The following is a 56,467-nucleotide window of genomic DNA, read 5'->3' as shown; positions in this document are numbered from 1 at the left end:
GTGAAGTCCAGCCGGGCGTGCCGGTACAGCGCCGAGCGCAGCGGCTCGAACAACAGGTCCCCGGCCTGCACGATGCCGCCGCCGATGGTGACCAGCTCCAGGTCGCACAGCGCGGCGGCGCCGGCGATGGCCACGCCCAGGGCGGTGCCGGCGCGGGTGAAGGCGGCCTGCGCGATGCCGTCGCCGGACCGGGCGTCCTCGGTGAGGTCCTTGCCGGTGCGGCTGTCCTGGCCGGCGCGCCAGCCCTGGGCCGCGGCCCACGCCGCCATCCGCGGGCCGCTGGCGACCGCCTCCAGACAGCCGGTGCCGCCGCAGGCGCAGGGCGTCTCCTGGTCCACGACGACGTGCCCGATGTGCCCGGCGTTGCCCTTCGCGCCGTCGATCAGCCGGTCGCCGAGGATCAGGCCGCCGCCGACCCCGGTGGAGACCACCATGCCGAGCATGTTCCCGGTGCCGCGCCCGGCGCCCTGCCAGTGCTCGGCGGCGGCCAGGCAGATGGCGTCGTTGTGCAGCCGCACCTCGCGCCGGAAGTCGGCCTCCAGCCGCCAGCGCAGCGGGAAGCCGCGCCAGCCGGGGATGTTCAGCGGCGAGACCTCGCCGGCCGGCCAGCGCATCGGGCCGCCGCAGCCGACGCCGACGGCCCGGTAGCCGTCCCGGCCGTAGGGCAGGTGGTCGACGGCGTCGAGCAGGGCCGCGTACAGCGCCTCGCCGTCCGCGCCGGCCCCGGAGGGCGTGGGGACCCGGTAGGAGGCGAGCACCTCCCCGGTGCCGTCCACCGCCCCGACCGCCATCTTCGTGCCGCCGATGTCGATAGCCAGGACCGGGGGCTGCGGAGTCGCCGCGGCGTCCGGGGCAGCGCCCCCGGAGGTGTCTGTCACCGTCATGGCAGACACCTTAGGGGGTGCCGAATCAGCTTCCGGAGAAGCTCAGGAGATACGTCACCTGCTGCTGCAACGCCTGCGCGGTGGCGGGGGTGATGACGCCCTGGGTCTGCTCGGCGGAGATCAGGCCGTTGAGGGCGGCCACGGCCTGGTTGTAGGCGTTCGACCCGGCCGGCGCCGCCTTGATCCGGGAGAGTCCCTGGTTCAGCGCACCCGCCGCCGTGGTGTCCTTGACCTGGTTCTTGATGATGTCCGAGGTCTGCGACTCGGCCTGCTGCGGGCTGGTCGGCGCGACCGCCGCCGGGGTGGTGGGGACGCCGCCGGGGGCGTTCGGCGAGCTGGGCGCGCCGGGGGTGCTGGGGGCCGTGGTCGGGCCGCCGGTGGGACCGCCGGTCGGGCCGCCGGTGGAACTGCCCGTCGACCCGCCTGTCGAACCGGCGGAGGACGCCGAGGCGCCGGGCGACTCGGTGCTGCCGGGCGTGGACGGCGCGCCGGCCGTCGAGCCGGCGGTGTCGGTGGCGCTCGAGGCGCTGGCGCCGGACGTCGCGGTGTCGGTCGCGGAACTGGCGGTGGAGGTGGCGGTCGCGGCGGCGGTGTCGCTCGGGCTGATCGATCCCGCCGCGCTGGACGCGGCGGCCCCGACCGTCGTGTCGGACGCGCTCGCGTTCGCCCCCGCCGTGCTGGCGCCGGCCTGGGTGTTGGACGCGTTGGGGCTCGCGATGCCGGTCGAGGAGTGGCTGGAGCCGTGGACGCCGTAGCCGATCCCGATGCCGATCGCGACGCCGAGGACCGCGCTGCCGGAGGCGACCAGCCAGGGCTTGGGCTTGGGCGACGGGGCCGAGTGCGAAGGGCCGGTCGGGGAGGTGGGCGTCGTGGGCGGGGCGGCGGCAGCAGTGGCGGTCGCGACGGAGCCGGACTGCGCGGGCAGCTGCTGCGTGGTGGCGCCGGCATTGGCCGCCGAGGCGGCGGAAGCGGCGTTGGCGGCGTTGGCCGCGGCTTCGGCGAGCGCCGCGGCGACCGCGACCCCGACAGCCGCTTCGATGGCCTTGGCCTCGTGCCGCTCGGCAGCGAGGGTGGCCGTCCGCGTGGCCTCGGTCCGCGCGTTGGCGACCTCGATGCGGTGGCGCTCCTCGGCGGCGGTCATCTCGGTGCGAAGACGCTCCTCGACCTCGGTGACCGCGAGGGCGATGGCCGCGGTGCTCGCGACAGCGAGGGCTTCCTCGCCGGCCGCCGCGTGCTCAGCACGTTGAGCCGCCAGCTCCGCGTTGTGACGCTCCGCAGCGGCTGCGAGCTCGGCGCGGTGCCGCTCCTCGACCTCAGCAACCGCCAGGGCAACTGCTGCGCCACTCGCCGCAGCGAGCGCCTCCTCACCGGCCGAGGCATGCTCAGCGCGTTGAGCTGCCAGCTCGGCGCGGTGCCGCTCCTCGACCTCAGCGACCGCCAGGGCAACTGCCGCGCCACTCGCCGCAGCGAGGGCTTCCTCGCCGGCCGAGGCGTGCTCAGCCCGCTGCGATTCCAGCTCGGCCCGATGCCGTTCCTCAAGCTCCGCGGTCGCCGCCGCCACAGCCGCCAGGCTCGCCACAGCTATGGCTTCCTCGCGAGCTGCCGAATGCCGCTCCTCCAGCTCCGCGGTCGCCGCCCCCAGCTCGGCGCGGTGCCGCTCCTCGGCCTCCGCGACCGCCAGTGCGACAGCCGCACCGGCCGCCGCCGCCAGCGCCTCTTCGCCGACCGAGGCGTGCTCGGCCCGCGTCGACTCCAGCTCCGTGCGGTGCCGCTCCTCGATCTCCGCGATCGCGGCCGCGACAGCCGCGGCGCTCGCAGCCGCTATCGCTTCCTCGCTGGCGACCGCGTGCCGTTCCTCGACCGCGGTCAGCTCGGCCCGGTGCCGTTCCTCGAACTCGGCCACCGCCAGGGCCACCGCCGCGGCACTCGCCGCAGCGACCGCCTCCTCGCCGACCGAGGCGTGCGCGACCCGCGTGGACTCCAGCTCCGCGGTGTGCCGCTCCTCCACCTCGGCGAGCGCCAGCACCACCGCCGCTTCCGACGCCGCCAGGATCGCGGCCTCGTTCGCCAGCGCGTGCGCCGCCTCGGCCTCGGCCAGGGCCTGCGTCACCGCGGCGGCGATGGCGGCCTCGGTCAGGGCGGCGGTCGTCGCCTGGTGCTCGGACAGCGCCGAGGCGACCGCCGATTCGCGCTCGGCGGAATGCCGTTCGTCGGCCTCGGCCAGGGCCACGGCGATCGCCGCCGCGCTGGCCAGGGCGACCGCTTCCTCGTCGACGCGGCTGTGCGTCGCCTCCGCCTCGGCGAGCGCCGCCGCCACCGCGGCCGCGGTCGCCAGCGCCACCGCTTCCTCGGTCGCGGCCGACGCGCGCAGGTCCGCTTCGGCGAGCGCCGCCAGGACGGCGGTCTCGCGCGCGGCCTCGCACTCGGCGAGGGTGATCATGCCCTTCGTCGGCAGGCCCGCGGTCGGGCTCACGGAGGGCGACCAGGTGCCGGAGTCGGCGTCCTCGACGCTCGCGCCCAGCGACTCGCCGGCCGCCTCCGCCGCCAGGGCGAGGGCCGCGGTCGCGGCGGCGGCGCGCTCGGCGACGATCACCGGGACGGGCAGCGCGGCCACGGTCTCGGCCCGGCCGCGCAGCACCGCGACCACCTCGGACATCGACGGCCGGACGTCGACCTCGCCGGACATGCAGCCGGCGAACAGCACCGCGAGCTCGGAGCCCTCGCCGAAGTACTCGGTGATGCGGCCGATGGCGATCTCGCGGCGGAAGGCCAGCAGGGCTATGAGTTCCTCGATGCTGCCGCCCACGGCCACGCCGCCGTGGACCCCGCCGGCCGCTTCGAGGCGGGCCCGGTGCAGGTCCTCGCGGACGATCTCCCAGCCGAAGATGCAGACGTAGAGCAGCCACGACAGCGCGTACACGTCGTCGGCCGTGGACGCCGCCGCGCCGCCGAGGCGGGCCGAGGTCACGAAGCCGGACTCGGCCTCGCCCCGCAGCGTCGCGGAGTCGCCTTCGAAGGCCAGGCCCAGGGCCAGGTCGACGAAGACGCTGCCCTTGCTGCCCAGCCACACCGAGTCGGTGTGCAGCCAGCCGTGCACCAGGCCGGCGGCGTGGACGGTCTCGAAGACCTCGGCGACGCTCAGCGCGACCGTGACCAGTTCCGTCGACGACAGCGCGCCCTTCATCAGGTGCGCGGTCAGCGAGGAGCCCTTGTCCTGGTCGTAGACCGCGAACTCGATGTAGCTGTCGCTCTTGTGGATCAGTTTGTGGGAGTGCGAGTCGTGGTCGGTGACGACCCGGTCCTCGTGCGCGATCCGCTTCTGCCCGGCCTCGCGCACCACGGCGATGGCCGGGTGCTGCACACGGGTCAGCGAGGAGACGGCGTTCTCCAGGCCGCCGGTCGCCGAGACCTGGATCCACACCCGGCGACGGCGCACCGAGTCGGAGGCGAGCCAGAGCTCACCGATCCCGCGGTGCCACAAACGCCGCGAAAGGGTGTAGCGACCTGCGAGGACGATGCCCGCGGAGACTCCCGATATTCCTGCCACGGCGGCTAATTGTGCACGGCGCCGATCCCCTTGCACAGCGGGTGTACCCCGCCAGGATACGTATTTTCGTCTAGTCCCCCCGGTCGTTCACCGGACCGTCTCTCACCTGCGCTCCGTCGCTATCACCACCGCCACCCCGAGCACGACGATCACGCCGCCGACCACCACCGCGAGCGTGATCGACTCGCCGAGGAACAGGGCGCCGAGAGCCACCGCGACGACCGGGTTCACATATGCATATGTTGAGACCAGGGATATCGGGGCGTTGTTAAGCAGCCATACATATGAGGAAAACGCAACAAGCGAGCCGGCCGCGACGAGATACAGCGTCGCCCACGCCGACGTCCCGGTGATCGCCGCCGGATCGAAGCTCTCGCCGTGCAGCGCCGCCGCGACCGCGCAGCCGAGGCCGCCGAACACCATCTGATAGGCGGAGGCGACGAAGGGGTCCTTCGGAGGGGTCAGCCAGGTCTTCGACGCCACCGAGCCGAGCGCCCAGCTGACCGAGGCCACGACCACCAGCGCCACGCCGAGGAAGTAGTTGTGCGCGACGCCGCCGCCGGGGCGCATCAGCACCACCAGGCCGACGAAGCCGATCAGCACGCCGAGCAGCGTCCAGCGGTTCGGCCGGTCCTTGGCGACCACGCGCCACACCACGATCCACAGCGGGACCGAGGCCACCAGCAGCGCCGACATGCCGGTGGGGATGTACTGCTCGGACAGGACCACGCCGCCGTTGCCGCCGAGCAGGAGCAGGACGCCGATCGCGGCGGCGGACAGGAGCTGGGCGCGGGAGACGCGCAGGGCGGACGGGCCGCGGCGGATCGCGATGAAGGCGGCGAGGATCAGGCCGGCGAGGGTGAAGCGGAGGCCGGCGGAGGAGAGGGGCGGGATCGATTCGATCGCGTAGCGGATCGCGAGGTAGGTCGATCCCCAGACGAAGTAGACGGCGACGAGGGCGGTCCAGGCGGCGGAGGACATGCGGGGGGTGGTGGGGGCTTCGCGGGCCTCGGGGACTTTGGGGGCCTCGGCTGCCCCGGAAACTTCGACTGCCTCGGGGACCTTGGGGACCTCGGGGACCTCGGACGCGGCCAGTGCCGCGGCCGCCGGTGCCTCGTCCGCCGGGGTCGTCGCCTCATCCGTCGGGGTCGTCCCGAATCGCCCCTCGCTCGCGGCAAGTGTCATAGCCCTGATCCCTCCGCGCCCCTGACGTTATGCTGCCAGGCTGGGGGATCGGCGGCGTCAAGAACAAGGGCCACTCCATCGGGAGTGGCCCTTGCCGGCGAGGTCAGGTCTCAGCCGAGCGCGCGCAGCAGGTCCGCGAGCAGGTCGTCCACCGACTCGATGCCCACCGACAGCCGCACCAGGTCGTTCGGGACCTCCAGCGGCGAGCCGGCGGCGCTGGCGTGCGTCATCCGGCCCGGGTGCTCGATCAGCGACTCGACGCCGCCGAGCGACTCGCCGAGCGTGAACAGCTCGGTGCGCCCGCACAGGTCGACCGCCTCCTGCTCGCCGCCGGCCACCCGGAACGAGATCATGCCGCCGAAGCCGGACATCTGCTTGGCCGCGACCTCGTGACCGGGATCGGTCTCCAGGCCGGGGTAGTGCACCGCGGTCACCTTCGGATGCGCGACCAGGGCCTCGGCGATGCGCTGCGCGTTGGAGCAGTGCCGGTCCATCCGCACCGCCAGGGTCTTCACCCCGCGCAGCACCAGCCAGGCGTCGAAGGGCCCGGCGACGGCGCCCATCGCGTTCTGGTGGTAGGCCAGCTGCCCACCGAGCTCCTCGTCGGCCACCACCAGCGCGCCCCCGACGACGTCGGAGTGGCCGCCCATGTACTTGGTGGTGGAGTGCACCACCACGTCGGCGCCGAGCGCCAACGGCTGCTGGAGGTAAGGGGTGGCGAAGGTGTTGTCCACGACCAGCAACGAGCCGGTCTCATGAGCGATCACCGCCAGCCCGGCGATGTCCGCGATGCCGAGCAGCGGATTGGAGGGAGTCTCGACCCAGATCGCCTTGGTCTTGCCCGGCACCACAGCCGCGCGCACCGCCGCCGGATCCGACATGTCGGCCGCGGTCCACCCGAGGCCCCAACGCGAGAGCACCTTGGAGAACAGACGGAACGTGCCGCCATACGCGTCGGCCGGGATGACGACGTGATCGCCGGGAATGCAGACGGTCCGCAGCAGACAGTCCTCCGCGGCCAGCCCCGAAGCGAAGGCCAGACCGGTGCGACCACCCTCGATCGCGGCCAAGCAGTCCTCCAGCGCCTTGCGAGTGGGGTTGGCGCTGCGGGAGTACTCGTAACCGTTGCGCAGGCCGCCGACACCGTCCTGCTTGTAGGTCGAGACCTGGTAGATCGGAGGGACGACGGCGCCGGTCAGCGGGTCCGGGTCCTGGCCGGCGTGGATGGCCAGGGTCTCGAAGGCGGCGTGGGCGTGGGCGTCAGATGCGGACATGGTGTTTAGGTTACGCGTTCGGTGCCGGGCGGCCGGGGGTGGAGGTGGTGGGGCGGGGTGGCGTCGGTGCAGTGGGGGGTGGTGGGGAGACGGAGATGGCAACCGTGGGGGTGGGGGCGGCGATGGTGGGAGCGGCGGCAGCAGCAGCGGTAGCGGCGGTGGCGGCTACTTCCGCGCCAGGGCTCTCGCTCAGGCTCTCGCTCATGCCCTGGCCCGAACTCTTCGCGGCTTCAGCCATCCGGCGTAACCGCCGCCGCTCCACCAACCGCCCACGCTGCCGCACGACATAAAGCAGCACCACCGCCCCGACCACGATCACCGAGATGAACATCAGTATCAGCGTCTGCCACGACCCGATCTCATTCCGCGCGTGATGCACCCCGGCCGTGCCTATGTCCACCGGCCCACTGGGCACGCCCGGGTCATCGTCGTCCACGAACGCACCCATCACCCGCACCGCGAGCGAACCCATCACGCCTCCTGAGCCCCAGTCTCATCATCCGAAAAGGACAATACCGATCTTTCGCTCATTCGCACCCTGGCCGCGTCCCACGGTGTGAAGCGACGAGAATGCACGCGGACAACACCGCCTACAGGGAGCCGTCCGGCACACCATGACCACCGCCCAAGACCTCTTCCGAACGCTGATCCACCACAACCTCGCGCCCCGACTACGCGCCCTCGGCTGGCAGGGCAGCGGCCAGAGGTACCTGCTCCCCGATCCCCGCTCGTGGGCGCAGATGGGCTTCCAGCGCTCGCGCAGCAATACCGCCGCCTCGGTCCGCTTCACCGTCAACATCTCGGTCATCGGCAAAGCGGCCTGGGCCGAGTTTCGGAGCGAGCAGCCCGACATGCCGCTCCGCCCCCGGCCCGGCGCGCATTACTGGCCGTCCTCGTTCCACTGCAAGCGGATCGGGGATCTGATGCCCGCGGACGAGGACATCTGGTGGGAGCTGGCCGCCGGTCACTCGACCGAGGACGTCAGCCGGGTCGCCGACGGCGTCTACGCCGCCATCGCCGAGTACGCCATGCCTGCGGTCCAGCGGATGCTGGCGCAGGCCGGCGTGGCGGTGGTCACCGGCCCGGACGCAGGTCCGGTTACTGGCCCTGGGCAGCCTTGATCCGCTGCACCTGGAGCTGACCCAAGTGGGCCAGGGTCGCGCCCATCTGCTGGAGGGTCGTGGTGTCGGTCGTCATCGGCCCGACCAAGGCGATCTCGCTGATCGTGGAGCCGACCTGGTCGACCTCGACCGCCGCCAGGAGCTGGTTGCCGCCGATGGTCATGGTGTTGACGTAGCCGACCTGGCCGTCCTTGATCAGCTGCGGGATGGGGTCGAACGCCATCTGCACCTGGTCGGAGTCGTCGGCCATGGTCAGGGACTTGCAGGCGTGGAGGCCCGCGGTCACGTCGGCGATCATCGCGGCGGCCTTGTCGGGCGAGGGCATGACGGCGATCGAGTCGCGGATGACGTGGTTCTCGGCCTTCTTGTCCAGCTGGCGGTCGGCCTCGGCGACGGTGCCGTACTTCGTGGACAGCGCGTCCTGCGCGTCGATGAACGCCTGGCAGGCGGCGCCGCCGACGGTCACCTTCTCCGGGGTGTCGGTGGTCGACGTCTCGTCCCGGGCGGCGTCGAACGTGTAGCCGGGATCGTCCTTGTCGGTCAGCAGGAGCGGCTTGAGCTGGGCCGCCGTCAGTGTGCTGCCGCTGCCGCCGGTGGCGCCGCTGGAGGACGCGCCGGACGCCGCCGTGCTGGGCTTGCTGCTGGACTTGCCCGAAGCGCTCGACTTGCCGGACGAGCTCGACGTGCCCGAGGCGTCGGCGCCGACCGCCGCGTCGGAGTCGGCCACCGTGGCGGTGGGCACTCCCGTCGACAGCCCCGGCTTGCCCTTGCCGCCCGCCGCCTTCGATCCGCCCACACTGCCGGAAGTGCTACATGCCGTCGCAGTCAGAACAGCCGCGACGACGGCTGATATCGCGACGCTTTTAACCCCGTAGTGCATGTTAGTTCCCATATTTCCACCCGAAGGGAAGCACTGCGCCCTGGATCCCCGAAGTGCAGCGCATTGACCAAACGTTTGAAAGATAGCAGCGGGCGCCAACGGCCATCCGGGCCGCCTTGCCATTCGGGATAACGCTCAGAACAACGTCGGCGGCTCGGCCGGAATCGGCTCGGGCAGCACATCCAGTTCCGGCACCCGGCTCCGGACATCGTCGTGAAAGCGCCGCGCCAGGACCGGCGCCTCGTCGTTGTCGGGCGTATGGATGAACACTGTCGGCGAGCGGCCTTCGCGAAGCCAGTCCGCGGTGATGTCGGCCCACGGCTGCCAGCCCTCGGCCGTCTGCTCGGAGTCGTCGCGGCCGATATAGCGGACGACAGGAAAGCGAGTCAGTGCACGAGTACGGCGCGGAAGACGCGGCTTCTTGGTCCAGGCTTCGCGTTCGGCATCGGTGGACGGCGGCGTTTCGTAGAGCACCTGGGTGTCGAAAGGAACCCATTCGGCGTCGGCCTCGGTCAGAAGCTTCTCCAGGCGTTGTTCGGCGGCCGGGTCCTCGAAGAAGGCGGGATGCCGGACTTCGACGGCGTAGCGGTAGTTCTGCGGGACGCGGCTGAGGAAGGCAGCCAGCGTCGGCAGGTCCCCGGGGCCGAAGGAGGCCGGGAGCTGGATCCACAGCGCCGCATTACGGCCGAGAGGTTCGATAGCGGTGAAGAAGACGTGGAGTGGTCCGCCCGCGGTGAAGACCTCGGCGGAGAGGCGGCGTTCGTGAGTGACCGGCTTCGGAAGCTTGAGCAAGAAGCGGAAGTCCTCGGGTGCCTGCGCGGCCCAGGATTCGGCGGTCTCGCGGGACGGCGTCGCATAGAACGTGGTGTTGCCTTCGACCGCGTTGCACCACGTCGCATACGCGCGCAGGCGCTCACGCGGCGGAAGCGGATGTGGCACCAGACGCCCCTGCCAGGACGCGTAGGTCCACATCGCGCAGCCGACGTGGAGTTTCATGTCTCCGAGCCTAGTGTCCGAAACAGCCGGTGTTTGGAGAGCAGCCAGGAGCCGGCTATCGCGACGCCGACGAGCGTGCGGAACAGCCACTCCAGGCCGGTCGGGTAGAGCGTGCCGGTCAGGTGTGTCTCGACGAAGCCCTTCGGGATGCCGGGTTCGCCGCCGCGTTCCCGGGCCCAGTTCTCGACGGCCGTCAGCGGGCACGTCAGCTTCAGCCCGAGCATGAGCAGGCACACCCACACGACGGAGGCTACGTGCGCGTACAGCAGCCGCGGCCACCGCAGGCTCAGGAAGCCGCCGACGACCACGAACGCGACGAAGGCGATGTGCACCGCCACCGTGATGTCGGCCAGGAGTCGGTAACCCATGGCGTCCAGCCTGGTTCGCCGGGCCGATGGGCGACAAGCGTGCGGATACTCAATCGGGGACTAAGTATCCTGCGACGCTTGTGGGGCATGCCTGATCTACGACTCCGCTATAACGCCAGCGGCTCAGGCAATGCAGGCTGCGCGGCGCCGGTGACACCGTTCCGCTACGCGTAGTACCGGTGGCCGACCACGTGGCTGCCCTCCATCGACGCGCCGCCGGTACCGACCGCCGAGTCGGCCTGCGAGCCGGACAACGAGCCGGACAGCGGGTCGGGCTGCGAGCCGGACAGCGAGTCGTCGCCAGGGAACGCGCCCGAGCCGCCCGAGTGCTGGAAGCTCGCGCCCGGGAAGGCACCCGGGGCCTGGAGCGCGTCGGCGGGCATCGACCCGTTCTGGTAGTTGTCCATGGCGACCCGGCCCACCTGCTCGAAGAGGTTGGCGGCCGGCGCGGCCGGGTTGTGGAACGCGCCGAGCGGGCCGCCGGCCTGGTCGCTCTGCGGGAGATCGCCACCGGTCAGCCAGGAGCCGCCGGTCGCCATGCCGCCGTCCATGCCCGCCCCGGCCCGCACGGCGTGGCCGTCGCCGAGCCAGGAGGCGGCGTCCATGCTGGCGTCGCTGCGCGGCACGTGCGGACCGGGCGTCCACGCGTCGGCGTCCATGGCCGCGTCGGCGACGGGGACGGCCGGACCGGCCGCCCACTGGTCGGCGTTCAGGCTCAGGTCGGCGGGCGGGGCGGTGGCGCCGGGCACCCACGCTCCGGACTCCGGGGCCGACACCTCGTGGTACGCGCTGTGCGAGCCGCTGCGCCACAGGTCGTCGGCCTTCGGCGCGTGCTGCGGCTCGCTGGTGATGCGGTAGTCCGGCGGCGTGCTCGGGCCGTGCGAGGGGCCGGTCGAGTGCTGGGGCGGATCGGCCGGCTGCTGCGGCGGGTCGACCGGCTGGTGCGGGTCCGCGACCGGCGGGTCCGCGACCGGCGACGGCATGGTGACGCGCGTGACCTGGTCGGGATCGGGATCGGGGTCCGCGGGCGGGAAGGCGTGGTCCGGCGGCGACGACGGATCGCTGGGAACGCTGGGATCTCCGGGGGCGTGCTTCGGCGGACCGTCGTGATCGTGGTGATGGCCGGGGTCACGATCATGGTCACGGTCACCGTCGTGGTCGCGGTCGTGGTCCGGATCCTGGTTCGGATCGCCGTCGTGCTGGCCGGGCTTGTGGTCCGGATCCTGGTTCGGATCGCCATCGTGTTGGCCGGGCTTGTGGTCCGGATCCTGATTCGGATCGCCGTCATGCTGGCCAGGCTTGTGATCCGGATCCTGGTTCGGATCGCCATCGTGCTGACCCGGCTTGTGATCCGGATCCTGGTTCGGATCGCCGTCATGCTGACCCGGCTTGTGATCCGGATCCTGATCCTGATTCGGGTTAGGGTTCGGGTCCGGATTGGGCTTCGGGTCCGGATTCGGCTTCGGATGCGCCGTCGGATCCCCACCCCCGTGGTGATCCCCAGTACCCGGCTTCGGCTGGCGCCGCCGCCCGCCGTCGTCCCCGTCGTGCGGGTGGTGCACCACCGGGTGCAGGACCTGGTACGCCTGGTCCCTCGCGGCCTGCGGGACCCCGTCCAGCCCGACGATGTCGCCCGCGTGGTCGTGGATGTAGCGCTGGCGCGCCGCGTCGTCGAGGCCGTTCCACCACAGCGTCACGTCCTGGGGCTTCGAGCCGGCCGGGGGCATGCCGGCGGTCTCGACGTCCTGTCCGGCCGCCGGGTCCAGGATCAGCTGCGCGGGGTCGCCGCCGGCGTTCTTGAAGCGCTCGTCGAAGGTGGTGCCCGCGGTCGAGGAGCCGGGGCCGGTGATCTTCGACAGCGCCGCCGCCAGGTGCGCGGCGTCCTCCAGGGCCTGGTGGCAGGCGTTCGCCGCGTTGGTGTTGTCGGTCTGCGCCTGGAGGGCCGCGGTGCGGGCGGCTATCAGCGCCCGCTGCTCCGGTGCCCACGCGTACGGGCCGACGAACTCCGTCGGCTGGTGTCCGGGCGCCGCGAGCTGGGAGCCGGGGGCGTTCTTCTGCTGCTGGAGCATCAGGTCGCGGCCGAGCTTGTCGACCCAGCGTTGGTACTCGCCGTCGTCCATCTTGTGGCAGGGCGGCCCGTCGCCCAGGCAGTTGTACTTGCCGTAGGCGCTGACGCCCTGGCCGACCGCCGTCGCCGACTTGGAGCGCGCGTCGCCCAGCGACTTCTGGTACGCCGTCAGCGCCGAGGCCGCGTCCTCGTAGGACTGCCGCAGCTTCTGCAAGTGGTCCGGCAGCGGCTCGCAGGCCGCGCGGAACGCGTCGCCGGAGGCACCCATCCAGCCGTTCAGCGCCCGGTCGGCGAGCAGCCCCACCACACCGCTGCGGGCCCGGTCGGCGTCGTCGGCCAGGCTGTGCATGCGCGAGATGAGGTAGTCCAGCTTCGCCGGATCCCCGGGCACCGGATCGGTGTCCAGCCCGAGCAGCGTCCACTGGTTGTTGCGTGGTGCCACGTTCTGCGCTCCCGTCCCCGTGTCCGGGCCGCCCGTCGGCCCGACGTGTCAGTCTTCGAAATCCGCGGCGCGCGGCCTCACATCAGGTCCCGCCGGTGGTGCGGGGCCGGGGCCAGCGAGGTGTCCATCGCCCGGATCTTGGCGACCGTGTCGTCGCACATCTTGGACAGCGCGCTCATATAGGAGTCGATGACCGTCCGGCCCTCTTTCCAGGCCGTGTCGAAGTCGACCAGCGCGTTCTGCACGGCGTTGGAGGCCGCGTCGGTCCCCAGCTGGTCGTCGCAGGAGGCGAACTCGACCGGCTGGTCGATCCCGGAACGCACGCTGCTCAGCGCGTTGCCCCAGTCCTGGATCCCGCCCAGATCGATGACGAGCTGCTCGTGGCTGGCCACGGCACATCCACCCCCTGACATCCCCGCACCCGACAGTGGGTCGCATCCTAACCCGACGCCGCGATCCGGGGCGACCTTGATCCGATCGCCTGTACGACAATCCGTTGCTTGCCAGTGCTTCCACGGCCCACAGCGCACACTAGATCGGCGCGCCGGGGAGGGGGCCCCAAGACATTGGTGCTTATATGAGTTCCATGGCTCCACTGTCTTGGCTGCACTCGACGGCCCGCAGCCTCGACCGGTTCCAGCAGCGCCACCCGGTGACCGCCTTCCCGATCGCGGTCTGGCGGGAGCTGCAGAAGGCCAAGGTCGGCTACCTCAGCGCGATCCTGACCTTCTTCGCCTTCGTCTCGCTGTTCCCGCTGCTGCTGATTCTCACCACGGTGCTCGGCGCCGTCCTGCGCCATTACCCGAACATCCAGGAGCGGGTCCTCAACTCGGCCCTGGTCGACTTCCCGGTGATCGGCGACCAGCTGCGCACCAACGTCCACGGCTTCGCCCGCAACGGCGTCGGCCTGGCGGTCAGCATCATCACCACGGTGGTCGGGGCGCTCGGGCTGGCCAACGCCGCGCAGTACGTGATGAACATGCTCTGGGGCGTCCCCGAGGAGCGGCGGCCCCGGTTCCCGAAGTCCGGGCTGCGCAGCCTCGGGATCATCTCGACCATAGGGCTCGGGGTGCTGTCCACCACGGTGCTGAGCGCGATCGGCGAGTGGACCAGCGGCCACGCCTTCAGCCTCGGCTTCCGGATCGCCCTGGTGGTCGCCTCGTTCGTGCTGACCGGGCTGCTGTTCTGGATGGGCCTGCGGATCGCCACCGCGCCGGAGGTCCGCACCCGGGACCTGTTCCTCGGCGCGGTGCTCACCACGGTGGTCTGGCAGGGCCTGCAATACCTCGGCGGGGCGATCGCCGCGCATCAGCTGCGACATTCCTCGGCCTTGTACGGCGTCTTCGGCCTGGTGCTCGGGCTGCTGGCGTGGATCTACCTCCAGGCCCGGCTGACGCTGATGGCCGTGGCCACCGACGTGGTCCGGGCCCGCAGGTCCTGGCCCCGCTCACTGTTCGACTGATCCGGCGGTCCGTCAGTTGTAGCAGGGCGATATACGCCGCCGGACCCTCGACAAAAACCGATCAGCCGCAGATGATCTCAAGGACACAGATCATCTCAATGAGCGATCAAGCGCGTCGGTGTCAGCGTGCCCGGCGGATCGCGTAGGATCGCCTGAATCCCCACAAGCTGTTAGGAACCGATGCGATGCGCCCGCTCGACTCCGCCCGCATCGGGCTGGGCCCCTCCGCGTTCGCCCACGGGGTCCGGCACCACCTGAACCGCTTGCGTCCCGGCAAGATCATGCCTAACGGCTTCCGGCGCAAGGCCCTGGCCGTGTCGATCGCTGTCGGTGCCACCATAATCACCAGCGGTCCCGCTCACGCGAGCATCGCCTACAGCCCCCTGCCGAAACTCCCGGCGCTCAGTGTCGCCTCGCTCACCGAGCGCTACGACCTGAACCGCGCCGCGATGGTGAAGGCCGCGAGCGAGGCCGAGCACGGCGGCGACGCGATGCTCGCGCACACGCTGCGCAACCTGTCGATCGCGGACCGGGACTTCCTGTCCTTCGACCCCTCCGGCGACGGCCGGGGCATCGAGGTCGTCGGCGACCTGGTGCACGCCAAGCGGATCGCGGTCGTGGTGCCGGGGGCCGGCAACACCCTGTCCAACTTCGACAGCGTCAAGGGCCCCGGCGGCGGCGCCGAGGCGCTGTGGTCGCAGGCCCAGGACCTGGGCGCCGGCGGTTCGCTGGCGGTGATCGGCTGGCTCGGCTACGACCCGCCGTCGGTGGACAGCATCCATGTCACCACGCTGGGTCACGCCGAGGCCGGGGCCAGGGCGCTGAAGGGGTTCCTGAACCAGCTCAAGATGGTCAACCCGGCCCCGGTGACGCTGATGTGCCACAGCTACGGCTCGGTGGTGTGCGGCCAGGCCGCGCACGCGGTCAAGGCCACCGACATCGCGGTGTTCGGCTCCCCCGGCATGGGCGTGGGCTCGGTCGCCGACCTGAACACCGGGGCCCGGGTCTGGGCCGGGCGCGGCGCCAACGACGGCATCGCCGACGTCCCGCACGTCCAGGTGGACCTGCTCGGCGTGGACCTCGGCTTCGGCGACGACCCGGTGGACCCGGCGTTCGGCGCCCGGCGGTTCGACGCCGGCCGCGGCGGCCACAGCGACTACCTGCGCCCCGGCAGCCCCGCGCTGCGGAACCTGGCGCTGATCGCGATAGGGCGGGGCGACGAGGTGACGGCGCCGTAGGGCGCCCGGCCGCCATGGAGCCGCAAGAGGCGCAGGAGCCGCGCGCGCCGGGCCGCAGACTCGAGCCGCGCTCCGGACCTGAACCGCACCCCGGACCCGAACCGCACCCCGGCGACGCCGCGATCGGCCCGGTTCCGGACGGCCACCGGTATTTCCGGCGTTCGATCCCGCTGGCGCACGCGTTCACCGCTGACGATCCCGCACTGGATCGCGCCTTCGAGCGCGCGCGGGCGATGCTGCGAGCCTGGGGGCCGCAGATCGGGGCCGGGATGACGGTCGAGGTGCCCTCCCCCGACGGCGTGCCGCCAGTACCGCCGGCACCGGCAGTCGGGCTCGAAGGCCGACTGACAGCCCGGGTGGCAGGCGTGGTCCCGCTCCGCGCACCGTTCCGGATCGTGGCCGCCGAGTTCGACCGCGCCGACTGGGCCGGGTACGCCTATGAGACGCTGCCGGGCCATCCGGAACGTGGCCGCGAAGCCTTCTATGTAACGCGCGCGGAAGGACTCGTGGAGTTCACCGTTATGGCGTTCTCACAGCCCGCAGTCTGGTACTCGCGGCTCGGCGGCCCTGTGACCCGCGTCATCCAGAACCGCTATACGAACAAGTATCTGCTGGCGATGGCCGTAAGCCCGCGCTAGTGCCAGGCGCGATTGCGCCGCAGCTGCCGCCTCTTTAGCCCCCGGTTCAGCATCAGCAGCAAGAGCCCCAGCACCGCCGCTCCCCCGCACGCGGCGAGGAGCTTGTTCCGTCGCGACGACAGCAGGCTCGTCTTCTCGGTGTCCGTAGCCTTGGCAGACTTCTGCACTACGTCCGTAGTAGCCGCACTCTTCGGCGAAGGCGTAGGCGACGCACTGCTGCTGGTAGCGGGAGCAGGAGTCGTCGGCGAGGGAGACGGAGCGCTGGCCGGAAGCGCGGCCGCCAGCGGCGCCGCCCCCGAGACCAGCGGGTTGTCCTTCTCTACAGGCGCGCCGGCGCTAAGCGCCGCGAGCGGATTGACGATCCCGTACCCGTACTTGTCGTTCCGCGTCAGCCCTGTAGTGCCACCGGCTTTGGTGGCCGTGGCCAGCAGCGCGCGAATCGTCTGTCCGGCGGTCCAGTCGGGGTGCAAGGCACGAAGCAGCGCCGCGGAAGCCGTCACATAGGCGGTCGCGTTGCTGGTACCGCGCGCGGTCTTCGGCGCGCCGGTGGCGTCCTCCACCGGGATCCCCACGCCGGGTCCCATCAGCGCGACCTGCGGACCGTAGCTGGAGGAGTCCCACCGGGTCCCGGTGGAGTCCACCGCGCCGACCGCCACCACGCCCGGATACGCCGCCGGGGTGATGACCTTGGCCGTCCCTCCGTTGCCCGCGGCGGCGACCACCACGATGTCCGCCGCCTGCGCCGCCTTGACGGCCGCCGCCAGGTCCGCCGTCGGAGCCGTGCCCAGCGACATGTTGATCACCCGCACGTGCTGCCCGGTCGCGTACTTGACGGCGTCGGTGATCTTGGCCGGGTCCTCGCCGGTCTGCTTCTGCATCCGGACCGGGAGGATCTTCGCCTCCGGGGCCAGGCCGCGCAGGCCCTGGCCGCCGCCGGTGCCGGCGATCAGCACGGCCATGGTCGTGCCGTGGCTGTCCGTGTCGGTGTCGATGTGCGCGGTCCCGGTGCTGGTCGAGCCTTCGGAGAAGTCGGCCCCGGAGAGCAGGTTGGCGCGGGTGTCGCCGAGCGGGGAGACCCCGGAGTCGACCAGCCCGACGGTGACGCCGCCGCCCTTGGTGAGCTGCCAGATCTGGTCGGCCTTGAGATAGGTGAGCGGCCACTGCGCCGCCGGCTTGGCCGGGGCTGGATCGTCCGCGCGCGCCGTCGTGGGAAGGATCGCTAAGGAGGCCAGAGCACAGGTAACGAAAATCGACGTCCTACGGCGCGACATGCGCAATAGCATCGCGCCTCTATATCAGATGACGCAAACCTCAGTGATGATCCGATATACGGCTTTGCCGCCACTGGCCAGGGAGCGCGGGCCGTTTATGATGCGGGACATGGCCCGTTACGAATTTCGCTGTCGCGCGTGTGGCGACACCTTCGAGCTGTCGCGTCCAATGTCCGAGGCGTCGGCTCCGGCCACCTGCCCGGCGGGCCACGACGACACCGTCAAGCTGATCTCCGCGGTCGCCGTGAACGTCGGAGGCGGGAACAAGTCCGCCGCAGCATCCGGCAACGCTGGCGGATGCTGCGGCGGCGGCTGCTGCGGATAGCAGCGAGCCGAGCTGCGACGGCCGGTCAGGCCGTCAGCCCTGGTGCGGATACCGGTGGTCGACCGGGGGCACGAAGGTCTCCTTGATGGTGCGCGAGCTCAGCCAGCGCAGCAGGTTCTGAGCCGACCCGGCCTTGTCGTTGGTCCCGGAGGCCCGGCCGCCGCCGAACGGCTGCTGCCCGACCACCGCGCCGGTGGGCTTGTCGTTGACGTAGAAGTTGCCGGCGGCGAAGCGCAGCACGCGGTGCGCTTCCTCGACGGCGGCGCGGTCGGTGGCGAACACCGAGCCGGTGAGCGCATAGGGCGTGGAACTGTCGACCAGCTCCAGCACCTCGCTATAACGGGCGTCGTCATATACGTGCACCGCGAGGATGGGGCCGAAGAACTCCTCGGTGAACACCTCGTGGTGCGGGTCGTCGCCGACCAGGACCGTGGGCTGGACGAAGTAGCCCTGCGCGTCGTCCGCGGTGGCGCCGGCCAGGATCTCCAGCTTGCCCTCGGACCGCACGCGCGCGAACAGGTCACGGTGCTTGGCGAACGCGCGCCGGTCGATGACCGCACCGCCGAAGTGGGAGAAGTCGGTGACGTCGCCGTAGGTGATGGTCTCCGTGACGTCGGCCAACTGCTCCCGGACACCGGACTCCCACAGGGAGCGCGGGACATAGGCGCGGGAAGCCGCGGAGCACTTCTGCCCCTGGTACTCGAAGGCGCCGCGGACGAGCGCGGTGACCAGCGCGGCGGGGTCGGCGCTAGGGTGCGCGACCACGAAGTCCTTGCCGCCGGTCTCGCCGACGATGCGTGGGTAGGAGCGGTACAGGTCAAGGTTCTCCGCGGTCCGCCGCCACAGCGCCTTGAAGGTCCGCGTGGAACCGGTGAAGTGCAGGCCGCCGAAGTCGCGGTCGGCCAGGGCCACCTCGCTGACCGCCAGGCCGTCGCCGGTGACCAGGTTGATGACGCCGGCCGGCAGCCCGGCGGCCTCCAGCAGCTCCAGGGTGAACTGCGCGGCCAGCTGCTGCGTCGGCGAGGGCTTCCAGATCACCGTGTTGCCCATCAGCGCCGGCGCCGTCGGCAGGTTGCCGGCGATGGCGGTGAAGTTGAACGGGGTGATCGCGGTGACGAAGCCGTCCAGCGGCCGGTGGTCGGTGCGGTTCCAGACGCCGGGGGCGTTGGCCGGCGGCTGCTCGGCCAGGATCTGCCGGGCGAAGTGGACGTTGAAGCGCCAGAAGTCGATCAGCTCGCAGGCGCTGTCGATCTCGGCCTGCTGCACCGACTTGGACTGGCCGAGCAGGGTGGCGGCGTTGAGGGTGTCGCGCCACGGGCCGGCCAGCAGGTCGGCGGCCCGCAGGAGGACCGCGGCGCGCTCGTCGAAGGGCAGGGCGCGCCAGGCCGGGGCCGCGGCCTTCGCCGCCACGACGGCGTCCGCGACGTCGGCGGAGGTGGCGTTGGCGGTGTCGCCGAGCACGTGCTTGTGGTTGTGCGGCTGGACGACCTCGACGCGCTCCCCCGCGCCCATGCGGCGGCGTCCGGCGATGGTCATCGGCAGCTCGTGGCGCTCCGCGGCGAGCTCGGCCACGCGGCGCTGGAGCGAGACGGCCTCGGCGCTGCCGGGGGCGTAGGCGCGGACCGGCTCGTTGACCGGGGCCGGGGTGTGGGTGATGGCGTCCATGCGGTGCGGGGGATCCCCTCTGTGGCTTCTTCTGTTACTTCTTGACGAGCGAGTTCAGGAAGAACATGACATTGGCCGGGCGCTCGGCCAGGCGGCGCATGAAGTAGCCGTACCAGTCGTCGCCGAAGGGCACGTAGACGCGCACGGTCTCGCCGCCGGCGACCAGCGCGCGCTGCTCGGTGGCACGGATGCCGTGCAGCATCTGGAACTCGTAGGTGTCGGGCTCGCGGCCGGTCTCGCCGACCAGCTTGTGGGCGATGTCGATCATGCGCTGGTCGTGGCTGCCGATCATCGGGTAGGCCGAGGAGCGCATCAGGGTGCCCATGGCGCGCACGTAGGCCTTGTCGACCTCGTGCTTGTCCTGGTGCGCGACCGAGGCCGGCTCCATGTAGGCGCCCTTGACCAGCCGGACCCGGGAGCCGGCGGTGGCCAGGTCGGTGATGTCGCCCTCGGTGCGGAACAGCATGGCCTGGATCGCCACGCCCACCCAGGGGAACTCGCCGCGCAGGTCGCGGAGGGTGCCGAGGGTGGCGTCGACGGTGGTGTGGTCCTCCATGTCCAGGGTCATCGTGGTGCCGGCGTCACGGGCCGCCTCGGCGATCGCGACGGCGTTCTCCAGCGTGATCTTCGCGGCGTCCTTGGGGAGCTTCTGGCCGAGCGCCGAGAGCTTCACCGAGACCTCGGTGCGGCCGGCGATGCCGAGCTCGGCGAAGCGCTTGAGCATCGCCAGGTAGGCGTCGCGGGTGGCGGCGGCGTCGGAGGCGTCGAGGGTGTCCTCGCCGAGCCGGTCCACGGTGGCGGTCAGGCCCTCCCCGACCAGGTCGGCGAGCACCGCGCTGGCCTGGTCCAGGTTCTCGCCGGCCACGAACCGGTCGACGACGCGGCGGGTGACGGGAACGCCGGTGATCAGGCCGCGCATCCTGCGGCTCCGGGCGGCGGCGAGAAGGGTGCGGCTGGGCATGGGCGGGCCTGGCTTTCGTGGTGACGCACCTGGCGGCGCGCTGGTGGCGGAGTGGTGGCGTACTCCTGTTGGGGCCAACGTAATTCCGGGTTCACCACCCTGGATATGGACGACTGCCACGATCTTCGCCCGATATCGTCATACACTTGTCTGATGGCGACGCTGACGACCGACCACTTCCAGGACCTCGTGGATGGCATCTCCCGCCTGGCCGCCGCTTCAGCGACGCTGGAGGACCGCGACTTCAACCTGGTGGCGTTCGCCTCCCAGTCCGGCGGCCTGGACGTGATCCGCCAGCGCTCGATCCTCCAGCGGCGCTCCTCCCCCGAGGTGCGCGCCTGGTTCGAGGGCTTCGGGATCGCCCGCAGCGACCGTCCGGTGCGTACTCCCGCCGACCCGGAGCACGGAGTGCTGCCCCGCGTCTGTCTGCCCGCGCGGTGGAACGGGGTGACGTACGGATACGTCTGGCTGCTCGAAGGCGGCGAGCCGCTGGACGACGAACTGCTGAACGGCGCGATGCACGAGGCGTCGCGCGCCGGGGCGCTGCTGGCGCAGCAGGCGCGGGTGCGCGAGCGGATGGAGGAGCGCCTCCAGAACCTGCTGTCGCCGGAGCGCGCGGTGGTGGAGGAGGCCGCCGAGGAGATCGCGGCGCTGGGGCTGGTGGAGCGGGACCGGCGGGTGGCGGTGCTGGTGCTGGAGACGGTGCGGCCGGAGGACTGGCAATCTGTGCCGCTCAACCTGTGGCGGCTGCCGCGGTCGGTGCTGGCGGCGGCGGAGACGGATCACATCAGTCTGTTGGTTCCGGAGCCGCATTCGGTCGCGGATATCGCGGACCGCGCGCTGGAACTCTATAGAGAACGGTTGGGGGCTGATGCGCGGGACGGCGTATTGGTCGGGATAGGCGCGCCGCGCGAGGATTTGGCGGAGGCGCGAGCGAGTTGGCGGGAGGCGCGCCTCGCAGTGCGGGTCGGGCGCGCGGTTCCGGCTTTTCGGCCGACGGCGGCGTGGGCGGAGTTGGGGATCTACCGGCTGCTCGCGTGCGGACCGCAGCGGGAGCTTCGGGATGCTGTGGTGGATCCTGCGGTGCGGCGGCTGCTGGAGGAACCGGAGCTGCTTCATACGGCGCAGACGTACTTGGATCACGCGGGGAGTGCGCAGCAGACGGCTGCCGCGTTGAGCATCCATCGGCAGACGCTCTACCACCGGCTGGAGAAGATCGAGCGGGTCACCGGTCTCGATCTGAGTGATGGTCACGACCGGTTGCGGCTGCATCTGGGAGTTTCGCTGGCACCGCTTGTCGGGTAGCGCGCGCTCTAGTTAATAGGAGTACGCGCTACCCGTTCATCTCTCTAAGAGTTCTCTGCTCTCTAAGAGTCCTTGTTCCCTAGGAGTCCTTGTTCCCTAAGCGGTCAGCGAGGGGTCCACGCTCAGGAATCCGAGCAGGTCCTGCCGGCTCACCACGCCGCGCGGCTTGCCCTCCACGAGCACCACCGCGGCGTCCGCCTTCTCCAGCGCGGCGGCCAGCGCCGACACCGGCTCGCCGGAGCCGACCTGCGGCAGCGGCGGGGACATGTGCTGGTCCAGACGGTCCTCCAGCGCGGCCTTCTCGTAGAACAGCGCGCGCAGCAGGTCCCGCTCCACGATCGAGCCGATGACCTCGGCCGCCATCACCGGCGGCTCCTCCTTGACCACGGGCATCTGCGACACGCCGTACTCGCGCAGGGTCTCGATGGCCTCGCCGACGGTCTCGTGCGGGTGCATGTGGACCAGTTCGGGCAGGCCCTGGCCCTTGCGGGCGAAGACCTCGGCGACGGTGGGCTCCTCGGTGGAGGGGTTGAGGAAGCCGTAGTCGGCCATCCAGTCGTCGTTGAAGATCTTGGACAGGTAGCCGCGGCCGGAGTCCGGGAGCAGCACCACGACCACGTCGTCCGGGCCCAGGCGCTCGGCGTACTTCAGGGCCGCCACCACCGCCATGCCGCAGGAGCCGCCGACCAGCAGGCCCTCCTCGCGGGCCAGGCGGCGGGTCATGAGGAAGGAGTCCTTGTCGGAGACGGCGATGATCTCGTCGGCCACCTCGCGGTCGTAGGCGGTCGGCCAGAAGTCCTCGCCGACGCCCTCGACCAGGTAGGGGCGGCCGGAGCCGCCGGAGTAGACCGAGCCCTCGGGGTCGGCGCCGATGACCTTGACCGCGCCGTCGGACACCTCCTTGAGGTAGCGGCCGGTGCCGGAGATGGTGCCGCCGGTGCCGACGCCGGCCACGAAGGCGGTGATCCGGCCGTCGGTCTGGTCCCACAGCTCGGGGCCGGTGGAGTGGTAGTGCGAGGCCGGGTTCTCAGGGTTGGAGTACTGGTCCGGCTTCCAGGCGCCCGGGATCTCGCGGACCAGGCGGTCGGAGACGTTGTAATAGGAGTCCGGGTGCTCCGGGGCGACCGCGTAGGGGCAGACGACGACCTCGGCGCCGTAGGCCCGCAGGACGTTGATCTTGTCGGTGGAGACCTTGTCCGGGCAGACGAAGACGCACTTGTAGCCCTTCTGCTGCGCGACGATCGCCAGGCCCACCCCGGTGTTGCCGGAGGTCGGCTCGACGATGGTGCCGCCGGGGCGCAGCGCGCCGGAGCGCTCGGCGGCCTCGATCATGCGCAGTGCGATGCGGTCCTTGACCGATCCGCCGGGGTTGAAGTACTCGACCTTGGCGAGGACCGTGGCCTGGAGTCCCTTGGTGACGGTGTTCAGCTTCACCAGCGGGGTGTCTCCCACCAGATCGACCATGGACTCGGCGTACTTCATCTGCGACGTCTCCGCTTCCTCTGTAGGACGGCTCTCTACGGTGCACACCAGCCTACGGTGCCGAACCTTCACGCCGTAGCCAACAGCACGCGGGGTAAGGTCGCTGGAACGGCGGTCATACTTCAGTTGAGGCTTGCAGGAGGTGTGCCGACGATGACCGGGCTCGCGAAGCTGAGGGTCGCCAAGCGTGTCGCCGCCGCCGCCGCGCTCAGCGGCGGGGGGATCGGCGTCCTCACGGGCGGCGCCATCGGGCTGATCGTCGCCGAGGCGAAGCTCGCCCGGCGGGCCATCGGCCCGACCAAGGGCGACCCGCCGCGCGCCGACGGCGTGTACGGCGCGTGGTACGCCGTGCCCGGCGTCGAGGTGATCCGCATGGCCGTGCTCGGCGACAGCTCCGCGGCCGGCTACGGCGTGACCGAGTCCGCCCGCACCCCCGGCGCCCTGCTGGCCTCCGGCCTGGCCGAGGCCGCCGGCGCCCCGGTCCGCCTGCACAACGTCGCCAAGGTCGGCGGCCAGTCCTCCGACCTGGGCTGGCAGCTCGAACGCGTGCTGGCGGCCGGCCCCGACGGCCGCAGCCCGCACCTGGCAGTGATCATGATCGGCGCCAACGACGTGACCCACCGCGTCAAGGTCGCCGAATCGGTCCGCTTCCTGGGCGACGCCGTCCGCCGCCTGCGCGCCGCCGGCACCGAAGTGATCGTCGGCACCTGCCCCGACCTGGGCACCATCCGCCCGGTGGCCCAACCCCTGCGCCGCCTGGCCCGCCGCTGGTCCCGCCAACTCGCGGCGGCCCAGACCGTCGAAGTGGTCTCGGCCGGCGGCCGCACCGTGTCCCTGGGCGCCCTCCTCGGCCCGGAATTCGACGCCCGCCCCGAGGACATGTTCGGCCCGGACCGCTTCCACCCCAGCGCCGAGGGCTACGCCACCGCGGCCATGGCCCTCCTGCCCTCCATCGCCGCCGCCGTCGGCCGCTGGCCCGACGCCGAAACCGGCGAACCGGACACCCTGGAACCCGCCCGCGGCGAAGCCCGCATGCCCCTGGCCCGCGCCGCCGTCCTGGCCGCCAAGCACGGCGGCACCGAGGTCGGCCGCGAGGTCGGCGGCGCCGCCCGCGCGGGGTGGAGCATCCTGCGGCACCGGCGGCGCCGGCAGATCACGGAGCCGGCGGAGCCGGTGGAGGTGGTGGAGCCGGTGGAGCCGGTGGAGCCGGTGGAGCCGGTGGAGCCGGTGGAGCCGGTGGAGCCGGTGGAGGTGGAGGGGGCGGGAGCGGCTTCGGGGACTGGGGATGCTTCGGGGGCTGGGGATGGAGCGGGGGCCGGTTCGGGTTCAGGTTCGGGTTCAGGTTCGGGTTCAGGTTCGGGTTCGGGGCTGCCCGGCGGGCATGCGATATCGGTCGGCGCAGAGCGATCGGTCAAGCAGGCGGAGTCGTCGAAGCCGGCGAAGGCTGCCAAGCCCCCGAAGCCGCCCAGGGCGACGGGGACTGCGACGTCGTCACGCGTGGAGGCGGCGGGGGCTTAGTCGGTTCGTGCCGCAGCCTGGCACCTGCGGCAGTGGAACCGATCTCCGCACTTCAGGCCCGTTGGGCCGTCCGGAAAGTCCAGCTGCGGATCGGCTCGCAAACGTCGCACTGCGTCGGCCGTCCTACCGCTCTCGCATGATCGCGTTGTGCCACTCCTGCGAGGACATGGCGACGGCCGCGTCGGCAAGCTGCTGGGCGGACTTGGTCCGCAGCTTCACCCGGCTCGACTCGATCCAGCCGCCGACGTTCTGGTGTCCGGTATCGCGGTATTCGATCGCCTGAAAAAGACATTCGAGCTTGTCGGCATCGTGAGCACACTGGACTTCGAGGCTCTCGCCGTTCTCGTAGTCATGGACCAGGGCGCGGAGCTGCTCCGCCACGGCGGAAGGCACGCCGGCTGTCTGATCCTCAGTGACTTGCTCGTTGCTCGCCGCCTTCAAATACCTGCGCCCGAGGTGCGGAATGTCGCCGACCCGTGTCTCCTGGCTGTCGTGCCAGACCGCAAGGTACGTTGCGCGTGCCGGATCGGCGCCTTCCATGCTCGCGAGGAGTCCGGCAATGATCGCGGTACGGAACGAGTGTTCGGCGATGCTCTCCGGGTCCTTGACGCCGCACAACCACCAGCCGGTCCGCTTGGAGAGCTTGAGAAACCCGGTCTCATAGATCAGCCGGGCGGTGGCGTCGATCTCGGTCTCGTCCACAGCGATGTCCTCACCTGGTGTGCAGCCGAAGCGCGTAACGGACCTCCGCGAGCGCTTGGCGAGCGGTCGGTGACATCCTGCCAGCATCCATGACGAGCCAGGAGCAGGGTTTGGAGGGTTTGAATCCGCTTCCATCGCCGAGTCGAGGAGCAGGACGAGCGAAGGCGTTGCGCCTGACTGCATGAGGGTCGACTTGACCGCCACGAACTGACCCGCTCGGACAGCTGTCTGTGGCCGGCGGCCGGTCTCCCAACCGGCCATCGTGTCGAGCGAGACACCGGGCTGGTCGGAGTTTGGTCTGTATGGCGCGACATCCGGACCCTTCGCTGGTCCGCAACCTGTACCGCTGGTCACTGCGATATCGCAGGGCCCACCAATCGTTTCGTACAGACGGGCGGCGGCCGACCACAGAACGTGATTGTTCGCCGCTGAGCCTGCCCACCCCTGTGGCGAAAGACAGAGCGACGGGCAAGACCGGCGAGATCATGGACTACGAGCCAACCGGCGCCCTGGAACCGCGGACCGTCGTGCTCCGCCCCGAAGGCGGTGGCTTGGAGTGGCGCACCTCGGTCGCGAACCTGATTCCCGGCCACCGCGACCAGAGCGCCCCACCCCACAGCCCCCACGAGACTCCAAAAACCCCTCCACCACAGGTCAAGCAAGTGCCCAGAGCGGGAGTCGAACCCGCAACGCCCGAAGGCCGCGAGGTTTAAGCTCGCTGTGTCTGCCTGTTCCACCATCTGGGCCGGAGGCCCATCCCACGGGGTCACCGGTGCCGGGATGATCCTTCGGGCTTCAGCGTAGCGAGAACTGCTCGCGAACGTGATCGAGTTCCAGCGCTAGTCCGCTGGAGGTCCGGTTCGGGTGCAGGTGGGGCCGGGTGGCGCGGCCCTGGCGGGGGAGGACTTTCACCGGACTCGGGGCCCGTGTTCCGTTGTCGTTCGCGCGGTCCTTCGAGTAGGGGCTCAGGCTTGGGCGGGTGTGCGCGCGCAGCTACAGAGCCCGCGGCTCACACGCCGGGGGCTCTGTGTATCCGGGGTGGGGGAGGTTATCCGAATGCGCGGGCGGCGCGCTTCAGGTCCATCTCGTGGACGATCGCGTTGGCGTAGCCGCGCGGGAGGTCGTGCTCGGCGCGGAGCCAGTTGACGCGCTCCTCGAAGCGGGGTAGCGACGGCCCGGCGTCGGCCAGCTGGAACCAGGTGTCCAGACTGCGGCCGGTGGCGGCGGGGATGCGGGCGAGGAGGTTGCGATGGGTTTCTTCGGAGTGGTGGATCGTCATACGGGCGCCTCCGGTATGGACGTAGGACTACGGTCCGTGAGCGCCAGCGTGCCTGACGGCCGGGCAGCTGGCAAGAGGAACACATCCTGGCGATTCCGTCGCCAGGGAGGTCCGGGCGGACGGTGACGTGCGCCATCGTTCCGACGGCATTCGTCCCCCGTATCCTTCCCGGATGACTTCCAGCACCAAACCGGGGGAAGGCCGCGAAGGCGAAGGCGGCGCGGATCCGTCGTCGCAGGACGCGGTGGCCGCCGAGTTCGCCCGGGAGCTGACCCGGGTCGCGGACGGCTTCCGGCGGCTCCCGCACTCGAAGTTCGCGCTGCGGCTGGAGCCCTACGGCGACCGCGCGCAGGCCGGCTACTGGCTGGCCTCCCAGCTCACTCTGCTGGCCCAGGGCATGGAGCGCTGGGACGATCCCCGCCCCCCTGGCTGGCAGGAGCTGCCGGTGCTGGGCGTCTTCGCGCTCGGCGACCAGCTCACGGTCGTGGGGAACGATCTGTTAGCCGCCTACCGGGATCTCAAGGATCCCGGCGCGACCCTCGTCTGGACCCCCGGCGAGGGCCGCGTACCGGCGGACAAGGCGATGGCGGCCGTGCTGGAAAGCACGACCGCCTTACGCTTGGCGCTTTGACCGCCAGGCTCAGTTGCCAAGCTCAGCTCAGCCGCTCAGCTCGGTTCAGCTCAGCCGCTCCGCCCAGCCAAGTTCCGCTCAGTTCAGCTCAGCTCGCTTCAGCTCAACCGCTCCAAAATCAGCGCCATACCCTGCCCGCCCCCGACGCACATCGTCTCCAGCCCGAACTGCTTGTCGTGCCACTGGAGCGAGTTGATCAGCGTGCTGGTGATCCGGGCCCCGGTCATCCCGAACGGGTGTCCGACGGCGATCGCCCCGCCGTTCACGTTCAGCTTGTCCAGGTCGATCCCCAGGTCCTGGTACGACGGGATGACCTGCGCGGCGAACGCCTCGTTGATCTCCACCAGGTCGATGTCGCCGATCGACATCCCGGCCTTCGCCAGCGCGTTCCGCGTCGCGCCGACCGGGCCGATGCCCATGATCTCCGGCGACATCGCGGTCACGCCGGTGGCCACGATCCGGGCCAGCGGCGTCAGGCCCAGCTCGCGGGCCTTGGTGTCGGACATGATCACCACGGCCGCCGCGCCGTCGTTCAGCGGGCAGCAGTTGCCGGCGGTGACGGTGCCGTCCGGCCGGAAGACCGGCTGCAGCGTCGAGGTCTTCTCGTAGGTCACGCCGGCCCGCGGACCGTCGTCCTTGCTGACCACCGTGCCGTCCGGCAGCGTCACCGGGGTGATGTCCTTCTCCCAGAACCCGTCGGCGATCGCCTTCTCCGCCAGGTTCTGCGACCGCACCCCGAACTCGTCCTGCTCCTGCCGCGAGATGCCCTTGAGCTGCGCCAGGTTCTCGGCGGTCTGCCCCATCGCGATGTAGACGTCCGGCAGCGCGCCGTCCTCGCGCGGGTCGTGCCAGGTCTGGCCGCCGGCGGCGAACACGTTGGTGCGGTTCACCGCGTCGGTGAACAGCGGGTTCTGGGTGTCCGGCAGGCCGTCGGAGGAGCCCTTGACGTAGCGCGAGACGGTCTCGACGCCGGCCGAGACGAACACGTCGCCCTCGCCGGCCTTGATCGCGTGGAACGCCATCCGCGTGGTCTGGAGCGACGACGCGCAGTACCGCGTGATGGTCGCGGCCGGCAGGTGGTCGTAGCCGAGCAGGGTGGCCACGACGCGGCCCATGTTGTAGCCGGACTCCCCGCCCGGCAGGCCGCAGCCCAGGTACATGTCGTCGATGTCGCGCGGGTCCAGGTCCGGGACCTTGTCCAGCGCCGCGCGCACCATCTGCGCGGTCAGGTCGTCGGGCCGGATGGAGGTCATCGACCCCTTGAAGGCGCGGCCAATCGGGGAGCGCGCGGTGGAGACGATCACTGCCTCGGGCATTAGGGTCACTCCTTGCGAAAGGGTCCGGGTCGTCGCCTGCCGGCTTCAGGGCCGCGCGGTCGGCGCCGCATAGGTTGTCCGGGACCAGCGTAGTTCGGAAGCTACCGCTTGGTAATGCCGGGTGTGGGCCAACTCACGCCCGACCGGGCGCCGGCGTCCCGCTCCCCCACCCTACGTCCGCCGACCCGGTTTCCACCTGCGTTCCCCCTCCAGGTGGAAGCTGTGCCATCCCTTGATCCACGGGCCTCTAAATCCGGGCAGCCATGGGCACTACCCGCTTATATGTCTATAAGGGGAGGAAATCACCATGGATGCCAGTGTCTGGATCGTGAACCTCGTGGTGCTGGGCGCGGTCCTGCTCAGCGACCTCGGGTACCGCGAAGTCAGCATCCTGCGGCTGGTCCGGCCGGTGGCCGTGGCGGCGGTGATCGTGCCGTTGTTCGTCAAGCATCCGCAGACCGAGGGCGCGGGCCTGCTGGCCGAGGTCGGCGGCGCGGTGGTCGGCGTGCTGCTCGGCCTGGGCGCGGCGGCCCTGATGGAGTTCGACGACGACCGCCGCACCGGCAAGGTCCACTCCCGCGCCGGCTACGGCTACGCCGCGCTGTGGACCGGCGTCATCGCCGCGCGCCTGACGTTCGCCTACGGCGCGCAGCACTGGTTCCCGGCCCAGATCGGCGGCTGGATGGTGCGGCACCGGGTCACCGTCGACGGCCTCACCGACGCGTTGCTGCTGATGGCGGTGGCGATGCTGCTCGGCCGCACCGGCGCCATGGCCTCGCGTCGGCTGCGCTTGATCCGCGAGAGGATTGGGGCATGGGACCTCTGACGGCGACGCTCCAGGACCGCCGCTACTTCTGGGGTGTCCAGGCGATGCGGGTGTGCGGCCTGGTGGCGCTGTACGCCACCATCGTCGGGTTCCACCCGCAGCCCGGGCTGCACGGCCGGGGCCTGGCGATGACCGTCACGCTGGCGATCGGCGCGGTGGGATGGATCGGGCTGGTCCTGTTCGACCTCGGGAAGCGGCGGCCGCTGGGGCCGCCGCTGGCAGTGATGGCGGCGGCCGGCGGCGTGCTCGGCGCGCTCCAGCCGGCCGGCCCGGCGATCGTCGTGGCGGCGGTGGCGGCCTTCGCCGGCGGCTCGAACCTGCCGCCGCAGACCTCGACCGCGATCGCCGTGCTCGGGATGCTGACGCTGACCGTCAGCGGGCTGATCCTCGGGGCCCCGGCGCTGGCGATCATCGGGTTCGTCGTGATCCTCGGCGCCGCACTCGGCATGGGCATGATCCGCTACGGCATCAGCCAGCGCGCGGACCAGGCCGAACTGCTGCTGGAACAGACGCGTCGGGCCTCGGCGGCCGAGACCGAGGCGGCGGTGCTCGGCGAGCGGACCCGCATCGCGCGGGAGATCCACGACATCCTCGCGCACTCGCTCGGCGCGCTGGCGATGCAGGTCGAGGCCGCGCAGGCGCTGCTGACGCAGGACGAGCCGGACGTCGCCAAAGCGGTGCGGTGCGTGGAGCGGGCCGGACAGCTGACCCGCGAAGGGCTCGCGGAGAGCCGACGCGCCGTGCACGCGCTGCGCGACGACATCGGCCCGCTGCCGGAGATGATCGGATCGATGGTCGAGGCGGACGGCGGCACGATGCGGACCGTCGGCGAGCCGCGCAGACTGCCAGCGGACGCCTCGCTGGCGCTGTACCGGACGGCGCAGGAGGCGGTGACCAACGCCCGCAAGCACGCGCCGGGGTGCGCGGTGGCGGCGGTGCTGCGCTACGAGGCCGGCGCCGTGCGGCTGGAGGCGGCCAACGACCTGCCGGACGCCGGCACCGACCGGCCGCTGACCGCCACCGGCGGCGGCTTCGGGCTCAGCGGGCTGCGGGAGCGGATCGAGCTGGCCGGCGGGACGCTGACCGCCGGGCCGGACGGCGGACGGTGGGTGGTGCGGGCAGTGGTGCCGGGGTGAGCCGGTGCCGGGGTGAGGCCCGAGCCGGCATAAGGCCGGTGCCGCGATTCGAGCCGACCGGCGGGCGGGACTGATACAAGACCCTGAATAAGACCCGGAACACCGCCACCGCCCCGTCCGCGAGCGCGAGCACCCCCGCTTGCGGGACAATCCCCGGGTGACGGACATCCGAGTGCTCATCGCCGACGACCAGGCCGCGGTCCGGGAGGGCCTGGCCCTGCTGCTGGAGACCATGTCCGGGGTGACGGTGGTCGGGCAGGCCGCCGACGGGCTGGAGGCGGCGGCGCTGGCCGCGGAGCTGGCGCCGGACGTGGTGCTGATGGACCTCAACATGCCCCGCGCGGACGGGATCGAGGCGACGTCGCGCGTGCTGGCGCAGAACCCCGAGATCCGCGTGGTCGTCCTCACCACCTACGAGGACGACACCTCGATCGTCGGCGCCCTGCGCGCCGGCGCGCTCGGCTACCTCACCAAGGCCGCGACCCGCGCCGACATCGAGCGCGCGGTGAAGGCGGCCGCCGCCGGCCAGGCGATCCTGGATCCGGCGGTGCAGCGGCAGCTGTTGGCGGCGGCGACCGCGACACCGGCCGCCCCCGCGACCTCCCCCGCACCCGCCCCGGAATCCGAAGCCGCCACCCCGGCCGCCGACGACCTCAGCCCGCGCGAGGCCGACGTCCTGCGCCTGATCGCCGCCGGGCACTCCAACCGCGAGATCGCCAAAAAGCTGTTCGTCGGCGAGGCGACCGTGAAATCGCACATCAACCGCATCTTCACCAAGACCGGCTGCCGCGATCGGGCCCAGGCGGTGCAATACGCCTTCACGCACGGCTACGCGGATCCGAACGCCTAGCGCGAGGTGCCCGGCCACGCCCCCAAGGCCAGCTCGGCAGTGAGCGAGAGCTCTGATTCGGTCGCGCCGTCCCGCGCGCGCTGCGACATCCCCTGGAACACGGCGGCGTAGTACGCGGCCAGCGCGGCGGGGTCGGCGTCGGCCGCCAATTCACCATCCCGCTGACCGGCCCGCAGCCGCTCGGCCATGGCCTCCAGGTTCGCGTTCCGCTGCTCGCGCAACAGGTCCTGGACCTCGGCGTTCGCCGGCGACACGTTGGTGGCGGCGTTGATCGTCATGCAGCCGGCCGGATGCGAGGGGTCGGGAAAGATCCGCGCGGCTTCGCGCAGCATCCGCGCGACCGCGCCGAACGCCGTCGCCTCCTCGCTGAACGCGCGCGCCACGAAGTCGCCGTAGGGCGAGGCCCCGTACGCCGCGAGCGCCTCGCGGAACAGCGTCGGCTTGTCGCCGAACGCCACGTAGAGGCTGCCGGAGCGGATCCCCATCGCCTCTGTCAGATCACTGATGGACGTCGCCTCGTAGCCCCGTTCCCAGAACAGCCTGGTGGCGGCGGCCACCGCGGCTTCGCGGTCGAAGGCGCGCGGCCGCCCCCGGCGGGGCGCGGCGGCGGAGGAAGCGGTCACGGATCCATTGTAGGACGATCGACCAAGAATTGTGCTACGGTCCTGCCGAGCCCAATTATTGGTCGATCACCCAAAAAAGGAGCCGCCATGTCCGGCACGCCCGCCACTTCTCCGGCCACCCCGTTGCAGGGCAAGAACGCACTGGTCACCGGCGGCAGCCGCGGTATCGGCCGGGCCATCGCGGAGCGTCTGGCCCGCGACGGCGCCACCGTCGTCTTCTCGTACGCCCGCGACGAGGCCGCGGCCGCCGAAGTCACCTCCCGGATCACGGCCGCCGGCGGCCAGGCCGTCGCCGTCGAGGCCGAGTTCGGCACCCGCGGCGACGCGGCCCGCCTCTGGGCCGCCTACGACGCGGCCACCGGCCACGCGGGCGTCGACATCGTCGTGAACAACGCGGGCATCGGCCGCAGCTCCGACATCAGCGCCCTGACGGAGGACGAATTCGACGACGTCTTCGCCGTCAACGTCCGCGCGCCGTTCTTCATAGCGCAGGGCACCTTGTCCCGGATCCGCGACCACGGCCGCGTCATCAACATCTCCAGCGGCGCCGGCCGCCTGGCGCTGCCGGAGCTGATCGCCTACGGCGCCACCAAGGCCGCGCTCGACAACCTCACCCTCAACCTGGCCAAGGTCCTGGGCCCGCGCGGCATCACGGTGAACTCGGTGGCGCCGGGCATCGTCGACACCGACGTCAACGCCTCCTGGCTGCGCGGCAACCAGGAGGCGCAGGCGCACGCCGCCTCGCTCGCGGCGCTGGGACGGGTCGGCGAGCCCGAGGACATCGCCGACGTCGTCGCGTTCCTGGCGAGCACCGACGGCCGGTGGGTGACGGGGCGCGTCGTGGACGCGACCGGCGGCGCCGGGCTCTGAGGTCAGGGCCGAGGGCAGGGCCGAGGCCCCGCCCCCACGGCACAGCTACAGCACAGCCACCGCGACGGCGACGACGACGGCCACGCCTACGGCCACATCCGCCAGCCGCCGGGCGACCAGATCGCGTTCGCCGCCGCCTGCAACGCGCTGTTCGGCACGGCCGCGGTGCCGCCGAACACGGCGAGCGTCGAGATCCCGGCGCCGTGGCCGTGCAGCCAGGCCAGCTCGCCCGCCGGCACCGTGGCGCCGTCGCTCAGCAGCATCGGACCGTGCATGAGTCCGACGAACGCGCCGCCGGCCAGGGCGTCGGGGTAGTTGGCGCTGGTGGCCAGGCCGACGGTCGCCGGATGCGGGAACAACGTGGTGTTGGACGCCACCGCCAGCGTGGTGCCGAACCGGTCGGAGCCGCGCAGCGGCGTGACGTGCCCGGCCAGGCTCGGGATCGTGCCCACCGCGGTGGTCGCCTGGCCGCCGACGCTGTAGATCGCGGTCTTCGACGGGTCCAGCCGCCGCAGGTACTCGGCGGTGTTCCCGGGCATCGCCGTGTCCGCGGTCAGCAGCACGACGCCGCCGGCCGGGTCCTGCGCGGCCGCCGACCCGGCGGCCAGCGCGTCGGGGTAGTTCGTCCCGGTGGCGACCAGGACGCTGTGCGGGTGCGAGCTGATCCGCTGGGCGATCCCCAGGGCGGTGTCGAACCGGTCCACCCCGCCGACCCGGTCCACCCGGTAGCCGGCGAGCTGGAGCTGGTCGGCGGTGTGCTGGCTGATGGCGTTGACGCCGCCCAGGACGTAGACCGTCGAGCCCTGCGGCAGGATCCGGCCGAGCTCCTGGCCGACCCGGGGGTCCAGGCTCGCACCGTCGGTCAGCAGCAACGGGCCGTTCTTCTGCGCCGCGAGCGCGTTGCCGGCCAGGGCGTCCGCGTAGCCGTCGGAACGCGCGAGCACGACGACCGAGGCCTTGGGACGGCCGTTGCCGAAGGCGAAGTCCGCCGTGGCGATCGCCGACAGGATGCGGTCCTGCCCGCCGAGCCGGACGGCGGCGTGCGTGCCGGGCGGGACCGGACCGACCGGCGGCGCGACCGGCCCGGGGTCCGGCGGCGCGGTGTAGAGGGGGCCGTTCAGCCAGCTGGCCGCCCCGTCCTGCGGCTGCTTGGTGGTGTTGGGGATCACGTGCGGCGTGCCGCCCGGCGCGGCGGCGACGACGGCCATGCCGGTGTCCCCGCCGTCCGGGCCGCCGACGAACTCCACCTGGGTGCCGTCGGGCGACCAGGCGGGCTGCCGCGAAGCGACGTTCCAGGTGCTCGGGGTCAGCAGCACCGGATTCGTGCCGTCGAGGTCGAACTCGTAGATCCCGCCGACGTAAGGGGAGGAGGGAGACGCCTGCAAAAGGGCGTTCGACACGACATGTCGGCCGTCGGGCGAGACCGCCCCGGCGCTGGCGCCGACGACGGTCCCCTTGAGCGTCTGCGCGACGGGATCGACGACGTAGGTCGTGCCCTGGGAACCCTGGTTGGTCCCGACCGCCATCAGCCCCGAGGCCGACGTCTGCAGGTACCGCGGGTTGCCGGTGACCACCGACGACAGGATCTGGGTCTCCCCGGTGCCGTCGAGCTTTATCGTCCACACTTGGAAGTCCCGAAGGAAGTACAGCGCCGAGCCGTCCGCCGACCAGACGGGCAGCGTTCCCTGCGGCCCCACCGGGTGGGCGTCGGTGCCGTCCGCGTTCGAGACCCAGATCGCGAGGTCCTGGGCGCTCTCGAACGCGACCAGCTTGCCGTCGAAGGAGAACTGCGGGTCCACCGGCGTGACGTTCTTGCCGACGGTGGCCGGCCCGCTGGGCACGACCTCGTGCTGGCCGCTGCCGTCCGGGTTGATCTCCTCCCAGGACCAGCCCCAGGAGTAGGCCAGGACGCCGTTGCTCGGTGGCGCCGCGGCGGCGTGCGCCTGCGACGCGGCCAGGACCCCGGTCCCGGCCAGAGCGCCGAACGTGGTGACGGCGCTGAGCGCGAGCGAGGCCCGGCGGCGGACGGTTCTGGGCAAGAGGTCCTCCTCGACAAGATCTGGTTCGGCCGCGAGCCTAAGGGCCCTGAGGATCCGCTACCAGGTACAAGAGTGTGAGGAGAGATAGTGCGAAGGCTCGGAGAATTGCCGCGAAACCGGTGTATCAGCCCTCTGTGACTCAGGACTTCAGGTACGCCAGCACCGCCAGCACCCGCCGGTTGTCGTCCGAGGACTCCGGCAGCCCCAGCTTGAGGAAGATGTTGGAGGTGTGCTTCGCGATCGCGCGCTCGGTCACCACCAGCCGCTCGGCGATCGCGGCGTTCGACCGGCCCTCGGCCATCAGTCCGAGCACCTCGCGCTCGCGATCGGTCAGCACCGCCAGCGGCTCCTTGCGGACTCCGCGGGCCAGCAGCTTCGAGATCACCTCGGGATCCATGACAGTGCCGCCGGCCGCGACCCGGCGGACCGCGTCGACGAAGCTGTCCGAGTCGAAGACGCGGTCCTTGAGCAGGTAGCCGATCGCGCCCGCGCCGTCGGCCAGCAGCTCGGTGGCGTAGAGCTGCTCCACGTACTGCGACAGCACCAGGACCGGCAGGCCCGGCACGACCTGCCGGGCCTCCAGCACCGCGCGCAGTCCCTCGTCGGTGAACGTCGGGGGCATCCGCACGTCCACCACCGCCACGTCCGGCCGGTGCTCCACCAGCGCCGTGACGAGCGCGGGGCCGTCGGCGACGGCCGCCGCGATCTCGAAGCCGTAGGCCTCCAGCAGGCGGATCATGCCGTCCCGGAGGAGAAAGAGGTCTTCGGCGAGGACGACGCGCACGGCAGCTCCATGGTCACGACGGTCGGACCGCCCTGCGGACTGCTCAGAGCGAGGATCCCGTCGAAGGTAGCAAGCCGGCGCTCGATGCCGCGCAGTCCGCTGCCGCGGGACGCGTCGGCGCCGCCGATCCCGTTGTCGGTGACGGTGATCTTCAACAGGCCGCCGGCCACGCGCATGTCGATCCAGACCCGCGAGGCGTGGGCGTGCTTGGCGGTGTTGGCCAGGGCCTCGCTGACCGCGAAGTACGCGGCCGACTCCAGGGGCGCGTCCTGGCGGCCCGGCACGTCGGCGACCACCTCGACCTCCAGCGCGGAGTCCAGGGCCAGCGCCCGCACCGCGTCGACCAGGCCGCGGTCGGCGAGCACCGGCGGGTGGATGCCGCGGACCAGGTCGCGCAGTTCGGACAGGGCCTTGGCCGAGGAGTCGCGGGCCTCCAGCAGCAGCTTCTGCGCCGCCTCGGGGTTCTTCTCCAGCAGCTGCGAGGCCGCGTTCAGGTGCATGCCCATGGCGACCAGGCGGGCCTGCGCGCCGTCGTGCAGGTCGCGCTCGATCCGGCGCAGCTCGGCGGCCTGGGTGTCCAGGGCGTCGGCGCGGGTGTCGGTCAGGTGCTTGAGGCGGGCCTCGACCTGGGCCGGGGTCGGGGCCAGCAGCAGCCGGGACCAGCGGGCGTGCGCGTTCAGCAGCGCCGGGGCGAAGGCCAGGCCGATGGCGACCTCCAGGACGCCGACCGCGGTCGGGGCCCAGCGCAGCCCCTCGTTGCCGGCGTGCACGTGCACGAAGGTGTACCAGTCGTTGAAGCCGTTGCGGACCAGGACGTCCCAGAACAGCGAGATCCCGAAGCCCCACACGCCGTTCAGCACCAGTGCCAGCGGCAGGATCGCGATGAGCGAGCCGACCAGCGGGTCGACCACGACCCAGGCGCCGTCGCGCCAGAACGCCGGATCGGTGCCGTGGAACCGGATCCGGTGCCAGTAGCCGGCGAAGCCCTCCTCGAAGCGCGGCGGCGCGCGGTACGGATCCGGGATCTCGACCCCCCGCCATTGCCGCACCTTGGTGCGGCGCAGGTCGGCCAGCCAACGCAAGTAGAGCGCCGTCGGCGGGATCGCGAGCAGACCGAGCCCGATGCCGGCCATGCCGACCACCACGCTCAGGAGGACGTAGCCCACCAGCATGGGGAGCATCATCACGAAAAACCAGAACCCGCCCTCGGCGACCGCGTTCAACCGCTTCTTGGTGTTCGTCATGCCCTCAAGTCTTCTCGTCCGCCCACCGGTGGACGATAGGCCTGCACCCCCTCTTGGGGGTGTACCTAAGTACACCCTGATCATGCGACTCAAGGCCAATGACCGCGGGCTGTTTCCCCGCCAGTCTGAATGGCATGTGGACGACCATCATCTCCGGCGCCGTCATCGCCGCCTCGGCTTTGTCGGGCTCCGCGGCGCATTCCGCTCCGGCCGCCCCGGACCTGCCGGGTATCGGTCCGCTCATCGACCGGACCATCTCGGCACAGCTCGCCGCGGACAAGATCCCCGGCGCCGCGGTCGTGGTCGTCGCGGGGGGCAAAACCGTTGTCGCCAAGGGCTACGGCGTCTCCGACGTCGCGGAGCGGACCCCGGTGGACCCGGTGCGCACCGAGTTCTTCACCGGTTCGATCGCGAAGGTGTTCACCGCGACCGCGGTGGCGCAGCTCGTGACGGAAGGGAAGATCGATCCGAAAGCCCCGGTCAACACCTACTTGAAGGACTTCAAGATCCGGGACACCTACCCGGGCCGGCCGGTGACGATCGAGAACCTGATGACGCACACCGCCGGGTTCGACGACGAACCGCTGGGCGTCGCGGTCCGCGATCCGAAGGACGTGCCGAAGCTCGGCCAGTACCTGGCCGACCACGAGCCGTTGCGGGTGCGCGCTCCCGGAACCCTTGCCGCTTATGACAATTACGGCGTCGCCCTGGCCGGGTACGTGGTCGAGTCGGTCTCCGGGGAACCGTTCGCGCAGTACATGCAGGAGCACGTCTTCGGCCCGCTCCAGATGGCCGACTCGACGTTCGCCCAGCCGCATCCGGCCGGGGTCGACGCGAACCTGGCGAAGGGCTACCGCCCCGACGGCGGCGGCCAGACCGCCGAGGCCGGGCAGTACGGGGCGTGGGCGCCGACCGGCGCCGGGACCGTGGCGACCGCGACCGACGTCGCGAAGTTCATGACGGCGCAGCTGAGCGACGACCCGAGCCTGGGCGCCGGGGTCGCCGAGCTGATGCAGAAGCAGCAGTTCACCATGGATCCGCGCCTGCCCGGCATGGCATACCTGTTCGAGGAGCGGCCGCGCGACGGGCAGCAGATCCTGTTCAAGGACGGGGACGTGCCCGGCTTCCACGCGAACCTGGCGCTGCTGCCGAAGCAGGGCATCGGTATATACGTGGTCTACAACGGCGACGGGACCGACGGCACGGCCGCCTGGGACGGCAAAGCCCTGATCAACACCATCGTGGACCAGTACTTCCCGGACGCCGGCGCCGTACCCGTTGTCGGCGCGCCGGTCCCGGGGCCCAAGGCCGGCGCCTACGCCGGCACCTACCGCAGCGACCGCGTCAGCCGGGGTGACGTCACCCGGGTCGCCGGGCTGGTCGGCGCGGTCACCGTCGAGGCGCACGGGGACGGCACGCTGACCACCGACGGGCTGTCGCAGAACCCGCACGCCGCCGCACAGCACTGGTACCCGCTCGGCAACGGCGAGTTCGCCGAGCAGGGCGGCCCGGACCGGCTGATCTTCGACGGCCGCGGGCACCTGGCCACCAGCATCGATCCGACCGTCGCCTACTACCGGCTCGGCTGGTACGCCTCCCCGAGGCTGCACCTGCCGATGCTGTACACCGGCGCCGGGATCCTGGCCGCCGCTCTGCTCGGGTTCCCGGTCCTGGCCCTGGTGCGCCGGTTGCGCGGCCGCGCCGCCCACCCGCGCTGGGCGCGGAACGCCCGCGTGCTGGCCGGTGTCGCCGGCGCCCTCGCCACCACCTTCACCATCGGGTTCCTCGCGATGACCGGCGACGGCAACGCCTTCGACGAAACGGTGCTCCTCGGCTCGTCCTGGCTGACGGCGCTGCTCGTGCTGAACGCCCTGCTGGCGGTCAGCACGATCGGCCTGATCGCCGGGACCGCGGCGGCCTGGCGGCTGAGCTGGTGGCGGCCGGCGGGGCGGATCGCCTATACCCTCACCACGCTGGGCGCCGTGTCCTTCCTGACCGTGGCCTACACCTACAACCTGGTCTGGCCTTGATGCAGAGCCCTGTTATGGTTCGGGGCTCCCGAATCAGGCCGATCAGCCGAGTCGGGTGAATCAGGTGAATCCGGCGAATCAGGCTTCGAGCACCGTCAGGTCCAGCTCGGCCAGCCGCTCCGGATCGGCCAGGATGTCGATCTGCTTGATCCGGCCGTCCACCACGGTGAAGCCCATGACGGCCATCGGCAGGCCGTCGACGACCGTCACCCGCCCCGGCGCTCCGTTGACGAGCGCCGGCCGCGCGTGGGCCGCGAACTGCGCGAACAGCAGTGCCTGGCGGGCCACCGCCTCGGCGCCGCGCACCAGCTTCGGGCCGGCCGGCAGGCTGCCGTAGTCGGCGCGCAGCACCACGTCGGGGTCGAGCACCGCGACCAGCGCCGCGAAGTCGCCGGAGCGGGAGGCGGCGGAGAAGGCCCGCACGACTTCCTTCTGCCGTCCCAAGTCCGGATCCGGCACGGCTTCGGCGCCCTGCACGCGGCGCCGGGCGCGGCTGGCGAGTTGGCGGGCGGCAGCCGGGGTCTTGTCGACGATCGGGGCGATCTCCTCGAACGGGACGGCGAACATGTCGTGCAGCACGAAGGCCAGACGCTCGGCCGGTTGCAGCGTCTCCAGGACGACGAGCAGGGCCAGGCCGACGGCGTCGGCGAGCAGCGCCTCGTGCTCGGGGTCCAGGCCGGCCTCCGGCGAGACGATCGGCTCCGGGATGTGGACCGACTCCAGCGAGGCCTCGCGGCCGCGGGTCTTCAGCATCGTGAGCGACACCCGCGCGACCACGGTGGTCAGCCAGCCGGTGAGGTTGTCGATGCCGTCGACGCGCTCGGAGTCCTGGCGGCTGAGGCGCAGCCACGACTCCTGCACCGCGTCGTCGGCCTCGGTGAGCGAGCCGAGCATCCGGAAGGCGACCGCGCGCAGGTGCCGCCGGTTCTCCTCGAAGCGGTCGGCGAGCCATTCGGTGTTGATCATCGCGGTCGTCCCGTCCCCTGTGTTCGCTGCCAGCCCTGTGTTCCGGCGTGTCGCTGGTATGACCCGTCGTCGAAGGGCTTTGTGACAGAGGCGGGCGCCGGATCTCAGTCAGCGGCGCCGACGGGGCCGAGGACCTCGGCGAGCCGCGCGGTGTCCGGGCCGAGCCCGGCGTCCTCGAAGGGGATCCAGCGGTGGTCGTCGACCTCGTCGAGCTGGAGCTCGATCGCGGCGGCCGGACCGGTGAGGCGGAAGGCGTAGCGGAAGTCGAAGTGCCAGTGGTCGGGCTCGGCCTTGGCCGGGTTGGCGGGGATGCGGTGCACGTCGACGGCCAGCGGCAGCTCCGGATCGCCGAGCAGGACGAGGTGCTCGGCGGCGAGGCCGGTCTCCTCGCGCAACTCGCGGCGGGCCGCGTCGGCCAGGGTGGCGTCGCCGGGCTCGGTGTGGCCGCCGGGGTTGAGCCAGCGGCCCAGCGCCTTGTGGGCGATCTGGAGCAGCCGGCCGCGGTCGTCGACGACGAAGGCACCGACGGTGACGTGGCCGGGCAGGGTCTTGCGGTCGGTCAGGTGCTCGCCGTCGGCGAGGGCGTCGGTGAAGACCGCGAGCCGCTCGGCCTGGTCCGGGAAGCGGTCGAGGTACTGCGCGACCAGGTGCCGGATCGACTGGTCCGTCACCAAGGCAGCGGGGACTGCGGGGGCAGACAGGGCTGCGGGGGCAGCGGGCGCAGACAGGGCAGAGGGCTGGGGCGGCAGGTCGTTCATACTGCATGATCCCACCGCCCCGGCGGCTCAGGCCTCGGCCGTGGCGCCCGCGGAGACCTCGCTCTGCGTCCGCAGCCGGGACACCGGGGACAGCGCGAGCGGCACCAGCATCAGCAGCGAGCCGGTGCCGACCACGGCGAGCGCCTCGCGGGCGCCGAGCGAGCCGGCCAGCAGCCCGCCGACCAGGCCGCCGAGGGAGCCGCCGCCGAACAGCAGTGTGCGGAAGGCCGCGGTCATGCGGCCCATCATCGGGGCGGGCGTCGCGGCCTGACGGATGCTGATCACCACGATGTTGGCGATGCCCAGGCCCAGGTAGGAGATGAAGAACGCGGCGATGAAGACGGCGAGCTGCGCGGCGCGCGGACCTCCGGCCAGCGGGATGAGGACCGGTCCGGCGAACATCGCCCCCATCGAGACCGCGTAAACCAGGCCGAAGCGGAACCGCGCGATGACGCGGCGGGAGAGCGTCGCGCCGAGCAGACCGCCGAGCGAGGACATGGAGAAGACCAAGCCGATCTGGGCCGGGGAGAGGCCGCGGTCGCGGGACGCGTAGAGCAGGAACATGGTCCAGACCGAGACGAGAGCGAAGTTCGAGAACGGGCCGACGAGCGCGAGGGGCCGCAGGACGCGGTGGCCGAAGACGAAGCGGAGGCCGTCGCGGATCTCGGCGGCGATGCTGCGGCGGGCGGTCGTTTCCGAAGGACCGGGCGGCCGGGCCTCGGGCGTGCGGATCCACAGCAGGGTGACGAGCGAGACCAGGTAGGACGCGGCGTCGACGGCGAGCGCGGTCGGCGCGGTCAGGGCCCCGATGACGGCACCGGCCACCCCGGGCCCGGCGACGTCGGCGGCGGAGGCCGTGACCCCGGTCTTCTGGTTCGCCTCGACGAAGCTCCGCGAATCGCGCACCACCGTCGGGACGAACGCCATCCAGCTGACGTCAAAGAGCACAGAGAAGACACCGATCGCCGCCGCCAGCCCGAGCAGCAGGCCCAGGGTCAGGTGATGGGTCGCGGACAGCAGCGGGATCAGGCCGATCAGGACCATCCGGGCACCGTTGGCCAGCAGCAGGACGCGGCGGCGGCGCATGCGGTCGACGACGGCGCCGAAAAGCAGCGCGAGCAGCAGGTAGGGAGCCAGTTGCAGGAACCTGAGCAGGCCGACCTGGCCGTCGGAGGCGTGGAAGACGGTGACCGCGGTCAACGGGAGGGCGAGCGCGGTGACCTGGGTGCCGAAGAGAGAAATGGTCTCGCCGAGCCAGAACTTGAGGAAGTCGACGTTGTGCCAGAGAGAAGGGGGCGGGGTGTTCTCAGGTGGGCTGTTCTTGGGCGGGCTGTTCTCAGCCGGGCTGTTCTTGGGCGGAGTGTCGTTGGGCGGAGCGTTGTTGGGCGGAGTGTTCTCGGCCGGGTCGTCGGCCGAGGTCGGGGGTCGTACGGCGGCAGCGGTCACGGCCGGGCCTCTCGTCGCAAATTTTCTAACGGATGGATAGCAATCAATCCGTTAGAATCATGCCCGAAGCTGTCTAATGGATGCAACCCCGAGTTACCATTAGATCTATGTCGCCCACGCCACCTCCCCCGACCGCGTCCGCCACCGGCTCCGCCGCCCCGACCGCAGCCCACGTTCCCCTGGCCGTCGACTACGCCAACACCCTGAGCGCCTCGCGCGGCCGGACCAGCGACCACCTCGACAGCTGGCTCTCCGAGCGGGGCATCACCCCCGAGCCCCGCTTCGGCCCGCTGCGCGACGCGATCCGGGACCTGATCGCCGCCGCCGCGGAACAGGCGGCCTACCCGACGTCCGCGCTGGCAACGGTGAACGCGGCGTCCGCGGCGGCGCCGCAATGGCTTGAGCTGAGCGCCGACGGAGCGGTCGTGGCGCGCGCGACGGCGCCGGAGGCGGACCGGCTGCTGGCCGACGTGGCCCGCTCGGCGATCGAACTCCTGTCCGAGGAGCGGCCCGCGGCGCTGTGCGCGTGCCAGGCACCGGGCTGCGTGCAGTTCTTCGTGCGGACGCACCATCGGCAGGAGTTCTGCAGCGCGGCGTGCGGCAACCGGGCTCGGGCGGCGCGGCACTACCAGCGCCGCAAGGAACAATAGGACTCGGGCCCCCAGAGGCGTACCGGAGCCGCAAACGGATCTTCTCACCTGTTCGGCACAAATCATCCCCATCGAAATGCGCCGCGCCGATTTCCGCACCAGGCTGGACGTGACGTCCGGTCGGCACCGCCACGGGAGATGAGACCACCGCCATGAGCCGCCCCAAGATACTCGTCGTCGGTAGCGGTTTCGCGGGCACCGAGTGCGCGCACAAGCTGGAGAAGAAACTCTCGATCGACGACGCCGAGATCCGCCTGGTGACCCCGGTCAACCACCAGCTCTACCTGCCGCTGCTGCCGCACGTCGCCTCCGGTGTGCTGACGCCGCAGGCGGTCGCGGTCTCGCTGCGGCGGATGCTGAAGCGCACGGTGATCATCCCCGGCGGCGCGATCGGGATCGACACCGAGACCCGCTCGGTGGTGATCAGCAAGATCGACGGCGAGGAGATCGTCGAGCACTACGACTACCTGCTCCTGACGCCGGGCAGCGTGACGCGGCAGTTCAACATCCCCGGCGTCGACCGGTTCGCGGTGGGCGTGAAGACCCTGGCCGAGGCGGCCTGGATCCGCGACCACGTGATCGCCCAGCTGGACCTGGCGGCGGTGGCCGAGACCGACGAGGAGCGCGAGTCCCGGCTGCAGTTCGTGGTGGTCGGCGGCGGCTACGCGGGCACCGAGACCGCGGCGTACCTGCAACGGCTCACCACCGAGGCGGTCAAGCGCTACCCGAACCTGGACGGCAGCCTGATCAAGTGGCACCTGGTCGACATCGCCCCGCGGCTGATGCCCGAACTCGGCGACAAGCTCGGCCAGAAGGCGCTGAAGATCCTCACCAAGCGCGGCCTGCACATCTCCCTGGGCGTCTCGGTCGCCGAGTGCACCGAGGACACCGTCACCCTCACCGACGGCCGCAAGCTGCCCTGCCGCACCCTGATCTGGACCGCCGGCGTGGCCCCGAGCCCGCTGATCGCCACCATGGGCGCGCCCACCAACCGCGGCCGCCTGGTGGTCAACGCCGACCTCACCGTCCCCGGCCTGCCGGGCGTCTTCGCCTTCGGCGACGCGGCCGCCGTCCCCGACATCGCAAAGGGCGGCGACGCCATCTGCCCCCCGACCGCCCAGCACGCGATGCGCCAGGGCTGGACGGCGGCGGAGAACGTCATGTCCGCGGTCCGCGGCTTCCCCCTGAAGGACTACCACCACAAGGACCTGGGCCTGGTCGTCGACCTCGGCGGCGTGAAAGCCGTGTCCAAACCCCTGGGCATCCCCCTGTCCGGCCTCCCGGCCCAGATCGTGGCCCGCGGCTACCACCTCGGCGCCCTGCGCACCTTCAGCGCCCGCTTCCGCACCGCCGCCGGCTGGATGCTGAACTCCCTGGTCGGCGACGACTTCGTCCGCACCGGCTTCCAGGCCGAGCGCGCCGCGTCGCTGAAGGACTTCGAGTACACGGACGTGTATCTGACCCGGGAGGAGATCCTGGAACGCACGCGGGGCGGAGCGAGCGGGGACGGCGCCGGGGAGGCGGTGCGGGCGCCGGCGGCGTAGTTGCTCAGTTGTCCGACAGCCGCCGAAGCCCAGCCCTCAAGCCCCGGCGGCTGCCGCCCTACTGCGCTATTGCCCTACCGCGCTCCACTCGCGCCGCGGACTCACCCCACCGCGATCCCGAACAGGTGCTGCGACGTCGAGCTCGACGCCGGCAGGTTCGGCAGCGTCACCGACGCCAGCGTCTTCCCGCTGGGCAGGGCCACGCTGTACGCCCACAGTGAGAACGAGCCGCTTGTAGTCGTGGTGCTCCCGTTGTAGGTCGACGTGTGCTGGTTCGCGTACGTCGCCTTCGCCACCAGCGTGTCGCCGGTGGCCGGGGTGGTGTCGGTCCAGTCGGACAGGGTCAGGGTGAACGCCTGGGTGGTGCCGTCGGTGAAGGTGAGTGTGCCGCTCTCGTTCACGCCGTGCGTGGTGCTGAAGCCCAGGAAGCCGACCTTGGTGCCGGTGCCGGTGCCAGGGCCGGTGCCCGTGACCGCGATGGTCTGGCCGGAGGCGATGACGCTGTCCGTCGTGTCGAACGCCTGCGGGTGCCACGGGCCGAAGTCGACGCCGGCCGCCGTGACATCGGCGCCCTGGACCAGGCCGGCGGTGGCCAGCGCGGTGGCGGAGAAGCTCTTGCCGCTCTGGGTGGCCGAGTTCAGGCTGCCGGCCCAGGCGTTGGCGTCGGCGGTCACCGCGGTGTCGGTCAGGGACGCGGCGAAGGGCAGGGCCGTGTTGTCGCCGGCACCGTTGTAGGCGCCGCGGTTGGGGGCTGCGGTGGCCGACACCGTGTTGCCGAAGTAGTCCTTGCCGCCGTTGGTGGCCACCACCACGCCGGTGCCGAGGTCCGGGGAGCCGGTGCGGAGCTTGATGGCCAGGGTGCCGGCGGCGTCGTTGGTCAGCAGCGGGTCGCCGGTGTGGGCGTGCGCGTCGCCGGTGGAGGGCGCCGTGATGCCGCCGTAGTAGGTGTTGCCGTCGAACGTCGCCGAGGAGTCACTGGCCCAGGAGGCCGTCGGCGCCACGAAGATGTTGTTCTGCCACACCACGTTGCCGCCGAGGGTGTCCGTCACCGGCTTGCCCGGGCAGTAGAAGGTGTTGTTGTAGATGTAGTGCGTTCCGGTGCCGGTGCTGGAGTTCGTGAACCGGCAGTCGTCGCGCGAGATGTTGTAGCGCAGCACCACGTTCGTGGTCGTCGCCGCGCCGCCGCAGCCGGACAGGCAGTCGAGGTAGAAGCCGCCGGCGTTGCCGTACGAGTAGTTGTACTGGTACGTGCAGGTCCCGGTGTTGTTGATGTCGCAGTCCCACGCGGTGGCGTCGTTGACCACGCCCCGCTGCGCGCCGACGGTGTTGTGCTGGAACGTCGGGTTCTTGCTGTGGTACGGCCACATCCCGGCGAAGTTGCCGGCCACGAACGGGTAGGCGCCCAGGCCCAGATCGCTCGCGGTGTTGTACTCCACCAGCGGCGTGTCGCTGTCGTGGACCACGATCCCGTCGCCGCCGGCCTTGGTGATCGTGTTGTGGCCGATGTAGACGCCGGTGAGCATCGCCGAGGCCTCGCCCTCGATCTTGATGCCGCCGCCGCCGACGTCGTGGACGGTGTTGCCGGTGATCGACACGCCGTTGAAGACGCCCGACGACGTCCCGACCCGCACCGCGATGCCCGCCGAGTTGGAGAACCACCCGGCGTTGGTCCCGGTCTTGTCGCCCCAGCCGGCCACGTTCGCGACCTCGTTGCCGCTGATGGTGATGCCGGCCTGGTTCGCCGCGCCGGACGCCTCGACCAGGATCCCTTCGCGCTGGGCCCGCGTCGAGGAGGCGTTCTGCACCTTCAGGCCGCTGATGGTCCAGTAGCTCTGGTCGATCAGGTGCACCGTGTACTCGCCGGCGCCGGCGCCCTCCAGCACCGGCTTGGCACCGGAGCCGTAGGCGTTGACGGTGATCGGCGAGCCCGACGCCCCCGAGCCCTTCGGCGCCAGGACGCCGGTGCACGTCGTCCCGGCCTTGAAGGACAGCGTGTCCCCGGCGGCGAAGGTGTGGCCGCTCGGATCGGCGAGGCTGTTCCACGGCGAGCCCGACGTCCCGGAGCCGTCGCTCGCCGCGGAGCAGTCCACGTAATAAACAGTCCCGGCCGCGTGGGCGGCCGGGACGGAGACGGCCATCAGGCCGACGGTGCCGAGGGCCAGGGCCCCCAGCGCCGAGAAGGAAGAACGCAGATGCGCTCTCACAGGTACGAACCTCCAGTGGGATGGTGGTGCGTGAAAGGTGGTGCGGGAAAGGTGGTGCCGGAAGGGTGGTGCCGGAAGGGTGGTGCCGGAAGGGTGGTGCCTGAAAAGGGAAGAGAAGCTACTTCCCCGCGCCGAGGGTGAGGCCCTCGGTGATCCGCCGCCCCAGCCACGCGTACAGCGCCAGCATGGGGAGGACAGCGATGGAGACCCCGGCGAACATCACGCCGAAGTCCTGGCCGGTGAACTGCTGCTGCGTCAGGAAGTTGACCAGGGCCAGCGGCAGCGTGAAGTTGTCGTTGGTCTGCAGGAACATCAGCGCCAGGAACGTCTCGTTCCAGCAGGCGATGGCGACCAGGATCAGCGACGTCACCAGCCCGCCCTTGGCCAGCGGGAGCATGATCCGCCAGAACGTCATCCCCGGCCCGACGCCGTCCAGCGCCGCGGCCTCCTCCAGCTCCCCCGGCAGGGTGGCGAAGAACGACATCAGCAGATACACGGTGAACGGCAGGTTCACCACGATGTAGAGCACGATCAGCCCGGCCAGATTGTCGATCAGGTGCAGCTTGGCCATGATCGAGTACAGCGGCAGCACGATGATCTGCATCGGGATGCCCAGGCCGAGCACGAAGTACAGGCTCAGGCCCCCGGATACGCGGCCCTGGTTGCGGCCCAGCACGTACGCCGCCGGCGAGGCGATCAGCACGGTCCCGGCCGCGGCCACCGCGACCACCGTCGCCGAGTTCACGAACGCCGGGCCGAAGCCGCCGTCGTGCCAGGCCCGCGACCAGTTCGAGAACTTCAGCTCGGTGGGCAGCCGGAACGGGTGGTTCAGCACGTTGAAGCTCGACTTCAGCGAGCTCAGCAGCATGAACAGGAACGCGAACCCGCAGAAGGCGACGAACAGCCAGATCAGGGCGGTGCCCGGCAGCCGGGCCCAGGGGATCCGGCGGCGGCCGGTCCCGGGGGCCGCCGGCGTCCGCGGATCCCGCTCGGTCGCGGCGCGGGCGCCGCGGGTGGCAGTGCTCATGGAGTCCTCCGTCGCTTCCTTCTGCTAGAGCTCAAGCCGGTCGCGGCTGGTCGCGCGACGCAGCACCACGACCACCAGCACCACCGCGACCAGGGTCACCACGGCGCCGGCGCAGGCCCGGCCGAAGTCGTAGATCGGGCTGGTGCCGCCGATGGTCTCGCCGTAGACGTAGAGGGCCGAGGTCCACTGGTTGGTGGTCGGCAGGTTCCCCTGGGACCCGGAGAAGGCGAGGATGAACTCGAAGATCTTCACCGTGCCGATCGTCCACAGCACCGCCGCGGTGCCGATCACGTCCCAGGACATCGGCAGCGTGATGTGCCGGAACCGCTGCCAGGCGTTGGTGCCGGCGAGCTTGGCCTCTTCGTAGTAGTACGGCGGGATGCGGTCCACCCCGGCCATCAGGATGGTCACGTAGTAGCCCACGTTGATCCACACGATGGCGGCCAGGATCGCCTTGAACTGCCACTCCGGCTTCAGCCAGTCCACCGGGCCCGCGCCCACCGAGTGCAGGGCCTTGTTGGCCATGCCGTCGTGGCTGAGCAGGAAGCCCCAGAACGCGGCCAGCGCCACGCCGGAGACGATGTGCGGCAGGAAGATGAAGCCCTGGACGAACCGGCGGCCCTTCATCTCGCGCAGCAGCAGCATGAAGCCGAAACTCAGCACGAACAGGAAGATCCCGCAGCCGAACAGCAGCTTCAGGGTGTTGAAGAAGGCGTCCTTGAAGGCCGGGTCGCGGGTCAGGTGCTGGTAGTTGAACGTGCCCTTCCAGCGCGGGTCCGAGAAGCCGTCCCAGGTGGTGAAGCTGGCGTAGAACGAGTACCCGGTCGGCACCATGAACAGCACCGTGTACAGGATCAGCGCCGGGGCCACGAACGGCCCGAAGACGCGCCGGCGGCGCCGGGCCAGGGGCGAGCCCTGGACCCGGCGCTGCCGCGCGCCGAGCGTGGTGCTCGTCACGACGCGGACTTCCAGTAGTCGACCGTGCCCTGCTTGCCGTTGGCGACGAACTTGGCCGCCGAGTCCTGGCCGGTGACCAGGCGGATCATCTCCGGGTTCAGCATCTTGTTGGTCCAGTCCGCGTAGTCCACGGACAGGTGCCCCTGGTCGGCGTAGACGGTGCCGGTCAGCGCCTTGCTGATGGAGGCCAGCTGGGCCGGCGGGTCGATGTCGGTGCGCGGGGTGAGGTTGACCGCCTGGGTGGCGATGCCGGACAGCTCCTCCTTCTTCATGAAGAAGGAGATGAACTTCTCGGCGGCGTCGGAGTGCGAGGCGGTCTTGGGGACCGCGAAGCCGAAGAAGTTGATGCCGGTGTCGGTGTTGTCAGAGTCCAGGGCCGGGAGCTGGATGCTGTCGAATGTGAAGCCGGGGGTGGCGTTCGGCGCCGCCTCCGAGGGCACCCAGGTGCCGGACAGGTAGAAGGCGGCCTGGCCCTTGGCCCAGTTGCCCTCCTCGTCGATGCTCTTGGAGGACTCGTAGCCCTTGATGAAGTAGCCCTTGTCCCGCAGGTCCTGCACCTTCTGCGCGGCGGCGAGCACCTTCGGGTCGTCCCACGCGGCCCCGGTCTTGTCACTGGCCAGCTTCTTCAGGCCGTCGGTGCCCAGCGTGCGCTGGAGGGTCAGCAGCACCCAGTACTTGTCGTCGCCGGGCACCGCGACCGGTGCCATGCCCTTGGCCTTGGCGTCGTCGAACAGCTTGATCAGGTCGCCCCAGGTCTTCGGCGGGTTGGCGGCCAGGTCGGGGAACTTGGCGGCGTCGTACCACAGGCCCTCGGAGGACACCTCGTAGGGCGCGATGAACGGCTTGCCGTTCTTGTCGTTCAGGAACGACTTGTAGCTGTCCGGGATGACCTCGCCGATGGTCTTGTCCTCGCCGGTGACCTTGGTGGCGTAGAGGCCGGACAGGTCGGAGGTGGCGTCCTTGGCGACCAGCGCGCCGAGCGCGTTCACCGACTGGTCGACCAGGTCGGCGGCGGCGCCGGTCTTCAGGGTCGGGGTGAGCTTGGTGATCACGTCGCGGCCCTGCCACTGGATGTTCACCTTGATGCCGGTGGCGGCGGTGAAGTCGTCCGCGGCCTTCTTGATCACCTTGGCCTGCGGCTCGTTCTGCTGCCACATCGACCAGTAGGTGAACTCCTTGCTGCCCTTGTCCGCGATGCCGGTCGGGGCCGCGGCGCCGGCCGCCGAGGTCGACGCCGAGCCGCCCGGCTTGTCGGCGCTGCCGCAGGCGGTCAGGCCGGCGGCGGCGACGGCCACCGCGGCGGCTATCAGGCCGGCGCGGTAGGCGTTCGTGCTGGTCTGCATATCGGACTCGCTCTCTCAAGGGGAGAAGGTGGGTGACTGTAGTGGGGGGCTCGGCGGGGGCGCGAACCCGGCTCGGGCGGGGCGGTCGGGCAAGCGGTCGGGCAGGCGGTCTGGCAGGCGGTCTGGCAGGCGGTCGATCCGGTCCGACCGGATCCGGTCGGATCCGATCGCCATCCGGTCATCAAGCGTCACAGTCGCTCGGCGACGGAGTATGTCAGGTAGCTGTCACGCAATGGACGGCAGGGTCTCCGGAAGCACCCGGCCCAGCAGTTCCGCGCCGTCGGACCAGCGCTGGAGCTCGTCGAGCACGAAGCCGCCCAACCGCCGCAGCTCGCCGCCGATCGAGCCGGCGACGTGCGGGGTCAGGGTGAGGTGGGGCAGGTCGAACAGCTCCGAGCCGGCCGGCAGCGGGTCCGGGTCGGTCACGTCGACCACCGCGTACAAGCGTCCGGACCGCAGTTCGTCGGCCAGGGCCGCGGTGTCCACCAGGGCGCCGCGCGCGGTGTTGATCAGGGTGCTGCCGTCCCGCATCAGGGCCAGCCGCCGGCGGTCCATCTGGTACCGGGTCTCCGGGGTGCTCGGCGCGTGCAGGGTGACCACGTCGGCGGCCGCCACCAGTTCGTCGAGCCCGGTCGGCACCGCCCCGAGCAGGCGGATCGCGGTCTCGGGGACGTAGGGGTCGTGGACCAGGACGGTGGCGTCCAGGATCCGCAGCAGCTCCACGACCCGGCGGCCGACCCGGGACAGCCCGACGACGCCGACCACCCGGCGGTGGTTGCCGACCGGGCCGAACGCCTCCGACCAGTACTGCCAGTCCCGGCCGTCGCGCCGCGCCCGGTAGGCGCGCTCCATCTCCGGCAGGCGCTTGGCGGCGGTGATGACCATCGCCAGCGTGTACTCCGCGACCGGCACGGCGTTGTCCGCCACCGCCGAGGAGACGGCCAGGCCGCGCTCCCACACCGCGTCGGTGACGTGGTGCTTGACGCTGCCGCCGGAGTGCAGCACGGCGGCCAGCCGGGGCATCCGGGCCAGCGCGGCGGCGTCCAGCGGCGGACAGTCCCAGCCGGTGACCAGGACCTCGGCCTCGGCCAGCGCCGCGGCCGCCGGCGGCGCGGCGAAGTCGGTGACCACCAGCGCCGGGTCGCCGCCGGCCGGCACGGACAGCGCCGCCAGGCGCGCCTCGGCGGCCGCGTCGAACAGGTGCGGACGCAGCGCGGGCCGTAGAGCCACGGCGACGACGGGACGGGACATGGGCTGGACGGGGCCTCTCGCCGGGACCCGGCCGGACGCGCCGGACAGGTCGGGGTGGATCGGATTCGGTCAGGTCCTGGTCAGGTCCTGATCGGGTCTTGGTCAGAGCTTGGTCAGCGCTCGGTCAGAGTCGGGTCCTGGTCAGAGTTCGGCCAGGGTCGGCCGACAGCGGTCGGCGATCGGTATCGCTCAGCTTTCGAACAACGGTGACCAGTGTCAGAACCAGGTAACCGGAAGTCGATAGGTTCGATGAGAATCGATGAGAATCAAACAAAATCGAAACCACGGCTTGCCGTGATCCCTCCGAGGCCCGATGCTGTGAACGGTTCTGACTGATAGCTTTCGCTCACGCTCGCGCCCCGCCGGGGCGCACGGGGCTGATGCGACCCGCGAGGAGGTGGATCGTTGCTCGCCGCACGACGGCATGCGTTGATCCTGCGGCTGGCGCGCGAACGCGGGTCCGTGCAGGTCGCCGAACTGGTCGGCATCCTCGGCGTCTCCGACGTGACGGTGCGGCGCGACCTGGACCAGCTGGCCCGCTCCGGGCAGCTGGAGAAGGTGCACGGCGGCGCGGTGCTCCCGCCCGGCACCGAACCGGCGGCCGGACGCGGGACCGGACACGGCCGCGACCCCGGCGAGGACACCGAGCTGCCGGTGATCGGCGCGCTGATCCCCAAGTCCTCCTACTACTTCAACCGCGTGGTCGACGGCGTCCGCCGGGTGCTGCGCGAACGGGAGCCCGAGGGCCGGCTGCTGGTCGCGGTGTCGGACTACCAGTCCGGCCAGGACCTGTCGCTGGCCATGGGGCTGGTCGACTCCGGCGCGCAGGCGCTGTTGCTGGCCCCCACCGACGAGGTGGAGTGGGCCGGGGCGCTGGGGGTGCCCGCGGTCCTGGTGGAGCGGCGCTCGCACGGCCCGGCGGCCACCGCGACCTCCTGGGTGCGCACCGACCACGAGACCGGGGCGGGCCTGGCGGTCCGGCACCTGCACGAGCTCGGGCACCGGCGGATCGCCGTGTTCGCCCGCGGCGAGACGCCGACCTCGCGCAGCGTCCTGAGCGGGTTCGAGCAGGCCGCCGAGGCGCTGGCGCTGACCGACTGCCCGCGAGTGGTCGGCACCGATCTGCCCGGCTGGCCGACCTGGGGCCCGGAGCAGATCGACGACCTGGCCGGCCGGCTGCGCGCGGCCGAGGCGACGGCCCTGCTGGTGCACTCCGACGAGGACGCGCTGGCGCTGCTGCAGAACGGCTTCGCCAACCGGTTCGCCGTGCCGCGCGAGATGTCGATCGTCGCCTACGACGACGAGTTCTCGGCCCTGACCCGGCCGGCGCTGACCGCGGTGTCGCCGCCGAAGGAGGCGGTCGGGGAGATCGCCGTGCGCACGCTGCTGGACCTGGTGCGCGACCCCGCGGCCCCGGCCCGGCATGTGGACGTCTCGCCGCGGCTGATCGTGCGGGAATCCACCGGGGTGGCGCGCACCCTGTAGGCGGCTGGCGCGCAGGCGTCATGCGTGGCGGCACGCTCACTATCCGCATGCGCGACGGCAGCGGCCGCGGCTATCGTCAAAGCGTGCTGACACAGGGGGAACAGCTCATTCTGATCGCGCTGGACGCGGACAAGGGAGTCATCCGCAATTCGCGGATCCTGCAGTACGGACTGAACGCGGCCGTACTCTCCGAGCTGCTGAGACAGGGCCTCATCACGCTGCGGCAGCTGGACGGCCGCTGGGGTGTGACCCCGGTCCTGAACGGCGAGCCGCCGACCGGGAACCCGGTGCTCGAAGCCGTCTGGCGGCGCGTGGAGCGGGTCACCGAGGAGGGCGAGCGGCCGCACCCGGCGCTGTGCGTCAAGCAGTGGCTCGATCCGACGATGCACTTCTATCTCAAAGCTCTCAAAGAACGCGGAACGATCGACTGGGAGAAGCCGAAGCAGCCGGCGGCCCGCTACGGACGGTTCGAGCTGCTCGACCCCGAGGCCGCGGCCGCCGCCCGGGCCCGCGTCGACCGGGTCCGCACCGGCGCCAAGGCCGACCCGCCGGACCGGGACCTGGCCGCGATCGCCGCCTGCCTGGGCCTGGGCGACGTCCTCTACCCGGGCCTGCGCGGCCGCAAGAAGCGCGCCGCGCTGACCGCGGCCGTCGACTCCGAGCGGTTCGCGCGGATCCTGGCCCGGGCACTGCCCAGAGAGCAGGGGCTGAAGCTCGCCTTCGAGTCCTCGCGGGACCTGGACATGGCCCAGGCCGCGTCCTACAGCGACGACACCCCATGACCGGCGGCGCCCCCCGGGTCGCCCGCCCGGGGCCACCCCGGTTCCCCCGCGGGCCAGACGTCACCCGCATGCCAGCCGTCGTCGACGTGGTGGCGGCGCAGGATCCGGGCCGGTACCCCGCCGATCAGGCAGTGGTCCGGGAACGAGCCGCGCACCACCGCGCCGGCCGCGACCGCGACGTTGCGGCCCAGCGTGGTCCCGGGCAGGATCACCGACCCGACGCCGAGCCAGCACCCGTCGCCGATGGTGACGGCCTTGTCCTCGGCGTCCTGGCGCCCGATCGGGGTGTCCAGCGCGGTGTAGCCGTGGTTCTGGTCGGTGACGTAGACGTACGGGCCGAAGAAGACGTCGTCGCCGATGTCGATCCGCAGATGCGCCACGATGTGGCTGCCCCGGCCGATGGAGCAGCCCCGGCCGATCCGGATCACGATGTCCTCGCCGAAGTCCTCCCCCGGCCAGCCCACGGCCAGGCTCACCCCCTCGCCGACCAGGGTGCCCTCCCCGATGGCCATGTACCGCTCGTTGTAGAGCGCGCCAAGCGGGAAGGACAGCGCGGCGCCGGGCCCGAGGTGGGCGAACCGGTAGCGGCCGGGGTTGCTCGACGTGATCCGGCCGCGCACACGGGCCCAGTCCCACACGCCGCGCACGGCGGCGGCGGTGAGGCGGTCGAGCCAGCGGGAATGGCGCACGGGCGTCGCTTTCGCATGATCACGGTGGAGTCGGCTCAGCATACGGCGGCCCGGCCCGGGGCGCGTCCCGGGACCCGCGCCGACCGGCGTAGGCAGGCCCGGAACCACGCGATATGGTGTGCCGTCCCATTGCGCCGTCCGCTGCATCCGCGTGAAGGAAACCCCAGCCGATGACCGTCTCCGACGCCCCGGTCACCACCTGCTACCGCCACGACCGCCGGGAGAGCCACATCCGGTGCACCCGGTGCGACCGCTACATCTGCCCGGACTGCATGCGCAGCGCCGCCGTGGGGTTTCAGTGCCCTGACTGCGTCCGCTCCGGCAACAAGGACGTCCGCCAGGCCCGCACGGTCTTCGGCGCCGCCGCCGGCACCACCACCCCGGTGGCCACCATCGGCCTGATCGTCCTGAACTTCGCCGTCTACGCCGCCGAGCTCCTCCACCACTCGGTCTCCGACCGCCTGGCGATGCTCTCCGACGCCCTGACCGGCCCGAACGACGCCCTCTACCAACCGATGGCCGCCCCGCCCGGCTTCCACGCGATCGGCGTGGCCAACGGCGAGTGGTACCGCCTGATCACCTCGAGCTTCGTCCACCTGCTGCCCTCCGACCCGCCCTTCGGCCCGACCCACATCCTGTTCAACATGCTGTCCCTGTGGATGTTCGGCGTCGTCCTGGAACAGCACATCGGCCGCGTCCGCTTCCTGGCCGTCTACCTGATCTCCGCCGTGGGCTCCTCGGTCATGTGCTACTACCTGACCGAGCCCTACCTCCACACCGTCGGCGCCTCCGGAGCCATCTTCGGCCTGATCGGCGCCTACTTCGTCCTGAGCCGCCGCCTCCACTTCGACCCCCTGGGCGCCCAACGCCAACTGGTGATAGCCATCGTCTGGCTGGTCCTGTCCGCCAAAGCCACCTCCTGGCAGGGCCACCTCGGCGGCCTCCTCACCGGCGTCGCCGCCGCCCTGGTCATCGCCCACGCCCCCCGCCCCCGCCAAGCCGCCCTCCAAACCGCCGGCCTGGCCGCGATACTGGCCCTCCTGATCGGCGCCACGGCCTACCACACCACCACCCGCCACACCGACGACGCCCAACCCCGCGCGACGAAGGGCCAGCCCCATGGACTCCACCCTGCTGTGGCAGGTGATCACCCAACAGAAGACCTGGCTGGACCACCACACTGACCCGGCCCAAGCCCTACCCCTCCGCGTCCTGAAACTCACCGAAGAAGTAGGCGAAGCAGCCGCCGCCCTGATCGGCCTCACCGGCCAGAACCCCCGCAAAGGCATCACCCACACCACCACCGACCTCGCAGCAGAACTCTGCGACGTCATGGTGACAGCCGCCGTAGCCCTCGCCACCCTGGTCGACAACCCCGAAGAGACCCTCAACGAACACGTCGGCAAGCTCTACACCCGCTCCCTGACCGCCGGCGCCCCACCCCTGTCCCCCCTCGGCACCGGCCCCGACCACGCAGCCTGGGCAGCCTCCCTCCCCAAGGTAGTGGCCAGCGCCTCCCTCCTCCTCACCGACAAAACCAACCGCACCCTCCTGGTCCACCAAACACACGGAAGCACCACCCTGTGGAACCTCCCCGGCGGCGGCCTAGAGGCAGACGAATACCCCGCCCAAGCCGCCCGCCGCGAAACCCTCGAAGAGATCGGCCTCGACATCAACCCGGGCACCCTCCTGATGCTCGACTGGCGCCCCCGCAACGACGCCCGCCCCCCACTGGTGCAGTACGTGTTCGACGGCGGCACCCTGACCGACGAGCAAACCGCCCAGATCAGCCTGCAACCGGGAGAAATCTTCGACCACGGATTCTTCGACCTGGACGGCGCGAGGGAACGACTGGAACCACACACCTTCGAGCGGCTGGTGCGACTGCTGGCGGTGCGCGACGGCACGGAGAGCTTCCGGGACTTGGAGCAGGGGCAGCTGCGGGATTGAGGCAGCGACCGCGCGAGCACTGCGGCGGCGGCCAACAGAACCGATCGGCCATCGCAACCGGCAGCGGCCAACAGAACTGATCGGCATCGCAACCGGGTGCCTCGCCACCACCTCAACCGGCGGCGGTCAGCAGGACCGGTCAGCATCACGACCAACCGCCTCGCCACCACCTCAACCGGCAGCGGCCAACAGAATCGGCCAGCATCACGACCAACCGCCTCGCCACCTCCACAACCGGCGGCGGCCAGCAAAACCGGTGGTCATCGCGACTGGTCGCCTCGCTTTTTGCCAAAGTTAGGTCTTCGGTTCCGGTCTTTCCGTCGCTTCGGCGGGCGTAGCCAATCGCGCCGCCCAGGCGGTGTCAAGGCTCGCATCAGCCAGGGCACGGCACCCAAAGGGTCGCCTTGATACCGCCTGGGCGGTGTGATTCCTTCAGGCGACGATGCGACGGAAAG

Annotated in this window: 49 protein-coding genes and 1 tRNA gene (1 of these 50 cut by a window edge); 19 read left to right on the top strand and 31 right to left on the bottom strand. The window is 71.2% G+C overall.

Annotated elements, in window-relative coordinates:
* The 5 genes from ABD481_RS38760 to ABD481_RS38740 all read right to left on the bottom strand — a co-directional run.
* Window positions 1-884 carry the 5' portion of an ROK family protein gene (locus ABD481_RS38760; protein ID WP_344670868.1) on the bottom strand. It extends 112 nt beyond the left edge of the window, so 884 of the gene's 996 nt are visible here — the first part of the coding sequence; it begins with the start codon at window positions 882-884; its stop codon lies beyond the left edge, outside the window.
* Window positions 885-909: 25 nt separating this feature from the next.
* The gene (locus ABD481_RS38755) at window positions 910-4,431 is read right to left on the bottom strand and encodes a serine/threonine-protein kinase (RefSeq protein ID WP_344670867.1); all 3,522 of its coding nucleotides are present in this window, start codon (window positions 4,429-4,431) and stop codon (window positions 910-912) included.
* A 102-nt stretch (window positions 4,432-4,533) separates the two neighbouring features.
* The gene (locus ABD481_RS38750) at window positions 4,534-5,616 is read right to left on the bottom strand and encodes an EamA family transporter (RefSeq protein WP_344670866.1); all 1,083 of its coding nucleotides are present in this window, start codon (window positions 5,614-5,616) and stop codon (window positions 4,534-4,536) included.
* A gap of 110 nt (window positions 5,617-5,726) precedes the next feature.
* Window positions 5,727-6,890, bottom strand: coding sequence for a cystathionine gamma-synthase (locus tag ABD481_RS38745; RefSeq protein ID WP_344670865.1), 1,164 nt, complete (start codon window positions 6,888-6,890; stop codon window positions 5,727-5,729).
* A 10-nt stretch (window positions 6,891-6,900) separates the two neighbouring features.
* Window positions 6,901-7,362: a hypothetical protein gene (locus tag ABD481_RS38740; RefSeq protein WP_344670864.1), complete on the bottom strand. Its 462-nt coding sequence runs from the start codon at window positions 7,360-7,362 to the stop codon at window positions 6,901-6,903.
* Between the two features lie 142 nt (window positions 7,363-7,504).
* On the opposite strand from ABD481_RS38740, the gene ABD481_RS38735 reads away from it, so the two are divergent.
* A complete protein-coding gene (locus ABD481_RS38735) occupies window positions 7,505-8,011 on the top strand; it encodes a DUF4304 domain-containing protein (RefSeq protein ID WP_344670863.1) in 507 nt (168 codons plus the stop codon).
* Here ABD481_RS38735 and ABD481_RS38730 read toward each other — a convergent pair.
* The 5 genes from ABD481_RS38730 to ABD481_RS38710 all read right to left on the bottom strand — a co-directional run bounded on the left by ABD481_RS38730 (window position 7,989) and on the right by ABD481_RS38710 (window position 13,157).
* Window positions 7,989-8,807, bottom strand: coding sequence for a sensor domain-containing protein (locus ABD481_RS38730; protein WP_344670862.1), 819 nt, complete (start codon window positions 8,805-8,807; stop codon window positions 7,989-7,991). The two genes, ABD481_RS38735 and ABD481_RS38730, sit on opposite strands and share 23 nt — an antisense overlap.
* A gap of 219 nt (window positions 8,808-9,026) precedes the next feature.
* Window positions 9,027-9,887, bottom strand: coding sequence for a DUF72 domain-containing protein (locus ABD481_RS38725; RefSeq protein WP_344670861.1), 861 nt, complete (start codon window positions 9,885-9,887; stop codon window positions 9,027-9,029).
* Window positions 9,884-10,255 carry a DUF2784 domain-containing protein gene (locus ABD481_RS38720; protein WP_344670860.1) on the bottom strand — a complete coding sequence of 124 codons (372 nt, stop codon included), beginning with the start codon at window positions 10,253-10,255 and terminating at the stop codon, window positions 9,884-9,886. Before ABD481_RS38720 ends, ABD481_RS38725 begins: the two co-directional genes overlap by 4 nt.
* A gap of 164 nt (window positions 10,256-10,419) precedes the next feature.
* On the bottom strand, window positions 10,420-12,765 hold the full coding sequence (locus ABD481_RS38715; protein WP_344670859.1) for a WXG100 family type VII secretion target: 2,346 nt from the start codon (window positions 12,763-12,765) through the stop codon (window positions 10,420-10,422).
* A 77-nt stretch (window positions 12,766-12,842) separates the two neighbouring features.
* On the bottom strand, window positions 12,843-13,157 hold the full coding sequence (locus ABD481_RS38710; protein ID WP_344670858.1) for a hypothetical protein: 315 nt from the start codon (window positions 13,155-13,157) through the stop codon (window positions 12,843-12,845).
* A gap of 194 nt (window positions 13,158-13,351) precedes the next feature.
* On the opposite strand from ABD481_RS38710, the gene ABD481_RS38705 reads away from it, so the two are divergent.
* From ABD481_RS38705 to ABD481_RS38695, 3 genes are all read left to right on the top strand, one after another.
* Window positions 13,352-14,227, top strand: a complete 876-nt coding sequence (locus ABD481_RS38705) for a YihY/virulence factor BrkB family protein (RefSeq protein WP_344670857.1) — start codon at window positions 13,352-13,354, stop codon at window positions 14,225-14,227.
* A gap of 185 nt (window positions 14,228-14,412) precedes the next feature.
* Window positions 14,413-15,465 (top strand): alpha/beta hydrolase, encoded by a 1,053-nt coding sequence (locus tag ABD481_RS38700; RefSeq protein WP_344670856.1) that lies wholly within the window; start codon window positions 14,413-14,415, stop codon window positions 15,463-15,465.
* A 14-nt stretch (window positions 15,466-15,479) separates the two neighbouring features.
* The gene (locus ABD481_RS38695) at window positions 15,480-16,103 is read left to right on the top strand and encodes a DUF1990 domain-containing protein (protein WP_344670855.1); all 624 of its coding nucleotides are present in this window, start codon (window positions 15,480-15,482) and stop codon (window positions 16,101-16,103) included.
* Here ABD481_RS38695 and ABD481_RS38690 read toward each other — a convergent pair.
* Window positions 16,100-17,374: a S8 family serine peptidase gene (locus ABD481_RS38690; protein ID WP_344670854.1), complete on the bottom strand. Its 1,275-nt coding sequence runs from the start codon at window positions 17,372-17,374 to the stop codon at window positions 16,100-16,102. The two genes, ABD481_RS38695 and ABD481_RS38690, sit on opposite strands and share 4 nt — an antisense overlap.
* 109 nt (window positions 17,375-17,483) lie before the next feature.
* Between ABD481_RS38690 and ABD481_RS38685 the strand changes: the two genes are divergently transcribed.
* The gene (locus ABD481_RS38685; RefSeq protein WP_344670853.1) at window positions 17,484-17,699 is read left to right on the top strand and encodes an FmdB family zinc ribbon protein; all 216 of its coding nucleotides are present in this window, start codon (window positions 17,484-17,486) and stop codon (window positions 17,697-17,699) included.
* 33 nt (window positions 17,700-17,732) lie between these two features.
* Here the strand turns inward: ABD481_RS38685 and pruA are convergent, their stop codons facing one another.
* Window positions 17,733-19,364 carry an L-glutamate gamma-semialdehyde dehydrogenase gene (gene pruA / locus ABD481_RS38680; RefSeq protein ID WP_344670852.1) on the bottom strand — a complete coding sequence of 544 codons (1,632 nt, stop codon included), beginning with the start codon at window positions 19,362-19,364 and terminating at the stop codon, window positions 17,733-17,735.
* A 34-nt stretch (window positions 19,365-19,398) separates the two neighbouring features.
* Window positions 19,399-20,325 (bottom strand): proline dehydrogenase family protein, encoded by a 927-nt coding sequence (locus ABD481_RS38675; RefSeq protein ID WP_344670851.1) that lies wholly within the window; start codon window positions 20,323-20,325, stop codon window positions 19,399-19,401.
* Between the two features lie 153 nt (window positions 20,326-20,478).
* On the opposite strand from ABD481_RS38675, the gene ABD481_RS38670 reads away from it, so the two are divergent.
* Window positions 20,479-21,630 (top strand): PucR family transcriptional regulator, encoded by a 1,152-nt coding sequence (locus ABD481_RS38670; RefSeq protein ID WP_344670850.1) that lies wholly within the window; start codon window positions 20,479-20,481, stop codon window positions 21,628-21,630.
* A gap of 96 nt (window positions 21,631-21,726) precedes the next feature.
* Here ABD481_RS38670 and ABD481_RS38665 read toward each other — a convergent pair whose 3' ends face one another.
* Complete coding sequence (locus ABD481_RS38665; protein WP_344670876.1) at window positions 21,727-23,112, bottom strand: cystathionine beta-synthase; 1,386 nt, start codon at window positions 23,110-23,112, stop codon at window positions 21,727-21,729.
* A gap of 153 nt (window positions 23,113-23,265) precedes the next feature.
* Here ABD481_RS38665 and ABD481_RS38660 point away from each other — a divergent pair, with 153 nt between their 5' ends.
* Window positions 23,266-24,630: an SGNH/GDSL hydrolase family protein gene (locus tag ABD481_RS38660; RefSeq protein ID WP_344670849.1), complete on the top strand. Its 1,365-nt coding sequence runs from the start codon at window positions 23,266-23,268 to the stop codon at window positions 24,628-24,630.
* 123 nt (window positions 24,631-24,753) lie between these two features.
* Here ABD481_RS38660 and ABD481_RS38655 read toward each other — a convergent pair whose 3' ends face one another.
* From ABD481_RS38655 to ABD481_RS38645, 3 genes are all read right to left on the bottom strand, one after another.
* Entirely contained in the window at window positions 24,754-25,332 is a 579-nt protein-coding gene (locus tag ABD481_RS38655; RefSeq protein ID WP_344670848.1) for an HD domain-containing protein, read from the bottom strand.
* A gap of 663 nt (window positions 25,333-25,995) precedes the next feature.
* Window positions 25,996-26,078, bottom strand: a tRNA-Leu gene (locus ABD481_RS38650).
* 302 nt (window positions 26,079-26,380) lie between these two features.
* Window positions 26,381-26,611 carry a DUF4287 domain-containing protein gene (locus ABD481_RS38645; protein WP_344670847.1) on the bottom strand — a complete coding sequence of 77 codons (231 nt, stop codon included), beginning with the start codon at window positions 26,609-26,611 and terminating at the stop codon, window positions 26,381-26,383.
* 172 nt (window positions 26,612-26,783) lie between these two features.
* Between ABD481_RS38645 and ABD481_RS38640 the strand changes: the two genes are divergently transcribed.
* Complete coding sequence (locus ABD481_RS38640) at window positions 26,784-27,242, top strand: hypothetical protein (protein ID WP_344670846.1); 459 nt, start codon at window positions 26,784-26,786, stop codon at window positions 27,240-27,242.
* Window positions 27,243-27,340: 98 nt separating this feature from the next.
* On the opposite strand, the gene ABD481_RS38635 is transcribed toward ABD481_RS38640, so the two are convergent.
* Window positions 27,341-28,558, bottom strand: coding sequence for an acetyl-CoA C-acetyltransferase (locus tag ABD481_RS38635; protein WP_344670845.1), 1,218 nt, complete (start codon window positions 28,556-28,558; stop codon window positions 27,341-27,343).
* Between the two features lie 307 nt (window positions 28,559-28,865).
* On the opposite strand from ABD481_RS38635, the gene ABD481_RS38630 reads away from it, so the two are divergent.
* The 3 genes from ABD481_RS38630 (at window position 28,866) to ABD481_RS38620 (ending at window position 31,370) form a co-directional block, all read left to right on the top strand.
* Window positions 28,866-29,384 (top strand): hypothetical protein, encoded by a 519-nt coding sequence (locus tag ABD481_RS38630; protein ID WP_344670844.1) that lies wholly within the window; start codon window positions 28,866-28,868, stop codon window positions 29,382-29,384.
* Window positions 29,372-30,520, top strand: a complete 1,149-nt coding sequence (locus tag ABD481_RS38625) for a sensor histidine kinase (protein ID WP_344670843.1) — start codon at window positions 29,372-29,374, stop codon at window positions 30,518-30,520. The genes ABD481_RS38630 and ABD481_RS38625 overlap by 13 nt, the downstream gene beginning before the upstream one ends.
* A 157-nt stretch (window positions 30,521-30,677) precedes the next feature.
* Window positions 30,678-31,370 carry a response regulator transcription factor gene (locus tag ABD481_RS38620; protein ID WP_344670842.1) on the top strand — a complete coding sequence of 231 codons (693 nt, stop codon included), beginning with the start codon at window positions 30,678-30,680 and terminating at the stop codon, window positions 31,368-31,370.
* Here the strand turns inward: ABD481_RS38620 and ABD481_RS38615 are convergent.
* Complete coding sequence (locus ABD481_RS38615) at window positions 31,367-31,993, bottom strand: TetR/AcrR family transcriptional regulator (protein WP_344670841.1); 627 nt, start codon at window positions 31,991-31,993, stop codon at window positions 31,367-31,369. The two genes, ABD481_RS38620 and ABD481_RS38615, sit on opposite strands and share 4 nt — an antisense overlap.
* Window positions 31,994-32,080: 87 nt before the next feature.
* Between ABD481_RS38615 and ABD481_RS38610 the strand changes: the two genes are divergently transcribed.
* Window positions 32,081-32,863: an SDR family NAD(P)-dependent oxidoreductase gene (locus ABD481_RS38610; RefSeq protein ID WP_344670840.1), complete on the top strand. Its 783-nt coding sequence runs from the start codon at window positions 32,081-32,083 to the stop codon at window positions 32,861-32,863.
* A gap of 86 nt (window positions 32,864-32,949) precedes the next feature.
* Here ABD481_RS38610 and ABD481_RS38605 read toward each other — a convergent pair whose 3' ends face one another.
* The 3 genes from ABD481_RS38605 to ABD481_RS38595 form a co-directional block, all read right to left on the bottom strand.
* A complete protein-coding gene (locus tag ABD481_RS38605; RefSeq protein WP_344670839.1) occupies window positions 32,950-34,902 on the bottom strand; it encodes a cell wall-binding repeat-containing protein in 1,953 nt (650 codons plus the stop codon).
* A 139-nt stretch (window positions 34,903-35,041) separates the two neighbouring features.
* A complete protein-coding gene (locus ABD481_RS38600) occupies window positions 35,042-35,686 on the bottom strand; it encodes a response regulator (RefSeq protein ID WP_344670838.1) in 645 nt (214 codons plus the stop codon).
* Window positions 35,638-36,930, bottom strand: coding sequence for a sensor histidine kinase (locus tag ABD481_RS38595; RefSeq protein ID WP_344670837.1), 1,293 nt, complete (start codon window positions 36,928-36,930; stop codon window positions 35,638-35,640). Before ABD481_RS38595 ends, ABD481_RS38600 begins: the two co-directional genes overlap by 49 nt.
* Before the next feature lie 134 nt (window positions 36,931-37,064).
* Between ABD481_RS38595 and ABD481_RS38590 the strand changes: the two genes are divergently transcribed.
* Window positions 37,065-38,960 (top strand): serine hydrolase domain-containing protein, encoded by a 1,896-nt coding sequence (locus tag ABD481_RS38590; RefSeq protein WP_344670836.1) that lies wholly within the window; start codon window positions 37,065-37,067, stop codon window positions 38,958-38,960.
* Between the two features lie 78 nt (window positions 38,961-39,038).
* On the opposite strand, the gene ABD481_RS38585 is transcribed toward ABD481_RS38590, so the two are convergent.
* From ABD481_RS38585 to ABD481_RS38575, 3 genes are all read right to left on the bottom strand, one after another.
* Window positions 39,039-39,926: a sigma-70 family RNA polymerase sigma factor gene (locus ABD481_RS38585; protein ID WP_344670835.1), complete on the bottom strand. Its 888-nt coding sequence runs from the start codon at window positions 39,924-39,926 to the stop codon at window positions 39,039-39,041.
* A gap of 104 nt (window positions 39,927-40,030) precedes the next feature.
* Complete coding sequence (locus tag ABD481_RS38580; RefSeq protein WP_344670834.1) at window positions 40,031-40,597, bottom strand: NUDIX hydrolase; 567 nt, start codon at window positions 40,595-40,597, stop codon at window positions 40,031-40,033.
* Between the two features lie 114 nt (window positions 40,598-40,711).
* The gene (locus ABD481_RS38575; RefSeq protein WP_344670833.1) at window positions 40,712-42,130 is read right to left on the bottom strand and encodes an MFS transporter; all 1,419 of its coding nucleotides are present in this window, start codon (window positions 42,128-42,130) and stop codon (window positions 40,712-40,714) included.
* Between the two features lie 107 nt (window positions 42,131-42,237).
* Here ABD481_RS38575 and ABD481_RS38570 point away from each other — a divergent pair, with 107 nt between their 5' ends.
* Window positions 42,238-42,780, top strand: a complete 543-nt coding sequence (locus ABD481_RS38570) for a CGNR zinc finger domain-containing protein (protein ID WP_344670832.1) — start codon at window positions 42,238-42,240, stop codon at window positions 42,778-42,780.
* A 152-nt stretch (window positions 42,781-42,932) separates the two neighbouring features.
* Complete coding sequence (locus ABD481_RS38565; protein WP_344670831.1) at window positions 42,933-44,324, top strand: NAD(P)/FAD-dependent oxidoreductase; 1,392 nt, start codon at window positions 42,933-42,935, stop codon at window positions 44,322-44,324.
* 101 nt (window positions 44,325-44,425) lie between these two features.
* Here the strand turns inward: ABD481_RS38565 and ABD481_RS38560 are convergent, their stop codons facing one another.
* The 5 genes from ABD481_RS38560 to ABD481_RS38540 form a co-directional block, all read right to left on the bottom strand.
* Window positions 44,426-46,528: a right-handed parallel beta-helix repeat-containing protein gene (locus ABD481_RS38560; RefSeq protein WP_344670830.1), complete on the bottom strand. Its 2,103-nt coding sequence runs from the start codon at window positions 46,526-46,528 to the stop codon at window positions 44,426-44,428.
* Between the two features lie 118 nt (window positions 46,529-46,646).
* The gene (locus ABD481_RS38555) at window positions 46,647-47,555 is read right to left on the bottom strand and encodes a carbohydrate ABC transporter permease (RefSeq protein WP_344670829.1); all 909 of its coding nucleotides are present in this window, start codon (window positions 47,553-47,555) and stop codon (window positions 46,647-46,649) included.
* Between the two features lie 24 nt (window positions 47,556-47,579).
* Entirely contained in the window at window positions 47,580-48,512 is a 933-nt protein-coding gene (locus ABD481_RS38550; RefSeq protein ID WP_344670828.1) for a carbohydrate ABC transporter permease, read from the bottom strand.
* The gene (locus ABD481_RS38545) at window positions 48,509-49,855 is read right to left on the bottom strand and encodes an ABC transporter substrate-binding protein (protein WP_344670827.1); all 1,347 of its coding nucleotides are present in this window, start codon (window positions 49,853-49,855) and stop codon (window positions 48,509-48,511) included. The genes ABD481_RS38550 and ABD481_RS38545 overlap by 4 nt, the downstream gene beginning before the upstream one ends.
* 225 nt (window positions 49,856-50,080) lie before the next feature.
* Window positions 50,081-51,106: a hydroxyacid dehydrogenase gene (locus tag ABD481_RS38540; RefSeq protein ID WP_344670826.1), complete on the bottom strand. Its 1,026-nt coding sequence runs from the start codon at window positions 51,104-51,106 to the stop codon at window positions 50,081-50,083.
* A gap of 405 nt (window positions 51,107-51,511) precedes the next feature.
* On the opposite strand from ABD481_RS38540, the gene ABD481_RS38535 reads away from it, so the two are divergent.
* The gene (locus ABD481_RS38535) at window positions 51,512-52,591 is read left to right on the top strand and encodes a substrate-binding domain-containing protein (RefSeq protein WP_344670825.1); all 1,080 of its coding nucleotides are present in this window, start codon (window positions 51,512-51,514) and stop codon (window positions 52,589-52,591) included.
* A gap of 83 nt (window positions 52,592-52,674) precedes the next feature.
* Window positions 52,675-53,373: a GOLPH3/VPS74 family protein gene (locus ABD481_RS38530; protein WP_344670824.1), complete on the top strand. Its 699-nt coding sequence runs from the start codon at window positions 52,675-52,677 to the stop codon at window positions 53,371-53,373.
* On the opposite strand, the gene ABD481_RS38525 is transcribed toward ABD481_RS38530, so the two are convergent.
* A complete protein-coding gene (locus tag ABD481_RS38525) occupies window positions 53,352-54,062 on the bottom strand; it encodes an acyltransferase (protein ID WP_344670823.1) in 711 nt (236 codons plus the stop codon). The genes ABD481_RS38530 and ABD481_RS38525 overlap by 22 nt on opposite strands.
* 170 nt (window positions 54,063-54,232) lie before the next feature.
* On the opposite strand from ABD481_RS38525, the gene ABD481_RS38520 reads away from it, so the two are divergent.
* On the top strand, window positions 54,233-55,246 hold the full coding sequence (locus ABD481_RS38520) for a rhomboid family intramembrane serine protease (protein WP_344670822.1): 1,014 nt from the start codon (window positions 54,233-54,235) through the stop codon (window positions 55,244-55,246).
* Window positions 55,182-56,012: an NUDIX domain-containing protein gene (locus tag ABD481_RS38515; RefSeq protein WP_344670821.1), complete on the top strand. Its 831-nt coding sequence runs from the start codon at window positions 55,182-55,184 to the stop codon at window positions 56,010-56,012. Before ABD481_RS38520 ends, ABD481_RS38515 begins: the two co-directional genes overlap by 65 nt.
* The last annotated feature ends 455 nt before the right edge of the window (window positions 56,013-56,467 follow it).

The organism is Catenulispora yoronensis (assembly GCF_039531695.1).
Lineage (GTDB): Bacteria > Actinomycetota > Actinomycetes > Streptomycetales > Catenulisporaceae > Catenulispora > Catenulispora yoronensis.
This window is presented reverse-complemented; position numbering and strand designations above follow the sequence as displayed.

Excerpts from the sequence above, each read along its gene's own strand:
- ABD481_RS38645 (WP_344670847.1), bottom strand. The coding sequence starts at position 26,611 with ATGACGATCCACCACTCCGAAGAAACCCATCGCAACCTCCTCGCCCGC.
- ABD481_RS38540 (WP_344670826.1), bottom strand. The coding sequence starts at position 51,106 with ATGTCCCGTCCCGTCGTCGCCGTGGCTCTACGGCCCGCGCTGCGTCCG.
- ABD481_RS38705 (WP_344670857.1), top strand. The coding sequence starts at position 13,352 with ATGGCTCCACTGTCTTGGCTGCACTCGACGGCCCGCAGCCTCGACCGG.
- ABD481_RS38720 (WP_344670860.1), bottom strand. The coding sequence starts at position 10,255 with ATGGGTTACCGACTCCTGGCCGACATCACGGTGGCGGTGCACATCGCC.
- ABD481_RS38520 (WP_344670822.1), top strand. The coding sequence starts at position 54,233 with ATGACCGTCTCCGACGCCCCGGTCACCACCTGCTACCGCCACGACCGC.
- ABD481_RS38610 (WP_344670840.1), top strand. The coding sequence starts at position 32,081 with ATGTCCGGCACGCCCGCCACTTCTCCGGCCACCCCGTTGCAGGGCAAG.
- ABD481_RS38595 (WP_344670837.1), bottom strand. The coding sequence starts at position 36,930 with ATGACGAACACCAAGAAGCGGTTGAACGCGGTCGCCGAGGGCGGGTTC.
- ABD481_RS38685 (WP_344670853.1), top strand. The coding sequence starts at position 17,484 with ATGGCCCGTTACGAATTTCGCTGTCGCGCGTGTGGCGACACCTTCGAG.
- ABD481_RS38570 (WP_344670832.1), top strand. The coding sequence starts at position 42,238 with ATGTCGCCCACGCCACCTCCCCCGACCGCGTCCGCCACCGGCTCCGCC.
- ABD481_RS38555 (WP_344670829.1), bottom strand. The coding sequence starts at position 47,555 with ATGAGCACTGCCACCCGCGGCGCCCGCGCCGCGACCGAGCGGGATCCG.
- ABD481_RS38745 (WP_344670865.1), bottom strand. The coding sequence starts at position 6,890 with ATGTCCGCATCTGACGCCCACGCCCACGCCGCCTTCGAGACCCTGGCC.
- ABD481_RS38640 (WP_344670846.1), top strand. The coding sequence starts at position 26,784 with ATGACTTCCAGCACCAAACCGGGGGAAGGCCGCGAAGGCGAAGGCGGC.
- ABD481_RS38545 (WP_344670827.1), bottom strand. The coding sequence starts at position 49,855 with ATGCAGACCAGCACGAACGCCTACCGCGCCGGCCTGATAGCCGCCGCG.
- pruA (WP_344670852.1), bottom strand. The coding sequence starts at position 19,364 with ATGGACGCCATCACCCACACCCCGGCCCCGGTCAACGAGCCGGTCCGC.
- ABD481_RS38725 (WP_344670861.1), bottom strand. The coding sequence starts at position 9,887 with ATGAAACTCCACGTCGGCTGCGCGATGTGGACCTACGCGTCCTGGCAG.
- ABD481_RS38735 (WP_344670863.1), top strand. The coding sequence starts at position 7,505 with ATGACCACCGCCCAAGACCTCTTCCGAACGCTGATCCACCACAACCTC.
- ABD481_RS38665 (WP_344670876.1), bottom strand. The coding sequence starts at position 23,112 with ATGAAGTACGCCGAGTCCATGGTCGATCTGGTGGGAGACACCCCGCTG.
- ABD481_RS38670 (WP_344670850.1), top strand. The coding sequence starts at position 20,479 with ATGGCGACGCTGACGACCGACCACTTCCAGGACCTCGTGGATGGCATC.
- ABD481_RS38740 (WP_344670864.1), bottom strand. The coding sequence starts at position 7,362 with ATGGGTTCGCTCGCGGTGCGGGTGATGGGTGCGTTCGTGGACGACGAT.
- ABD481_RS38625 (WP_344670843.1), top strand. The coding sequence starts at position 29,372 with ATGGGACCTCTGACGGCGACGCTCCAGGACCGCCGCTACTTCTGGGGT.
- ABD481_RS38590 (WP_344670836.1), top strand. The coding sequence starts at position 37,065 with ATGTGGACGACCATCATCTCCGGCGCCGTCATCGCCGCCTCGGCTTTG.
- ABD481_RS38630 (WP_344670844.1), top strand. The coding sequence starts at position 28,866 with ATGGATGCCAGTGTCTGGATCGTGAACCTCGTGGTGCTGGGCGCGGTC.
- ABD481_RS38565 (WP_344670831.1), top strand. The coding sequence starts at position 42,933 with ATGAGCCGCCCCAAGATACTCGTCGTCGGTAGCGGTTTCGCGGGCACC.
- ABD481_RS38750 (WP_344670866.1), bottom strand. The coding sequence starts at position 5,616 with ATGACACTTGCCGCGAGCGAGGGGCGATTCGGGACGACCCCGACGGAT.
- ABD481_RS38660 (WP_344670849.1), top strand. The coding sequence starts at position 23,266 with ATGACCGGGCTCGCGAAGCTGAGGGTCGCCAAGCGTGTCGCCGCCGCC.
- ABD481_RS38635 (WP_344670845.1), bottom strand. The coding sequence starts at position 28,558 with ATGCCCGAGGCAGTGATCGTCTCCACCGCGCGCTCCCCGATTGGCCGC.
- ABD481_RS38585 (WP_344670835.1), bottom strand. The coding sequence starts at position 39,926 with ATGATCAACACCGAATGGCTCGCCGACCGCTTCGAGGAGAACCGGCGG.
- ABD481_RS38675 (WP_344670851.1), bottom strand. The coding sequence starts at position 20,325 with ATGCCCAGCCGCACCCTTCTCGCCGCCGCCCGGAGCCGCAGGATGCGC.
- ABD481_RS38515 (WP_344670821.1), top strand. The coding sequence starts at position 55,182 with ATGGACTCCACCCTGCTGTGGCAGGTGATCACCCAACAGAAGACCTGG.
- ABD481_RS38700 (WP_344670856.1), top strand. The coding sequence starts at position 14,413 with ATGCGCCCGCTCGACTCCGCCCGCATCGGGCTGGGCCCCTCCGCGTTC.
- ABD481_RS38690 (WP_344670854.1), bottom strand. The coding sequence starts at position 17,374 with ATGTCGCGCCGTAGGACGTCGATTTTCGTTACCTGTGCTCTGGCCTCC.
- ABD481_RS38695 (WP_344670855.1), top strand. The coding sequence starts at position 15,480 with ATGGAGCCGCAAGAGGCGCAGGAGCCGCGCGCGCCGGGCCGCAGACTC.